Source organism: Rhizobium sp. AB2/73, from assembly GCF_020871915.1.
In the GTDB taxonomy this organism is placed as follows: domain Bacteria; phylum Pseudomonadota; class Alphaproteobacteria; order Rhizobiales; family Rhizobiaceae; genus Rhizobium; species Rhizobium dioscoreae.
In genome coordinates this window covers 2,773,519-2,829,858 of record NZ_CP067071.1, presented here as the reverse complement: position 1 = coordinate 2,829,858, position 56,340 = coordinate 2,773,519, and the positions used below count along the sequence as shown (strand labels likewise).

Sequence of the window (56,340 nt, the reverse complement as noted above, 5' to 3'; positions counted from 1 at the left end):
TTGCTGCGCCATCAGACATTCATCGAGAGTGCGTTTCGTCATGATCGTCCGCGACCGGCCGAATCTCTTCCAGCTTTTCTTCATCCTTCGCGGGTCGATCATCCGGCGTATCCTGCCGCAGATCATTGCCATCTTTCTGCTGTCAGCATTGATCGTCTGGGGCCATGAGGAGCGGCCGAACCTCATCGTCTCCTTCAACGGCTCGGCGCTGTCGCTGCTCGGTATCGCGCTTTCGATCTTCCTCGGTTTTCGCAACAATGCCTGCTACGACCGTTGGTGGGAGGGGCGGCGCGACTGGGGGCAGCTCGTCCATCTCGCGCGCGGCTTCTCCCGGCAGACGTTGGTGCTGGAGAGTGCAGGGGAGGCCGGCATCGAAGCGCGCAAGGACCTGCTGCGCCTGACGATGGCCTTCGCGCAGGCGCTGGTCTGTCTTCTGCGGCCCGGCAGCGACGAGGGCAAGGTGTTTCGCCTGCTTGCTCCAAGCGAAGCGGAATTCTACCATGCGGCCCGCAACAAGCCTGATCTCATTCTGCGCCTGATGTCCGCCGATCTCGCGCGGCTGAAAGCATCGGGCGTGATTTCGGATATCCCGTACCAGATGCTGGATATCACGATCGGCCAGATGGGCGCGGCCCAGGCGGCTTGCGAGCGGCTGCGCAATACGCCGCTGCCATTTGGCTATACGCTGCTTCTGCATCGGACCGCCTATCTCTTCTGCTTCCTGCTGCCTTTCGGCTATGTCGATACGCTCGGCTGGGGCTCGCCCTTTGTGACGGCCCTCATCGCCTATACCTTCTTTGGCCTGGATGCGCTGGGCGACGAGCTGGAAGACCCTTTCGGCCATCGCCCCAATGCGCTCGCCATCGGCGCGCTTGCGGATACGATCGAGATCAATCTGCGCGAAGCGCTGGGAGAAACCGACCTGCCGCCGCTGCCGCAGCCCAAGGACTTTCTGCTGATGTAAAAATCGGCAAAAAATATTCTTTGGGCGATGGAATAGAATCCGGAGTGCTTCCGTATATAGGTGTATGGAACGCAAAGGACGCACATTCGATGTTTTAGGACAGCTCGGTTCGCTGAGACGATACGCCCGTTCGCTTGTGCGCAATGCGGACGAGGCCGAGGATCTGGTGCAGGACGCGCTGGTCAAGGCCTATGAGCGTAAGGCGTCCTTCCGGCGCGACGGCAATCTGCGCACCTGGCTTCTGTCGATCCTCCACAATGTGCATATCGACCGCCTGCGCCAGAAGAAGTCGTTGAACCGCCGTCATGAGGAGGCTGCGGCCGATCTCGAAACGGCACTGCCGGCATCGCAGGATCACACGGTTCGCCTGAATCAGGTCCGGGAAGCTTTCTTCAGTCTGCCCGAGGAGCAGCGCGAGGCGCTGCATCTGGTGGCGATCGAGGATCTCTCCTATCAGGAGGCGGCATCAGCACTTGGCATTCCTCTGGGCACGCTGATGTCCCGCATCGCGCGGGCCCGCGCGAGCCTGCGCCATTTCGAGGAGGCGACCTCCAAGGTTTCACATCTCAGGCTTATCGAGGGAGGCGGCAATGAAAATCGTTGATCCGATCATCGATACCGATCTCGACGCCTATGTCGATGGCGAACTGACGCTTGCGCGCCGTGTCGAGGTGGAATCCTATCTCTCGGAGCATCCGGAGATCGCCGCCAAGGTAATGGCTGACATGAGCATCCGCGGCGAGCTGCGCATGGCGCTGGCCGGAGAAGGCCATGTGGTTCGGGCGGAAACGCGTGAGGCCGCGCGGCGGCTGGAGCGCGGGCTGGTCTACGGCCGTATGCTGGGCTCTTTCCAGCGTGTTGCGGCCGTTGCCGTGCTGGTCACGACCGGCTGGATTGCGCATACGTCCTTCGGCGCCTTTACGGCGAGCGAGGTCAGCGCGTCGACACGGCCGCCGGCCTTCGTCGACGATGCGGTGCGCGCCTACAAGGCCACGGCCGTGCGCGAAGAGATCAAGCCGCAGTCGGCGGCTGCGAATTACAATCCGGATGAAATCCGCGCATCGACGGCAATCATTTTGCCGCAGCTGCCGGGTGACTGGCGCGTCACCGATGCGCAAATCTATCCGTCCGAATTCGGTCCGAGTGTCGAAATGATGGTCGATGCCGGCGAAGACGGACATTTATCACTGTTTGCCGTCCGTCCGGGCAATTTCGCCGTGCAGGATGTCAGTCACATCAAGCGTGACGATGTCCAGGCTGCCTATTGGCAGATCGGGGAAGTCGCCTATGCGCTGATCGGCAACGGCAAGGCGGGCCAGCTTGACGGCGATGCCGAAAAGCTTGCCCGCAGCCTCTACTAGTTTGGATTTAAGGAGAACGACCATGAACCCGACCAATCCGCGATACGGCTACGGAGCAGCCGCCGGCTCTCAGGCGCTCTTCGATGAGGGCCTGCGCCGGCACATGCTGCGCGTCTACAACTACATGGGTATCGGCCTCGTCGTGACGGGAATCGTTGCGCTGATCGTCGGCACGACGCCGGCGCTCTATGTGCCGATCTTCCAGAGCCCGCTGAAGTGGGTCGTCATGCTGGCGCCGCTTGCCTTCGTGTTCTTCTTCTCGTTCCGAATCCAGTCGATGTCGGCCAGCACGGCGCAGATGATGTTCTGGGCCTTCTGCGCGGTCATGGGCCTCTCGCTGGCCTCCGTCTTCCTGGTCTTCACCGGCACGAGCATCGCGCGTACCTTCTTCATCGCCGCGACCATGTTCGGCGCGACCAGTCTCTACGGCTATACGACGAAGCGTGATCTCTCCAACATCGGCTCGTTCCTGATGATGGGTCTGTTCGGCGTCATCATCGCCAGCATCGTCAATATCTTCCTGGGTTCGAGCGCGCTTCAGTTTGCAATCTCGGTCATCGGTATCGTCGTCTTCGTCGGCCTGACCGCCTGGGATACGCAGAACATCAAGGAGCAGTATGCCGAAAACTACGATCAGGAATCGCAGCAGAAGCTCGCCGTCTTCGGTGCCCTGTCGCTCTACCTGAACTTCGTCAACATCTTTCAGCTGCTGCTGAACTTCACCGGCGAGCGGGAGTAGTTTGAAATTGCCTGCTTGAGCATGGTCTGAACTAAAGGGCACTCCACGCCTTTGGTGATCATGCTCCGGTAATGCGTCTCCCTGGGGGCTTGTTGAGACGCATGACGCGCCTGCAGTATCTGCGCCGATACTGCAGGCGCAACTTTTTTGGGAGAGCGCACACGGGATGTGCAGCGATATTCGCCGCCACGCGGCAAAGGGGAAGGTGCCGGATTAAGAGAGCACCGTCTAAAGAAAAGGCCCGATAGCGCAGATCCGCTGCCATCGGGCCTTTCATCATTGGAGATATGCGATTTCTCGTCCGTCAGGTGACGAGCGTGGTCTTACCACTCAGCGACACTGCCGTCTTCATGGCGCCAGACGGGGTTGCGCCAGCGATGGCCTTCCTTGGCGCGTTCGATGACATAGGCTTCGTCGACTTCGATGCCGAGGCCGGGGCCTTGCGGGATCGAAACGAAGCCATCGGCATACTGGAACACCTCCTTGTTGGAGATGTAGTCGAGGATGTCGTTGCCCTTGTTGTAGTGAATGCCGAGGCTCTGCTCCTGGATGAAGGCATTGTAGCTGACGGCGTCGACCTGCAAGCAGGCGGCAAGCGCGATCGGGCCAAGCGGGCAATGCGGCGCCAGCGCCACGTCATAGGCCTCGGCCATCGCCGCGATCTTGCGGCATTCGGTGATGCCGCCTGCGTGGGAGAGATCGGGCTGAAGAATGTCGACATAGCCGTCCGACAGGACCGACTTGAAGTCCCAGCGCGAATAGAGGCGTTCGCCGAGCGCGATCGGCGTCGAGCAATGGTTGGCAATTTCCTTCAGCGCCTCGCGGTTTTCCGACAGCACCGGCTCTTCGATGAAGAGCAGCTTGTAGGGCTCCAGCTCCTTGGCAAGCACCTTGGCCATCGGACGATGGACGCGGCCGTGGAAATCGACACCGATGCCGATGTAGGGGCCGATTGACTCGCGGATGGTGGCAATGGTCTCAACAGCCTTCTCCACCTTGTCATAGGTGTCGACGATCTGCATTTCCTCGCAGCCGTTGAGCTTGATCGCCTTGAAGCCGCGGGCGACCACATCCTTGGCATTGTTGGCGACATCGGAGGGGCGGTCGCCGCCGATCCAGGAATAGACTTTGATCTTGTCACGCACCTGACCGCCGAGCAGCGAATGGATCGGCTGACCCAGCGCCTTGCCCTTAATGTCCCAAAGTGCCTGGTCGATGCCGGCCAGCGCCGACATGTGAACGGCGCCGCCGCGATAGAAACCGGCGCGGTACATGACGGTCCAGTGATCCTCGATCAGGAAGGGGTCTTTGCCGATCAGATAGTCTTCCAGTTCGTGCACGGCGGCCTGTACGGTCAGCGCACGGCCCTCGACCACGGGCTCACCCCAGCCGACAATCCCTTCATCGGTCTCGATCTTCAGGAACAGCCAGCGCGGGGGAACGATATAGGTCGTCAGCTTGGTAATTTTCATGGGAATGATTCCGTTTGGCTTTGGGTTGTGTCAGCGGCGCAAGGCCGCAGATCTCCGGGTTTCGGGATTGGTTATCCGGCCTTCGTCCAGCCGTCGTTCGACAGCGAGATCGCGGGCCGCCAGATCGAGCATGCGATGGGCACAGGCGCGGGCGGCATCGCGGTCGCGCAGGCGCAGTGCCTCGACAAGTTCGCCGTGAACGGCAATCGCTTCGTCGCGGCTATCGGCGGCGACGTTGGAGGCGTGCAGAGCATATTTCAGGCCGGCATGCATGGCGCTGGAGAGGCGCCGGAACACCTGGTTGTGACTGGCGCTCAGAAGTACGCTGTGGAAGGTCACGTCGGCTTCGGTGAAGCCTTCCGGATCATCGCCGCTGTCGCGCATCTGCTGCCATGCACTCTCCAGGTCGGCAATTTCGCGGGCCGTTGCGCGCTCGGCCGCATATTCCGCGGCGGCTGGTTCTATGGTGCGGCGTGCTTCGAGGATCGAGCCGAGAATATCGAAATCGGCGATATAGGGGCCCATCCATGCCAGCACGTCCTGGTCAAGAATGTTCCAATCGTCCTTGTCGCAAACGGTGGTGCCGATGCGCGGCTTGCCACGCACGAGTCCCTTGGACTCCAGCACCTTGAGGGATTCGCGGATAACTGTGCGGCTGACGCCGTACATTTCGCAGAGATCGTTTTCGCGCGGCAGGGTCGAGCCGGAGGGATAGCGTTCGGCGCAGATATCTTCGGCGATCGCCGCCGTCACGTTTCTACGCACGCGCGGACGGCGACCCGGCTGAGCCGATGAGTCGTGCCCCTGTCTTTCGAGCGATTCCACCCTATCTCCTCCACACCGTTTCGCATGCTTTTCCGAATACCTTCTCTTTCGACGAGAGGGGCTTCCATGCGGGCGATGCCTTGTCGCGCTTGGCGACGATGTGAACGCAATGATATGGCAATCATCATACATTGGCAATACGCTTGTATGATGATTTAAGAGCTTCGGTGAGGCCATCCGGGAACAATCCCTCGCTCCATGCTTTTCGAAATCGGCCTCGCTGCTGTTACGGCGGCGTCGTCTTGGACGGATAGAAGGACTATGGTGACGATGCAGGCGGTCAAGCCGCTTGCCGTCGATCATCAACGGGAGGCGGTTCCGCTCCCGAAATTCATTCAACGACAAGGAGGACGACATGCAGATCAATCGCACAGGTTCGGCTCAATGGTCCGGTGGACTGAAGGACGGCAAGGGTCAGATCTCGACGCAGAGCGGCGCGCTCAATCACTATCCTTACGGTTTTGCCAGCCGCTTCGAAGGCGTTGCCGGCACCAATCCGGAAGAGCTGATCGGCGCGGCGCATGCCGGCTGCTTCACCATGGCCCTGTCGCTGATCCTCAATGAAGCCGGTTTCACCGCCGAAAGCATGGAGACGACGGCCAAGGTGACGCTTGAAAGCGTCGAAGGCGGCTTCGCCATCACCGCAATCCACCTGAGGCTGACCGGCAAGGTGCCCGGCGCCGACGAGGCCACCTTCACCGAGCTTGCCAACAAGGCGAAAGCCGGTTGCCCGGTTTCCAAGGCGCTTGCCTCCGTTCCGATCTCTCTGGAAGTTCACGCCGCCTAAGTGATCTTTTGGGTCTTTCGCGTCGCGCTGGCTCGCGCGGCGCGTTTCGTATATATTCCGCATTCGGGCGTTGGGCTGTCATTTCAATCGAAATGCAATGCTCACTTGGAGGGGTGAATGTCTGGAATTCTCTTGATTCACGTCGTCATCAGCTTGGTCGCCATCATCAGCGGCATCGTAGTGGCCTACGGCTTTCTGACCGCCGACCGTCATAATCGCTCGACGTTCGTCTATATGTTGACGACGGCTCTCACCAGCTTGACGGGTTTTCTATTCGCCTTTCACGGCGTGACGCCGGCGATCATCGTCGGCATCATCTGTCTGCTGATCTTCATTCCGACGGCGCTGGCGCGTTACACATTCCACCTTGCCGGCCTATGGCGTGCCGTCTTCGTGATCGGCGCGCTCGTGCTGTTGTTCTTCAACTGTCTGGTGCTCATCATTCAATCGTTCCAGAAGATACCGGCGCTCAATGCGCTGGCGCCTACGGGTAACGAGCCGCCGATCCTTGCGGCGCAGGTGGCGCTTTTGGTGGTCATTGCCTTTGTCGGCTTTTTCAGCCTTCGACGTTTTCATCCTACACTCTTGAGCGCCTGACAACGCAGCGCCACGCCGCGATAAAATTTCGGACACTTTCGGCTTCGCTCCGCGAGGCTGTTGTCGATCGTTTAACTGTTGCTTCAAGTAGTTCGGCGCATTCTCGGTTTATTGAATAGCATCTAAAAGCCGCCCAAGTTGTGGTCGGTTTCATTGACATCGGCGCTCTGATGGTTTACGAGTGACGAAAATTGAAAATCGTCACTCGTAAACCATCAGGCCCGTTTATGTTCGATCTTTCCGACGTTAGCGCCGATCCTGCCCGCCAGGAAAACATCACGCGCATTCTCGATGCCGCCGAAAAGCTGTTTCGTCACTATGGCTACAGCAAGACGAACGTCGCCGATATCGCCCGGGATCTCGGCATGTCGACGGCAAATATCTACCGGTTCTTCGGCTCCAAGACGGAAATCCATCAGGCTATCTGTGGGCGTATGCTCGGCCAGAGCTACCAGATGGCCCTCGCCATCCGCAATCAGCCGATCAGCGCGACCGAGCGGCTGCGAACCTACGCGTTATCCCAGTACAAGATGATAGTGGAGACCATGCTCGACGAGCAGAAGGTTCACGAGATGGTCGTTGTCGCCATCGAGCGTGATTGGCACGTCATCGAAAAGCATATCGATCGCGTCCACGATCTAATCGCCGAGATCATTGCGGAGGGCATTGCTGCTGGTGAGTTCTTCGAGCAGGACCCCTATGTCGCGTCCAAATGTTTCGGCGCGGCGACCATCAATCTCTGTCATCCCCAGATGGTGGCGCAGTGTCTCTCCAAGACAAACCGGGCCGAACCCGAGGATCTCATCGAATTCGCCATCAGGGCTTTGAAAAAATAGCAATGGGCGCTCCGGATGCCCGGCGTGTTCTCACTCTTTGTTCGATTTTAGGAGAGCGACATGGTTTCGCTGACGACCAACACTTTACGGACCATTGCCGGTGCGGCTCTCTTTGCCGCTTACGGGCTTGGGCTTACGGGCTGCAATGAGAAGAAGGAGGAGATGGCGGAGGTGGTCCGGCCGGTGAAGGTCGTTGAAATCGTCCAGGCAGACACGACGCGCAAGCTTGATTATTCCGGCGCCGTTCGTGCGCGGACGGAGATGAACCTGGGCTTTCGCGTCAATGGCAAGATCGTCGAACGCAAGGTGGATATCGGCCAGAGGGTAAAACCCGGCGATGTGATCGCCCGCATGGATGCCACCGACTATATTCTCGCCGTGCGCCGTTCGCAGGCCGATCTGGATGCGGCCGAAAAGCAGGTGCAGACGACCGAGCTTGCCCGAACGCGTGCACAGACGCTCTTTAACAAGAATGTCACCTCCAAGTCGCAGCTCGAGCAGGCGGAGCTTTCCCATGAGCAGGCCGTTTCGGCGCGCGATTCCGCGGCGTCGGCATTGACCGAGGCGAAGAATCAGGTCGCCTATGCCGACCTGACCTCCGACATGAATGGTATCGTGACCGCAATCAATGCCGATGTCGGCCAGGTGGTCAGTTCCGGCACACCCGTCATCACCGTTGCCGTCGACGGCGAGAAGGAAGTGCAGGTCGCCGTCCCGGAAATGGACATCGCCCAGTTCAAGGTCGGCAAGGACGTCAAGGCGCGCTTCTGGTCCGATGCGGCCCTCGTTCTGGATGGAAAGGTGCGGGAAGTGTCAGGGAGTGCCGATCAGTCGCGCACGTTTGCGGTGCGTGTGAGCGTGCCGAACGATCCGCGCGTCCTGCTCGGCATGACCGCGACGATCGAGGCGCTTGCCGACAATACGCAGCCCTATGTTTCCATTCCGCTGAGCGCGCTTGCGCAGAGGGATGGGCAGCAGATCGTCTGGCTTGTCGACCGCAGTGCCGGCACCGTGCATTCCCGGACGATCAAGGTCGCGGACTTTTCCGATGACGGCGTGCGCGTGGCCGATGGCCTCAAGACCGGCGATGTGGTCGTTGCAGCCGGCACCCAGTTCATGAGCGAAAACATGAAGGTCAAGCTTCCGAGCGGGGGCGCTCAGCAGGCCTCCGCAGACACCAAAGCCGCTTCGGCGGATATCGTACGCTGATCCGGATAGAGGGGACGACGTCATGTCCATCAACAGCACCTCTGGCGAGAGGAAGCGTTTCAATCTGTCGCGTTGGGCGATCGCCCATCCAAGTATCGCGCGGTTCCTGTTCGGGCTCATCATCATCGCCGGGGCGCTCGGCCTGACCCATATGGGTCAGAAGGAAGATCCGGATTTCACCTTCCGCGTCATGGTCGTGCAGACCGTCTGGCCCGGCGCCTCGCTGCAGGACATGGAAGACCAGGTGGTCAACAAGATCGAGCGCAAGCTCCAGGAAACGCCGCATCTCGATTGGGTCAAATCCTATACCCGCGCCGGCTTTGCCATCACCACCATCCAGATCAAGGGCGACACCAACACCGCCGAGGTGAAGGACGCCTTCTACCAGATCCGCAAGAAGGTCGGCGATATCGGCAACGAGCTGCCGTCCGGCCTGCTCGGTCCCTATTTCAACGATGAATTCGGCGATACCTTCATCACGCTGCATTCGATCAGCGGCGACGGCTACACCTATCCGGAGCTGAAGAAATTCGCCATCCAGGCCCGTGACATGCTGCTTTCGACGCCCGGCGTCGAGAAGGCCACCATCATCGGCGATCAGGCAGAGCAGATCTATATCGACGTCTCCTCCAAGGTTCTGGCGGAGCGTGGGCTGACGCTCAACGACCTGAAGAACGCCATCGTCGGCCAGAACAACGTCGATCCGGCCGGCAATGTCGATACCAGCACGCGCTCGGTGCGCATCTCGGTCGAGGGTGACGTCAACAAGATCGAGGATATCAAGAACCTGCGGCTCAATGCCGGCGGCCAGGTGACTCGTCTCGGCGATATCGCTACCGTCACCGCCGGTCTGCAGGATCCGTATACGGCCAAGTTCCTCTACAATGGCCATCCGAGCGTGCAACTCGGGGTCGTCATGGCTCCAGGCTTCAAGGTGACCGATGTCGGCAAGTCGGTTGAGGAAACCTACAAGCGCTTCGAAGCCTCGCTGCCGGTCGGCGTTCAGGTCGATCAGATCGCCAATCAGCCTGATGTCGTCACCGACGCGATCAGCGAATTCATGCACGCGCTCGGCGAAGCTCTCATCATCGTGCTTGTGGTTTCGTTCCTGTCGATCGGCTGGCGTTCCGGCCTCGTGATCGCCATTGCCATTCCGCTGGTGCTGGCCGCGACCTTCGCCATCATGTACGAGTTCGGCATCGACCTGCAGCGCATTTCGCTCGGCGCGCTCATCATCGCGCTTGGCCTACTGGTCGACGACGCCATGATCGTGGTCGAACTCATGGAGCGCAAACTGGAGGAGGGGCTTGTAAAGCTCGATGCGGCCAGCTTCGCCTATTCCTCGACCGCCTTCCCGATGCTGACGGGCACGCTGATCACCACAGCCGGCTTCATCCCGGTGGGCTTTGCAGCGTCGACGGCAGGCGAATATGTCCGCACGCTGTTCTATGTCGTCGGCATCGCGCTCGTCGTCTCCTGGTTCGTGGCCGTGTATTTCACGCCATGGCTCGGCTACATGATCCTCAAGCAGCGTCACCATGCCGGCGAGCATCATGATGTGTTCGACACGCGCTTCTACCGCCGCCTGCACTCCTCGGTCGCCTGGGCCGTACGCCACCGCGTCATCGTTCTGCTGCTGACGCTCGCCGCCTTCGTCGGCAGCCTCTGGTCCTTCCAGTTCATTCCGCAGAACTTCTTCCCGCAGTCGTCGCGTCCGGAAATTCTCGTCGATCTCTGGCTGCCTGAGGGCACCAGCATCAAGGAGGTCGAGCGCCAGGCTCAAGCGCTGGAAGGCCGCATGGCCGACGATCCGGACAAGCGCTTCATCGCCACCTATGTCGGGCAGGGCGCGCCGCGCTTCTTCCTGCCGCTCGATCAGCAGCTCACCAACCCGAACTATGCCCAGATGCTTGTCATGGCCAAGGACGAGCCGGCACGCGAGCGGCTGATTGCCAAGATGCGCGGCATCCTGGCGGCGGATTTCCCCTCCGTCCGTGGCAAGGTCGACCGCCTGTTCCTCGGCCCGCCCACAGGCTGGCCCGTGCAGCTGCGCGTCATGGGTCCGGACCGGCAGGAGGTTCGCCGTATTGCCGACCAGGTGAAGCAGCGCTTCACCCAAAACCCGCTGCTCGGCGCCATCCATGACGACTGGCTCGAGCCGGTGCCTGCGATGAAGCTGGTGATCGATCAGGATCGCGCCCGCGCTCTCGGCGTCACCTCGCAGCGCATCCGCCAGATGCTGCAGGCCTCGATGTCCGGCTTCACGCTCGACAATTATCGCGAGGGTGAGGAAACCGTCGGGATCGTTGCCCGCGAGCCGGAGGCAAGCCGTCATCTGCTGACCTCGGTAAACTCGGTCTATATTCCCACAGACTCCGGTGGGTTCGTGCCGCTGTCGCAGGTCGCCAAGATCGTGCCCGTCATGGAGCAGAGCATCGAATGGCGCCGCGATCGTCTGCCGACCATCTCAGTGCGGGCAACCTTGCCTGATAACGTGCAGTCGAACGACGTGACGGCCAAGCTCTACAACGATATGGCTGATCTGAGGAACAGCCTGCCGGCCGGCTACAAGATCGAGATCCAGGGCGGCGCCGAAGACAGTGCTGAAAGCCAGGCCTCGATCGCCGCCAAGGCGCCGATCATGCTCGTCATCATCGTCGTGCTCCTGATGGCGCAGCTGCAGCACTTCGGCAAGGCGATGCTGGTGCTGGCGACCGGCCCGCTCGGCATTATCGGTGCGGCAGGGGCTCTGCTCATCAGCGGTGCACCCTTCGGTTTCGTCGCGATCCTCGGCGTCATCGCTCTGCTCGGCATCATCATCCGCAACTCGATCATCCTCGTCGACCAGATCGACCAGGATATCGCGGCGGGCATGGAGCGGAAGGAGGCGATCATCGGCTCGGCCGTACGTCGTTTCCGGCCGATCATGCTGACGGCGCTGACGGCCGTGCTGGCGTTGATACCGATCTCGCGCGGCGTCTTCTGGGGGCCGCTCGCCTACGCCATGATGGGCGGCATTCTGGTTGCGACCGTGCTGACGATCTTCGTCCTGCCCGCCGGCTATGCCTTGTTCTTCGGCCGCGAGCCCAAGAGCAAGTCGGTCGAGCCGCCGGCCAAGGAGCAGGCCGATGAGGAGGAGCGGAATACGGTCCAGCTGCCACCGGCCGTGGCGGCGGAATAACAGGCCTGAAAGAAACAAATATCCCGGCTTTGCGCCGGGATATTTGTTTGAACCGTTCAGATCAATGGCAGGATCGTCGGTTTACCTTCGGCGATCTTGAGGATGGTCAGAGTTCCGCCCATGGAAACGGCCGTATCGATACCGATGCGGCTGAGACCAAAGACGGGATGCGAACCTGGTGTGTGGCCGTGGACCACCAGCAGCGGCAATTGCGGTCCGCCCGACAGGAACGGCTCACGAATCCACATCAGATCTTCATCCGTCTGCTCACGGAGGGGAAGGCCGGGTATGATGCCGGCATGGACGAAGAGTGTCGAGCCGAAAGTAACAGCTATAGCCAGCGAACGCAGCAGGTCGACATGCGCTGCCGGCATCGCCTTGAGCGTGATGTCGCGCAACTCCGCGACGCTATAGCCCAGGTCGAAAAGCATATGTCTGGCATCGATGCCATAGGATGCGAGCGTCGGCAAAGCACCGAACTCCAGCCAATGGATGTTGCCATCGGGATCGTCCAGAAAGCGCAGGAACACGTCGTCATGATTGCCGCAAAGCGCATAGCGATCAAAGCCTTCAGGCGGCGGCGCGCTGAGATGCGCCAGGACATCGCTGGAACGTGGGCCGCGATCGACATAATCGCCGAGAAACAGCAGAAGCTTTCGGCCGGGAAGGGTGCGCGCATCCGCGATGATGCGCCGTTCGGCCTCCATCATCTCATCATAACAGCCATGGATGTCGCTGAGCGCATAGATCGCCGTGTAATCACGTCCGGTGAGATCGATGCGGTCTCGTTGATGCTGCATGAAATCGACCGTTTCCTGCCGGGTCGCGCCTGAATGGCCGCTGCAGTCCAATTGCTTGACATGGTGTCGAGAAACCCGCCTTCGGCGAGCCTGTATGGGACGGTATTCCAAGCATCGATCCGCCGCAAGTCTTGCGGGCATAGGCATTGGTCTGAACCGTTGAATTTTCAGCAAGATTCAGCATCATCTTTGGGAGGTCACGACTTATGCAACCTCCCGAATGGCTATAATGCTCAGCCGCGATAGGCGGCTTCCAGCCCGGCAATGTCGAGCTTGACCATGCTCATCAGAGCTCGCATGACGCGGGCAGCCTTTTCCGGATCGGGATCGGCGATATACTTGCCGAGTATGGTCGGCACGACCTGCCAGGAGACGCCGTAGCGGTCAGTCACCCAACCGCATTCCACGGGTGCGCCGCCATCGCAAAGCCCGTCCCAGAGACGATCGACTTCGGCCTGATCGACACAATCGATTTCCAGCGAAATCGCGTGGTTGAATTCGATGCGGCTGCCGCCGTTCAGCGCCATGAAGCGTTGGCCGGCAAGCGTGAAGTTAACGACCAGAACCTCGTCGGGCTTACCTGCCGGTGTATCGACAATGTTCTTCTGCACGTGATCGATCCTGGAATCCGGGAAAAGCGAGACATAGAAATTCGCTGCTTCCTCCGCTTCCCGTGCAAACCATAGGCATGGGGCAATCTTGGACATCGGGTGCTCCTCTCTCGTTGGGTACCCCAAGGACGAAAGAGGAATGGCAACGCCGACAGAGGTGCGGAAATTCCTCGACAATCACGAGCAGGCTGAAACCAAAGCGTCAGCCGGCCGCCAACCTCTCCGCGAATTCGATCGCCTCGATCAGGCTACGCTCATTGGCAATGCCCTTGCCGGCAATGTCGAAGGCGGTGCCGTGATCGACCGAGGTGCGTACGATCGGTAGGCCGAGCGTGATGTTGACGCCGGAAAGGTCAGTCCATTTGCCCGTCGCCGGATCGATCTCGAAGCCGAGCAGCTTGACCGGGATATGGCCCTGATCGTGATACATGGCGATGACTGCGTCATACTGGCCAGCGCGCAGCTTGACGAAAACCGTATCGCCGGGAACGGGGCCGACGATATCGAGCCCGTCGGACACCGCCTTGGCGATGGTCGGCGCGGAGATATCAATATCTTGCCGGCCAAAGAGGCCGCCTTCGCCGGCATGCGGATTGAGCGCCGCCACCGCGATCTTCGGGCTCGGCATGCCGAGATTTCTGAGCGCCTTGTGCGTGAGGTTGATGACGAGCCGCAGCCGCTCGGGCGTCAGGCGCTTCGGCACATCCTCCAGCGCGACATGGGTGGTGACGTGGCTGACGCGCATATTGCCATGGGCGAGCATCATCACGGAGCCGCGCGCGCCTGTCAGTTCGGCCAAAAGCTCGGTATGGCCGGCATAGTGGAAGCCGGCCCTGTTCAGCGCTTCCTTGTTCAGTGGCGCGGTGACGATGCCGCCGACCTTGCCTGACAGCGCCAGCTCAACGCCCTTTTCGATCGCCTTGAAGGCCATGCGCCCGCCATCGGCGGAAAGCCGGCCCGGCAGGATCGGTTCTCCCTCGGCATCGGCCTGGATGAAGCAGAGGTTCGGCCAGTCGTCTTCCATCTCAGCTTCGGGGATTTCGATATCAAGGCCAAGCTGCTTTTCGGCAAGCCGCAGGGCGGCGCCGCTGCCGATTATTGTAAGTTTAAGCTTACCTTCGTCGAGCCTGCCCTTCAAGCGGGCGGCAGCCTTGACGATAATTTCCGGACCGATACCGGCGGGGTCGCCCATGGTGATCGCCAGATGTTGCGTCATGGTTCTTCTCCTCCGGCAATCAGCCCGTTTTCACTCAAGAGATCGCGCCATAGGGTCGGGCCGCCGAATGCGCCTGATTTGGAGATGACCGTCGTGCCTTGCCAAGGGCCGCCGACGATTGTCGAGCGCGGCAGGCCGGGTGCTGCCTGGCCGGTGATGCTGAGGGCTGACACATCGAGCGCCGAACAGAGATTGCGCAGGGTCTCGCCGCCCGCGACGATCAATGTTCCTGGGGCGGGCAGTGCCTTGACCATGCCGCCGAAGCTCGCCGCGATCCGCCTTGCAGCATCATCGCGTTCAAGCCCCGTCGGCAGGTCGAGGCTGACCATGGCGACGCCGCTTTGCCGGATTTGATGATCGATAGTATCGGCATCAGCGCCTTCGCCAAGCTTCAGCCAATTGGGGCCACAGGCCTGGAGCTGCGCCAGCGTGATTGGCTGATCCGAGCCGAACAGGCCAAGTACCGGCCTTTGCAGCTTGCGAGAGATGGGCACCGATGGCGCCGGATGGTGCTCGCCTTTGTCATTTTTGGCGCGGAGCAGATGGTGAGTCGCCAGCTCGATATTGCGTGCGAGAGCGCGGGCAAGGCCGCCGGTGCCGCTCCAAAGGACCGGTCCCTTCAGTTCAGATGAGACCCATGCAATGATGGCATCCAGATCGTCATCCGTATGCGCATCGAAAACATGGATGCCATCCGGAATCGGCTTGCCTTCGAGCCCATCGAGTGGCGTGTTGAAAGCCGGCAAACCCTCGGCTCGCAAATGGGTGACGAGATCGCCGCTGATGTCGCGCCAGGCGTCCTTGCCGGCATAAAGCACTTGCCGGCCGCCGCGTGTATGCCGCCCGTGATGCGGAAAGGCCGGCGCGAGAATGCAATGGCGCCAGTGGCCGAGCCGAAAACAGGCTGCAAGCTCCACCGCCCAGGGCCCCCGAAACAGGCTGTCCACCTTCTTGAAGGCGAGATCGGCGCCCTGCAGCAACGGCGCGATGCCGCCGACGATCACTTCTGCTTTGGCGGCCGTCTTCTCGCGGGTACCGCTGTCGATCGCGAGACAATCCGGCAGGTTCTCGGAAAGCGCATCGCTGCGCTCCACGTCGATCGGCCCGTAGACGCCGACGAATTCGACGGCGGTATCGAGTGCGCCGGTCAGGTCGTCGGCAATGAGGCGGAGGGTGGGCATGAACTCAACGAGCCTTGCGGGTATCGGATATGAAGCAAGGCCTTACGGCTGCTTGAACGAAGCGCAATCTTCAGCCTTCCCTGGGCCTTGTCAACGGTTGCTTTGTCACCGTTTCATTGGATAGGTATTGTGACATTCGTCGTGTTCTCGTAGGCGCGTAATCGGGTGCCGCCGGCCACGGTGCGCGATGCTCCCGCCTGCGAGAAAGTCAGTCCTTCCGCGAGTCAGGAAAGTCGGCACTCAGCGTAACGTCCTTCCAGGCATCAAAATTCGCCTTGAGCGCTTCGAGGCGCTTGTGGGCGATATCGAGTGCCGGAGCGCCCAGCAGCAAGCGAAGCGGCGGCACCTCGGCTTCGACCGCCTTTATGATGGCGGCCGCGGCACGCGAGGGGTCACCCGGCTGATTGCCGGAGGATGCTTTCGTGGATTGGCGGCGTTTTCCGGCGGTGTCGTCATAATCCTCGATTCGGATCGGGGATTCGACCATCGAGCTCCCGGCCCAATTGGTGCGAAACGCGCCCGGCTCGACAATCGTCACCTTCACGCCAAGTGGCGCAACCTCATAGGATAGGGATTCCGAGATCGCTTCCACGGCAAACTTCGTCGCGTGATAATAGCCGGTGGCAGCGAATGCGACCAGGCCGCCCAACGAGGAGATGTTGACGACATGGCCTTTCCTGCGGGCGCGCATGCCGGGCAATACTTCCTTGGTGACATTGATGAGACCGAATAGATTCGTTTCGAACTGCTTGCGCACGCCCTCATCGTCGCCTTCCTCGATGGCGGCGAGATAACCATAACCGGCATTGTTGACGAGCACGTCGATCCGGCCGAAAGCGGCGATGGCACCGGCCACTGCCGTACGGATCGTGGAGATGTCGGTGACGTCGACGCGGAGTGCCAGAGCGCGCGCCTCGTGCTCGGCGATAAGGGCCTTCAGCCGCTCAGGCTGTCTTGCCGTCACGACCGCCCGCCAACCGCGCTCAAGCACGGATTTTGCAAGCTCAAATCCGAGGCCCGCGGAGGATCCGGTGATAAACCATACAGGTGTGTCGTTCATGGTCTGCTCCTTTGTTTGCATGTTTTGGCAGCCTTCTGTCGAAGGATCGCCTTGAGCAAAACTAGGAGCGACTGGCATCCAAGCGTTAGGGCAGAAGGACCAGAGTTTCATACGATCCTTCCAATTTTGCCTGTTGGCGATATCATGTGCAGGAAATGCCGCCATCATCGAAAGCCGGATTTATGGACCCTTCGACACAGCTGCGAGAGCTGATCAGCCGCCACGCCGCCGTTCCGAAGCAGGCAACCGAAGTACAGGGGCTGACGCTTTATAGAGTTGAGCAGCCGACGCTGCCGACGGATACCGTCTACAGTCCGAGAATCTGCATGGTATTGCAGGGGACTAAGACGATTCGGCTCGGAGAGCGGGTTTTCAGCGTCGATTCCTCGCAATATTTCATTGCGACGGTCAATCTGCCGGTGTCTGCGCGGATCGAGCAGGCCGATCCGGCGAGCCCGCACCTGGCGCTCTCCTTCGAACTGGAGAGGGAGGAAATCGCAAAGCTTCTCGCAAAGGCTCCAGTGGCCCCTGTGGTGGAGCCTCATGATCACACCGGAATTGCGGTGTGGCAGCAGACGCCGGAGATCGTGAGCGCCGCATTGCGCCTTGTCTCCTGCCTGGACGCGCCTGACGATATCGAGGTAATGGCAAAGCTTGCCAAGCTTGAGCTCTATTACCGGCTGCTGCGCGGTGAGCTCGGTCCTATGCTGCGGCAGCTTGCCACGCAGGGAACGAATCTGGCGCAGATCGGCCGTGTCACCGACTGGATCAAGGGCCATTTCGCCGAGGCCATGAGCATCGGCAAGCTGGCCGACATGGCGGGAATGAGCCCGACATCGCTGCATCGGCATTTCAAGGCCGTGACATTGATGACGCCGTTGCAATATCGGGCGCTCATCCGGCTGCAGGAAGCACGTCGCCGGCTGCTTCTTCGCGAGGGCAATGCACGGGAGATCGGATTTGAGGTCGGCTATGACAGCCAGACGCAGTTCACGCGTGAATACCGCAAATTGTTCGGCCGGCCGCCGGCGACGGGTGCAGCTTTTTTCAGCGGCAGATGAACTTGACTCGCCGGATGATTGTTCTGGAGAGTGAAGCGCACCGCGTTTGCCGATATCTGGCCATGTTCCTGCCCTAGCGGCAGTAGCCATAATGTTTCGTCGCCTTAAGGAGGGCAGGGTGAGCTACGATTTTCATGTGGGCCAGAAGGTCGTCTGCATCGACGATACGTTCAAGCATGTCAGCATCGATCAGCTGATCCGCAAGGGAACGATCTACACCATCCGCTGGGTCGGCGAATATACGCATTATGTCGACGGCACCTTCATCGGCGTGAAGCTGGAGGAGATCCATCGCGGCAATGATGACGGGCCGGAAGGCTATGGCGCCGCCGACATGCCCTATCGCGCCAGCCGCTTCCGCCCGCTGGTGAAGGACAAGATCGCCTCGCTCAGAAAGCTGCTCGCGCCGACACCGGATGCGCCCGCCGAGCCGAAGGTGAAGACCAAGAAAAAGGAAAAGGTCTGAAGGACAGGGGTGGCCTCGCCCCCATGAATTAGGCCTGCCGAGCCCGCGCCAGACCGTGTTCGATCAGGCGGCTGACGAGCTCCGGATAGGAAATGCCCGAGGCGCCCATGGCCTTAGGATACATGCTGATATTGGTGAAGCCGGGCATGGTGTTGATCTCGTTGATGACAACGCTGCCATCCGGCCGCACAAAGAAATCGACGCGCGCCAGCCCTTCGCATCCGAGCGCGCGAAAGCCATCCGCCGCCATGCGCTTCAGCGCCTCTGCCGTCTCAGCCGGAATATCCGCCGGCACGGTGACGACGGCGCCGTTCTGATCGAGATATTTCGCCTCGTAGGAGTAGAGCTCGTACGTTGCCGATGTCGCGATCTCGCCCGGCACGGAAACGAAGAGCGAGCCGTCAGGCTCTTCCAGCACGGCGCATTCGATCTCGCGGGCGCGCACGAATTCTTCCACCAGCACCTTGCGGTCATGCCGGAAGGCCTCGGCCAGCGCGCTCTCGAAGGCTTTGGCATCCTGCACCTTGCTGACGCCGACCGACGAGCCCTGGCGCGTCGGCTTGACGAAGACGGGCGAGCCGAGCGTGCTCACGATCTCATTGAAATCAGGCTTGTCGCCGCGCGTCAGCGTAACCGAGCGCGCCACCGGCAGGCCGGCCTCGCGCAGCAGGCGCTTTGCCATGTCCTTGTCGATCGCATTGGCCGAGCCCAGAATGCCGCAGCCGACGATGGGCAGCCCGACGATCTGGGCAAGGCCCTGAATGGAGCCATCCTCGCCGTTCAGCCCGTGCAGCACCGGAAAAAGCACGTCGACCGCAGGCAGCTCGCGCGCGCCGGCACCGTCCAGCGCCATCAGCCGGCCCTTGCCGCCCGGAATCAGGCAGACTTGCCGGCCCTCATAGGCAATCGGCTCCGGCAGCGCGCCGCCCTTTTCCTCCACCAGCAGCCAGCGTCCGGCGCGATCGATCAGGATCGGCACGATCTCATATCTGCCGCCATCGATCGCCTTGACGACATTGCGGGCCGACATGACGGAAACCTCATGCTCGCTGGACTGACCGCCAAACAGAACGGCGACGCGTAGTTTCGACATTGAGGCTTTTCTCCCGGGCCAAAGAGGATGTGATGGGAGAAGGGTTTAAACGGGAGATTGCAGCGGAATTGGGGAGGGATGACGTGTGCTGTCACAAGAACAGATTTGTACCGGCCGAAGGTCGCATCATGTCAGGGCGCGCAGCTCCCCATCCGCATTGTCCAATTTGGGGAAGGGCAGAGCCTGATCGAAGACCGGCCACAATTCGTTGAGGAGGATTTTCGTTGCGCCATCGAAGTGGTTTAGACCAAGTGGCACCGGGAAGTGCAGAATGAAATCAATACCTGCAAGGTCGCTACAGAAGGTGGTCTCGATCGGATTAAGATTATCGTACAGCAGGACGATGCCGACGTTTCGCGGTTGGTAGTTCCGCGCAAGCTCGACGAGATCGATCTGCAAGGGGGCGTAGGTGTCAATATAGTCCTTTGCGAGCACGATGGGATCCTGTCCAAGCCGCGCACCCTGCCAGCGGCTTTCCAGTGTCGTCCTTTCGATGCGGGCGAACAGGTCAGGCCGAAAGCCGGTCTGGGGATTGATCGCGAAAGAGAGAATCGTGGCGTCGCTGCCGCCGTGCTTAAGCCGTTGATCCAGCAGCAACCCCATTCTGATCGCCGCGTATCCGCCGGCGCTGGAGCCAATCATTTTGATCGCCGCAATGTCATGTTCGACGATGTAACGCATAAGGACGTCGAGAATGCGGTCCTGATGCTCAAGATACCAGGAGCCCTTCTCTTCCACGAACCAGATGGCATGCGCATCGTAGCGGATGACTTTTCGATAATTCTGGAATTTTGTTCCGAAGGGCCTGCCGGGCTGTTTGCCGGGGCGGTTCTCCACGCCGTAGGAATTGAAATAGACGATCAGGTTGTTGGAGCGATTTTGCCGGACAACCGAAAGCAGTTCTCCCTTTTGCGGAGCCGTCGTCTCAAAAATTGCTCGAAGTCCTCCGCCAATCATGATCGAATTTCACCCTCGGCCACAACGAATCTGATTGGTGTATTATGGCGCAAACGCCAAGTTCAGGTAACGAGCAATCTTACGCTGCAGCTTGAAGGATTAAGAGATTTCCGAAGGAAAACTGCTGCTGCTGGAGATTTGAACTCCCGGCTTTTCCCTTGCCAAGGCAGTGCTACCCTTCCAGCGCCAGGAGCCGGTGCCCGGCGCGATCGATCACGATCGGCACGATCTCATATCTGCCGCCATCGATCGCCTTGACGACATTGCGGGCCGACATGACGGAAACCTCATGCTCGCTGGACTGACCGCCAAACAGAACGGCGACGCGTAGTTTCGACATTGAGGCTTTTCTCCCGGGCCAGGATGGGTGTGATGGGAGAAGGGTTTGAACGGGAGGTTGCGGCGGAATTGGGGAGGGGGCTGGGTCGCGATAGTGTAAAGAGGTACGCCTCGTGCTAAAGGTAAGCGGTTAGCTGATGGCGTCAGGCCTGAAGTTCCATGGCATAAGCGCCTCGAGCTCGGATACTGGCCAGCCTTGAGCGATGCGGGTCAATGTCTGGGAGAGCCAGTCGAGCGGATCGACGCCATTTATTTTGGCTGTCTGCAAGAGGGTGGCGACCGTCGCCCAGGTGCGTCCACCACCCTCGCTGCCGGCGAATAGACTGTTCTTTCTCGTAATTGTTTGGGGCCTGATCGCGCGCTCGACGACATTGGAGTCGATTTCGATCCGGCCGTCCGTCAGGAAGCGCTCCAGTGCTTCGCGCCGGGTGAGCGCGTAGCGGATTGCTTCGGCGGTCTTGGACTTGCCAGAGACCTTGCCCAGTTCCTTCTCCCAAAGATCAAAGAGGCCGGAGACGATGGTTGCAGATTTTTCCCGACGCAGCACGGAACGGCTGTCGGCATCTCGACCGCGGACATCATCCTCGATGCGCCACAGCTCGGTCATCGCGATGATCGTGTGCGTTGCAGCCTTCGAGACTCCGCTGATGTGAAGGTCGTAAAACTTGCGGCGTAGGTGCGCCCAGCACCCTGCGAGTTGGATCGTTTCATTGCTGCCGGCTTTGGCACGCGTCTTGGCGAGATTGGTATAGGCCGAGTAGCCGTCGACCTGCAGAATACCGCTGTATCCGGCGAGATGACGTGCCACGCAATCAGCGCCCCTGCTGTCCTCAAAACGATAGGCCACCATTGGCGGACTGGTTCCGCCATAGGGGCGATCATCGCGAGCATAAGCCCAAAGCCAGGCCTTCGTCGTTTTCCCCGAACCGGGCGCAAGAGTGGGTAAGGTGGTTTCGTCGGCGAAGATCCTTTCGCCCTCCTTGACGCGCTCGAGGATGTAATCGGCGCATATCTGCAGCTCGAAGCCCAGATGCCCCATCCACTGGGCCATCAACGATCGGCTGATCTCGACACCGTCGCGTAGATAGATTGCCTCCTGCCGGTAAAGCGGAAGGCCGTCGGCGTATTTGGAGACGGCGATATAGGCGAGCAGCCGCTCCGTCGGCAGGCCGCTTTCGATGATGTGTGCCGGTGCCAACGCCTGGAGCACGCCATCGTTGCCCCGGAAGGCATATTTGGGGCGACGCGTCACGATGACCCTGAACTTCGGTGGCACGACATCCAGTCGTTCGGAGCGATCCTCACCGATCAGGACCTTTTCCAGCCCCTCGCAGCCGGCAGGGATCTCCGGCTCGATCACTTCCTCTATGCGTTCGAGATGAGCGGCAAAACTCTTGCGCGGACGTGGTGCTCGTTTCGGCTTTTCCTTGGCCGCGCGATCGAGCTCGCTCTGGATCGCCGAAAGGCCGGTCTCAACTTCCTCGAAAGCAAAGGAGACCTGCTCGTCGTTGATGCCAAGGCGCAGCCGCTCGGAACGGGTGCCATGTTGGGTGCGCTGCAGAACCTTCAAGATCGATGTGAGGTTGGCAATCCGCTCGTTGGCGCTCTTCTCCATCGCCTCCAGCCGGGCGATCTCAGCTTCAGCGGCCTTCAGTCGGGCTTCTTTCGCAGCCTGCTCGCGCGCCATCGCGAGGACCATCGCTTTCAGCGCGTCAATGTCGTCCGGCAAGTCGTGAGGGGGCAAATCCATGGGAATGAGTAGAGCACAAAAACCGCCGTTTTCCCAACCATTACAGCGGCATGATTCATCTTGCCGCAGGCCCTGTCAGCCCGTCAACAAGGGCCGCCGGACCTTGGCCGGGCGGATCTTTTTCCAATCCATTCCGGCTAGCAACGCCATCAGCTGAGAATGGTCCAGACGTATCCGTGCCGCCGATATGCCCGGCCAGCAGAAGCCTTGATCTTCCAGGGTTTTCGAATAGAGGCAGACACCACTGCCATCCCACCAGACAATACGAATACGATCGGCCCGTTTCGACCGGAAGACGTAAAGCGCGCCATTGAAGGGATCGAGGCCGCCATCCCGCACCAGCGCCATCAAAGAGACGGCCCCCTTGCGGAAGTCGACCGGCTGGCACGACACATAAACCACCACACCGGAGGCGATCATGCCTTGCGAGCCGCCCGTAAAACCCTCACCAGATGATCAGGGTCGAACTCGCCGCCAACGCGCACCACCATATCCGCAATGACAATATCTACCGAGCCGCTTCTCATCGTATCAACGCGCGCGAACTTGATCTCCTTGCCCATTCCCTCCGTCAGGGGCGCAACAACTCCCGATGCCAGTGCCTTGCGACGCCACCCATAAAGCTGCGAGGGATCCAAGCCTTCAGACCGGGCAATCGCCGAGACATTGGCTCCAGGCTGCAACGTCGCGGCCACGATCCGCGCCTTCTCATCATCCGACCAGTCACGCGGCTTGCGTCGTCTTCGGACGGGCTCTGCCGTCAAAACCTCAAAGGTTCGAGGGTGATTCACACTGTCGCTCATGGAATTCTCCGCATGACTCATGCAGAAAATCGCCGATCAGCAGTCCGAAAGATACGTGGGGTGGCCTACGCGCTTACTGCTAAAGACCGTCTAAAGGCTTCAGTTTTAGTTAGAAGTGACTAGCCAATATATTGATTCATTACTGCTTTTTTTGAGCTAGCCGATAGTGCGCACTGGGATCACGGTCCTTGGTGGTTACAAAGTCAAGAATTCCGCGTTTCGCAAGTCTATGGAGCCTATTTTTTGCTGTATGCCAATCGGCGGTGCTAAGTATTCTAAGAGCTTGGCTCACGTTAATTTTATGATTTTCCGCAAGATAGTTAATAATTTTTCGCTCTTCGAGGTCAAGAGAAAAAGAAATTGCTTCTCCAAGTATCTTATAAGCTTCACTATCCAGTGTATTTGTTCGATTTACAACATCGTTATACATTGTAGCCGTTACGCTAGAAGGAGATTCAAGATAAGATATTGGTGGCAGCTTCGCATTTTGCAGTTCGCGTCTTATCCGCTTCGTTCCTTCGCTAATGCAGCGAACCTCACCGTATTCACGGAGTACGAACATCAAGAATGGATTTCGAGGCTTATGGATAAAATTATCCGGGTTTATTGACGGCATAAACGTTCCCGGATTTGATATTACTAGACGATCATCAAAGAGTTTGACGAAGATGGGTTGCGTCTTTGCGTGGTAGGACCGGTGCACGCATGCGTTTACCAGCAATTCATACCAAGCGTCGTGTGGATATTCCGGCACACTGTAGAATTTGCCATGCCTGAACTCAGTAAATTCGCGAAGATTTGCGTCAATTGTTGCAGCTGCATCTTTGATGACATCCAAAAGGGATCCTTGGATCATACGGTCTTTAATTACATTGTATTCCTTGCCTGATTTCTCCTCATTTCCAACATAACGAAGGAAATGAACATACGAGCCCGGGAAAACCTGTTGAGGATCCTTTGCAAACATTAATGCGCAAACGTTATTTGGAACGAATTTTCCTTCTCTAACTTTCCCAAGCCGCATTGCTTCAAGAATATCGATACGGTCAATTTCGTCAGAACCATCACGTGCATCGCGAACGGTTTTAACAAACCTGTCGATGATATTTTGTCGGAAATCATCTGGCCATTCGAGAGGGCAAGGCTCAAGCTCAAATGCACGTTCGCCCTTGTTAATCCGGACTTCTTGTTTTTCCGCGTCCGTTAGCTTCCTAGATCGGTCAGACTCGCGACAATAAGCATCGCCATTTGTAAGTTCTACGAGTTTGTCGTCAACAAAATAGACTCTAACAAGAATGATGAAGTCCTCTTCACCGTTCTTGTTTCTCACAGCCACTCTTCGTGTTTTGAAGCGACCGCCGGCACAATGATCGCGGCCGAAAAACTCAAGGTTTTGGATTTTTTCGTTTGAGAGTGATTTGCAGCCGGTGACGGCACCATCATTTTCTATTCCGATGGCTACAACGCCGCCCTCGACCGCGGGACCGTTGCCAAAAGCCGACAGGCAGATAGCAAAAACCTCCGCTTTGGCTCGCGCAGACTTCCGTTCGAATCGCGTATTCTCAGGCTGTTCCGTTATGAACTTCCAATCTTCGCTATCAAAAATCTGCTCAGGCTTAATTAAAGCATCGACCGTTGGTCTTTCTAAGATCTCAAGAAAACTAAGTTGCGTCATTGTGAAATAATTGAAATGCTCGAGGCGTCTCGAGCTTCTTGTTTATTGCTAGGAAATTGAGATTCTATCATCTCACCCTTGAGGTGATTCCTCAAATGACTCGCAGTTCGCGCGTTCTGCATCGGTTATCATCCGCACCTATCAGTCGATACTAAGAAGCTAGCCTTTAATGGGCGCAACTGGAAGGACCTTATCTGTGTACAGGTCAAGATGGTGGACGTAGGTTGATGAATTACGCAAAACTGGTGCTGCTAGAGAGATTTGAACTCTCGGCCTCTCCCTTACCAAGGGAGTGCTCTACCCCTGAGCTATAGCAGCATTCCGTGGCGCCACATGGGTGCGCCGTATTGGGCGAGGCGGCTATTGCCATAGGTCGGGGCGGAGTGCAAGCCGCAAATTGCAAGTTCTGTGAAAGTTCGTTGGAAAAAATGTGTCGGTCTTTTGAAGGCCGGGGTTTTCGGCTATCAGAAATTCATGGCTGCGGACAAGACGAAAATCGATGAAGGGCAGGCTTTGCAGGGCGGTTCCAAGTCTAGTGGGGTCGGCGGCGAGGCGGGCGCGCGGGCGGATGCCAGGCAGGTCACGGAGGCGGACCGGCGGCGCGAGCGTGCGGCGCAGAAGCTGCGGGAGAATCTGGCGCGGCGCAAGCAGCAGGTCAGGGCGCGGCGCGCCGGTCAGGCGGACGAGACGGATGGGCTGCCGGGCGCAAAGCCTGGGGATAGTGCCGATTCCGCCGCAAAAAGGGACGAATCGCAATGATTGATGTCGCCCATCATCAATCGAATTGATGCGTTAATCTATTTCGTCTAAAGAGCGCCTTTTACCAGGTGCACGAAACCTGGCGCCTGACATTGGCGCCCGGAACTATCAGGAAAGGCGGGCCTCGCCCGTATTGCTTATATGGATCGTATCAGGATTGTCGGCGGCAATGAGCTCAACGGTATCATTCCGATCTCCGGCGCCAAGAATGCCGCCCTGCCGCTGATGATCGCCTCGCTGCTGACAAGCGATACCCTGACCCTCGAAAACGTGCCGCATCTCGCCGATGTCGAGCTTTTGATGCGCATCCTCGGCAATCACGGCGTCGATGTCGCCGTCAATGGCCGGCGCGAGCGCCAGGAAGACGGCTATTCCCGCACGATCCATTTCACCTGCCGCACCATCGTCGACACGACCGCGCCTTACGAGCTCGTCGCCAAGATGCGCGCGAGCTTCTGGGTCATCGGGCCGCTGCTTGCCCGCGAGGGTCAGGCGCGCGTCTCGCTGCCGGGCGGCTGCGCCATCGGCACGCGCCCGGTCGATCTCTTCATTGAGGGCTTGCAGGCGCTCGGCGCTACCATGGAAATCGACGGCGGCTATATCAATGCCACCGCGCCGAAGGGCGGCCTCATCGGCGCACGTTATGAATTCCCGAAGGTTTCCGTTGGTGCGACGCACGTGATGATGATGGCCGCCACGCTTGCCCGCGGCACCACGATCATCGGCAATGCCGCCCGCGAGCCCGAGATTGTCGATCTCGCCAATTGCCTGATCGCCATGGGCGCCAAGATTTCCGGCGCCGGCACCAGCACGATCACCATCGAGGGCGTCACCTCGCTCTCCGGCGCGCGCCACCGCGTGCTGCCCGACCGTATCGAGACCGGCACCTATGCGATGGCCGTTGCCATGGCCGGTGGCGACGTTACGCTTGAAAACACCGATGTCGCGCTGCTCGACACCGCGCTCGAAAGCCTGCGCCGGGCCGGCGCCACGGTTTCGCCGACCAATAACGGCATCCGCGTCATGCGCAATGGTGGCGGCATCCAGCCGGTCGACGTCGTCACCGATCCGTTCCCCGGCTTTCCGACCGACCTGCAGGCGCAGTTCATGGCGCTGATGACCCGCTCCTCGGGCGTCTCCAACATCACCGAGACGATCTTCGAAAACCGCTTCATGCATGTGCAGGAGCTCGCCCGCCTCGGCGCGAAGATTTCCCTTTCCGGCCAGACGGCCCGCGTCGAAGGCGTGCAGAAGCTGAAGGGCGCGCCCGTGATGGCGACCGATCTTCGCGCTTCCGTCTCGCTCGTGATTGCCGGCCTTGCCGCCGAAGGCGAGACGGTGGTGTCGCGCATCTATCACCTCGATCGCGGCTTCGAGCGGCTGGAAGACAAGCTGACGCGTTGCGGCGCCGTGGTCGAGCGCATCAGCGACTAAGGTTTATCGCGCCCCCCCGGCAATCGCATATGGTGGGATCATCCCCGGAAACTCCTTCTCCCCAGCGGGGAGAAGGTGGCCCGAAGGGTCGGATGAGGGGGCTGACTGATTTGAATTCACGAGTTTTCGTACTCCTGGCAGGCACCCCCTCATCCGCCTGACGGCAGCTTCTCCCCGAGGGGAGAAGGGGAGGCGGCAACGATTTCAGCTCATATGCGATTGTCCTGCCCCCGGGCAACACTCCGGTTTTTGCATGCCGCTGTCGCAAAAGCGCGACAGCATTTTGGATGATCGGGCTTATTTCCATCCGTCGGCGCGAAGAGAGCGGGCCACACCGCTTTCTTCGGTTGCGTCTTTTGCGCTCGCATCTTATGTCCACAGAAAGGGAACGCTGAAAACGGCGTTTTTCTCGTGGCGCGATCAGGGATAAAGGACGAATGAGCGATCTCAAGCTAATGGCACTCGACACCGAGGACCTGGATGTCATCTCTGCCTATATGCAGGATAGCGTCTTCAAGGTCGGCGACATGTCCTATGCGCCGAAGCAGGAGCAGTTTTCGCTCGCGGCCAACCGTTTCGTCTGGGAGCAATCGGACCAGCGCAGCAAGCCTTATGAACGCCATCGTTCCGCGCTGGTCTTCAAGCGCGTGCAGGCCGTGCGCTCCAGTGGCTTCGACCGGCGCAACCGCGACGAGGTTCTGTCGCTGCTTGCGATCCGCTTCGAGCGGAAGGGCGAGGGGCCGGACGGCACGATCGAGCTTGCCCTTGCCGCCAACGCCACGATTGCGCTCGATGTCGAGTGCATCGAGGCCCAGCTTGCGGATATCGGCGGGGCATGGGAAACGGCCCACAAGCCCCGACATCCCGACGCGGGCGAATAGGCAGCGACGGTTGGATTTTTGCCGCCGCGGGCGGCCGCAGTGAAAGAGGAATATCAGTTTGGCTATCTGGCTGGATCAGGCGTCGGAAGGGTTCGAGCAGCAGTTCGCCGCATTCCTGACGACCAAGCGGGAAGTGTCCGAGGATGTGAATGCCGTCGTGCGCGGCATCATCGACGATGTGCGGGCGCGCGGCGATGCCGCCCTTGCGGATTATTCCAAGAAGTTCGACGGCGTCGATTTCGCCGCAACGCCGATGCGCGTCAGCGAAGCGGAGATCGATGCGGCGATCGCGGCTGTTCCGGCCGAGGTCCTCGGCGCTCTGAAGGTCGCCGCCACCCGCATCGAATCGCATCACCGCCGGCAGCTGCCGAAGGACGATATCTATGAAGACGATCTCGGCGTTGGCCTCGGATCGCGCTGGACGGCGATCGAAGCGGTCGGTCTCTATGTGCCCGGCGGCACGGCGAGCTATCCGAGCTCGGTGCTGATGAATGCCGTGCCGGCCAAAGTCGCCGGCGTCGACCGCATCGTCATTGCCGTGCCGGCGACTGGCGGTGCCGTCAATCCGGCCGTGCTTGCCGCCGCGCGCATGGCCGGCGTCGAGGAGATCTATCGCATCGGCGGCGCGCAGGCGATTGCAGCCCTTGCCCACGGCACAGAGACGATCAAGCCGGTCTACAAGATCACCGGCCCCGGCAATGCCTATGTGGCGGCAGCCAAGCGCCAGGTGTTCGGCACCGTCGGCATCGACATGATTGCCGGCCCCTCCGAAGTGCTCGTCATCGCCGACAAGAACAACGATCCGGATTGGATCGCCGCCGATCTGCTGGCGCAGGCCGAGCATGACGAAAGTGCGCAATCAATCCTGATCACCGACGATGCCGAATTCGGCAGAGCCGTGGAAGCGGCGGTCGAGCGGCAGCTGAAGCAGCTCAGCCGCTCGCAGACGGCAGCAACCAGCTGGCGGGATTTCGGCGCGGTTATCCTGGTCTCCGATCTGAAGCAGGCCATTCCGCTTGCCAACCGCATCGCGGCCGAACATCTGGAGCTGGCGGTCGACGATCCCGAGCCGCTGCTTGCCGGTGTGCGCAATGCCGGCGCGATCTTCGTCGGTCGTCATACGCCCGAAGTGATCGGCGATTATGTCGGCGGCTCGAACCATGTGCTGCCGACAGCCCGCTCCGCGCGTTTCTCCTCCGGGCTGTCGGTACTCGATTTTGTCAAGCGCACCTCTATTCTCCGGCTGGGCTCCGAGCAGCTTCGCGCACTCGGGCCGGCGGCGATCGCGCTTGCCAATTCCGAGGGGCTGGATGCCCATGCGCGGTCGGTCGCGATCCGCCTCAATCTCGAGGGGTAAGGCATGGCGAAGGGGGTCTTCCGGCTGAGCGATGTGGTCCTGGATGACACGATCGGCCGCTCGACGCCCGATGTCGAGCACGAGCGCGCCGTCGCCATCTTTGACCTGATCGAAGAAAACAGTTTCGAGCCTGTGGGACATCAGGGCGGCCCCTATCTCCTGAACTTGTCGCTGGTCGACCAGAAGCTGGTCTTCGACATCCGCATGGAAGATGGCGGTGTTGTCGCTACCCATATTCTATCGCTGACGCCGTTTCGCCGGATCGTGAAGGATTATTTCATGATCTGCGAGAGTTATTACGAGGCGATCCGCTCGGCCACGCCAAGCCGTATCGAGGCGATCGACATGGGCCGGCGCGGCATTCACAACGAAGGCTCGCAGACGCTGATGGACCGGCTGAACGGCAAGATCAGCGTGGATTTCGATACGGCGCGGCGGCTGTTCACGCTCGTCTGCGTGCTCTATTGGCGCGGGTGACTGCCATGGACGAGCCGCAGGCGATCGAGCAGAATGGCAGGTCGCCCGGGGGCAAATCCCCTGGCGCCATCCTCTTCATGTGCGGCCTCAATGCCATTCGTTCGCCCATGGCCGAGGCGATCGCTCGGCAGATGCTGCCGCAGGGCACGTATATCGCCTCAGCGGGAGTGCGCGCCGGCGAGCGCAATCCCTTCGTCGACGTCGTGCTGGGCGAGATCGGACTTTCGCTCGGCCGCCGCCAACCACAGACCATGGAAGAGCTGGAGGACGATTTCTTCGATGTCATCATCACGCTGTCTCCCGAGGCGCATCATGCCGCGTTGGAGCTGACGCGGGCGAACGCTGTCGACGTCATCTATTGGCCGACGATGGACCCCTCCGCGACGGACGGAACACGCGATCAGGTTCTCGATGCCTATCGTGGGGTGCGGGACTATCTTTTGGGCCTGATCGAGAGCAGGCTGGTGGAACATCGCGGCTCGCTTTAGGGCCGCGAATGAAACAAATGCAGAAACCCTTATCAACGAGGTTCACAAAACCGCGGCGATTGTGTAGTTTCCGCGCAAATTTCCGGCGACCCAATCATTTTGTCATGGGCGCCGGCCTCAACCGACAGGAAAAGAAGCTTTAATGCCGAAAGAAGAAGTCCTCGAATTTCCCGGTGTCGTCACCGAACTCCTGCCGAACGCGACGTTTCGCGTGAAGCTGGAAAACGAGCACGAGATCATCGCCCACACGGCGGGCCGCATGCGCAAGAACCGCATCCGCGTTCTGGCCGGCGACAAGGTGCTGGTGGAAATGACCCCTTACGACCTGACCAAGGGCCGCATCACCTATCGTTTCAAGTAATCCGCCGTTCGCTGGAGCCGGGTGCCGCCGACATTTTCGGCATCATGCTCTGGAACCCGCTCTCATTCCCGCATGACAGGTCGAGATCTGATGGCGTTGAAACACAAGCTGATACTGGCCTCCGGATCGCCGCGTCGCGTCGAGCTCCTGCATCAGTCAGGCATCGAGCCCGCGCGTCTCATGCCCATGGATATCGATGAGACGCCGAAGAAATCGGAGCATCCGCGCTCGCTGGCGCGGCGGCTTTCGGCCGAGAAGGGTGATGCCGCCTTTGCGGCCATCAAGAGCGACGCCGCCTGGCAGGGAAGCTATATCCTTTCGGCCGACACGGTCGTCGCCGTCGGGCGGCGCATCCTGCCGAAGGCGGAATTCGTGGACGAGGCGGCTGCGGCGCTGCATCTGCTTTCAGGGCGCGGCCATGTGGTCTATACCGGGATTTGCCTGATCACGCCGGATCGCAAGGCCCGCCAGAAGGTCGTCGAGACCAAGGTTCGCTTCAAGCGTCTCTCCCGCCGTGATATCGACATGTATCTCGCCTCCGGCCAGTGGCGGGGCAAGGCGGGAGCCTATGGCATTCAGGGGCTTGCCGGCTCCTTCGTGCAGAAGCTTGTCGGTTCCTACACCAATGTCGTCGGATTGCCGCTTTATGAAACCATGCTGCTGCTGGCAGGCGAGGGCTTCGATGTCCATGCCGGATGGCAGGAAGGATAGTTGTCATGGCGAAGGCTGAAGAGATTAAGGTCGGTTCGAAAGTCGAGCCGCTGCGAAAGACGCGTCCCTGTCCGGAATGCGGTCGTCCTTCGCTGCGTGAACATTATCCCTTCTGCTCGGATCGCTGCCGCTCCGTCGATCTATCGCGGTGGCTCAACGGCTCCTACGCCATCCCCGTCACCGAGGACGAGACGAAGGCCGACGGCTCCGACCAGGACTGAGTGCGTTTTCCAAAGGGGCGGGATCTCACGAACCCTTTCATTTTGTTCGCGAATTGGCAAAATTCGATTTCCTGTCAAAAAAGAGTCATTTGCTGCTGGACATGGCCGAACAAGATGCTATAACCCCGCTCGCTTCCGGGGCGTACCAACCGCCCAGCGCCTGCCAAGGCTCTTCCTTTGACGCGAAGCTCGGATGCCCAGATAGCTCAGTTGGTAGAGCAGCGGATTGAAAATCCGCGTGTCGCTGGTTCGATTCCGGCTCTGGGCACCATCTTTTCTCCCCAATCATGCGGACAATGAAGCTTAACGCTGGCTTCGATCAATTCCTCGCCGAGATCGTGTATTTGGAAGAATACGCGACGGATGCGTTGACCGAGGTTGTATAGCTCATTACGTGTTGTGGATGATCGTAACCAACCTGTGGTTGCGTTTCATTAATTCGGTGCATGACCCCATCAAGATATTGATGACATTTGGAATCAAGCGTACGAATTATTGACAGATCACCTATTGATTCGTAGCGAGTCATACCGCACTTTAGATACAGCGGGATAAAGTGATCTCGTAAAAGCCGGCGTTAATTGCAATAGCAAGCTACCGAGGCGCCATGTTAAACAACGATGTTCTGTTCAACACGTTCGCCCGTACTTTTGAAGCACGGCGCGAAGTCGAGATGTCATTCTCAGAATACCTGGAAGCGTGCCGGGATGATCCGCTCATGTACGCAAATGCGGCTGAGCGGCTACTGGCAGCCATGGGCGAACCACTGCTGATCGATACGGCCAAGGATACAAGGCTTGGGCGTATTTTCATGAACCGGACCATCCGCACTTATCCGGCTTTTTCGGGCTTTTTCGGCATGGAAGAGACGATCGAACGCATCGTCGCCTTCTTCCGCCATGCGGCCCAGGGGCTGGAGGAGCGCAAGCAGATCCTCTATCTGCTCGGGCCCGTCGGCGGCGGCAAGTCATCCCTCGCCGAGCGGCTGAAATCATTGATGGAAGTTCATCCCATCTATGTGCTCAAGGCCGGAAACGAGCTTAGCCCTGTCTTCGAAAGCCCGCTCAGCCTGTTCGATCCCGTCACCATGGGGCCGATGATCGAGGAGCGCTATGGCATTCCGCGCCGGCGCTTGACCGGGCTCATGAGTCCCTGGTGCCTCAAGCGGCTGGAAGAGTTCGAAGGCGATATTTCCCGCTTCCGTGTCGTCAGGATGCAGCCCTCAAGGCTGCGGCAAATTGCCGTCGCCAAGACGGAACCGGGCGACGAGAACAACCAGGACATCTCCTCGCTGGTCGGCAAGGTGGATATCCGCAAGCTCGAAAGTCTCGCGCAGAACGATCCGGATGCCTACAGCTACTCCGGCGCATTGAACCGTGCCAACCAGGGCATTCTCGAATTCGTCGAAATGTTCAAGGCACCGATCAAGATGCTGCATCCGCTGCTGACGGCGACGCAGGAAGGCAATTACATCGGTACGGAAAATATCGGTGCGATACCCTTCTCCGGCATCATTTTGGCGCACTCGAATGAGTCGGAATGGCAGACATTCAAGGCCAACAAGAACAATGAGGCATTCATCGACCGCATCTGCGTGGTGAAAGTACCTTATTGCCTGCGGGTCACCGAAGAGCAGAAGATCTACGAGAAGCTGATCGAGGAGTCCGAACTCAGCGATGCGCCCTGCGCACCGTCGACGTTGGAGACGTTGGCCCGCTTCACGGTTCTGACGCGGCTGTCCAAGCACGAGAATTCGACCGCCTTCTCCAAACTTCGGGTCTATGACGGCGAGAGCCTGAAGGAGACCGATCCGAGAGCGCGCAGCGTGCAGGAATATCGTGACTCGGCCGGTGTCGACGAAGGCATGGATGGAGCCTCCACCCGTTTTGCCTTCAAAGTGCTGGCGGCGACCTTCAACTACGATACGACAGAAGTCGGTGCCGATCCGGTGCATCTGATGTACATGCTGGAGCAGGCAATCCGCCGCGAACAGCTGCCGCTTGAAACCGAAAAGCTCTATATTGAGTTTATCAAGAGCGAACTGGCGCCGCGCTATGCGGAGTTCATCGGCAACGAGATCCAGAAGGCCTATCTGGAATCCTATGCGGATTACGGACAGAACCTCTTCGATCGCTATGTCGACTATGCCGACGCCTGGATCGAGGATGTCGATTTCAAGGATCCGGATACCGGCCAGCTTCTCGACCGCGAGCTTTTGAACCAGGAGCTCACCAAGATCGAAAAGCCGGCAGGTATCGCCAATCCGAAGGACTTCCGCAACGAAGTGGTCAAGTTCTGCCTGCGGGCACGGGCGAGCCACGGTGGCAAGAACCCGTCCTGGACCAGCTATGAGAAGATCCGTGAAGTCATCGAAAAGCGGATGTTCTCTCAAGTCGAGGACCTTCTGCCCGTCATCTCGTTCGGCTCCAAGAAGGATGGCGAGACGGAGAAGAAACATGGCGAATTCGTCGAGCGGATGGTCGCGCGGGGTTACACCGAACGGCAGGTCCGGCGGCTTGTGGAATGGTACATGCGTGTGAAACAGGCGGGATGAGCCACCAAGGAAGAAGGAATGCACATTGTTGACAGACGCCTGAACCCAGGCGGAAAAAGTCTGGAAAATCGTCAACGGTTTTTGCGAAGAGCAAAAGCGCTGGTGCAGAGAGCGGTCTATGAATCCTCTCAAAATCGCGACATTCAGGATATTCTGAAGGGTGGCGAAATCAGCATTCCCCTGGATGGAACCGAGGAACCTCGGTTCCATCGCGGCCCGGAGGGCCTGAAGGAACATATTCTTCCCGGTAACAAAGACTTCATCGAAGGCGATATGCTTCCCCGCCCCGAGGGCGGTAGCGGCAAGTCGCGGGCCGGTGGCGATGGAACGGGCGAGGATGCCTTCCGCTTCATCCTGACGCGGGATGAATTCCTCGATCTCTTCCTCGACGATCTCGAATTGCCCGATCTAGCCAAGCGCCGCCTGATGTCGGCGGACCAGATCAATCCGGTGCGCTCGGGCTATTCGGTTACAGGATCACCCGCCAATCTTGCCATCAACCGCACGATGCGGCTTGCCATGATGCGCCGCGTCGCGCTGCATCGCCCGAAGCCGGAAACGGTCGAAAAGCTCATCGAGGAGGCCGAGGAGTGCACGGACGAGAAGCGCCGCGCACAGCTCGAGGACGAGATCAAAAGACTGGAATCGAAGGTCCGGCGCATTCCCTATATCGACCCGATCGATATCCGCTATCGCCGTTTCGAGAACGAGCCGAAGCCGGTGGCGCAGGCTGTCATGTTCTGTCTGATGGACGTTTCCGGTTCGATGACCGAGCACATGAAGGATCTCGCCAAGCGCTTCTACATGCTGCTCTATATTTTCCTGACCCGGCAGTATCGCCGTGTCGAGATCGTCTTCATCCGCCATACCGACGTAGCGGAAGAGGTGGACGAGGAGACCTTCTTTCGCAGCCCGGCAACCGGTGGCACTCAGGTTTCGAGCGCGCTCGAAGCCATGCGGCGGATCGTGCGGGACCGCTTCCCGGCATCCGACTGGAACATATACGCCGCCCAGGCGTCGGACGGCGATAACGCCTATTCCGACAATGCGACGACGGCAGCGCTGATGACGAGCGAGATCCTGCCCGTCTGCCAATATTTCGCCTATCTCGAAGTGGGGGAATCACGCAGCGTCGCGATCTCCTCCGGCTCGGCGATCTGGTCGCTCTACGAGCGGATGCAGGCGGGATGGCCGGTGCTTTCCATGCGGCGTGTCAGCGATCGCAGCCAGATCTATCCGGTCTTCCACGATCTCTTCCAGCGCCGGACGGCGGAAACAAGGAGCGGATAATGGCAAAAAAGGCATCGATGGAGCGGCTTTTCGAAGGCGCGGACTGGGATTTCGCCACCATTCAGCGAATTCACGATGCCTGCGAGAAGATCGCCATCGAGGAGCTCGGGCTCGATGTTTATCCCAATCAGATCGAGATCATCACCGCCGAGCAGATGCTCGACGTCTATTCCTCGATCGGCATGCCGCTTTTTTACAAGCACTGGTCTTTCGGCAAGCATTTCGCCCATCACGAGGCCTTCTACCGCAAGGGCCTGCGCGGCCTTGCCTATGAGATCGTCATCAACAGCTCGCCCTGCATCTCCTATCTGATGGAGGAGAATAGCGCGACGATGCAGGCTCTCGTCATCGCCCATGCCGCCTTCGGCCACAATCACTTCTTCAAGAACAATTATCTCTTCAAGCTCTGGACCGATGCCGAAGGCATTCTCGACTATCTCAACTTCGCCAAGAGCTATGTGGCGCGCTGCGAGGAGCGCTATGGCCATGCCGCCGTCGAGCGCACGCTGGATGCAGCGCATGCGCTGATGTCGCATGGCGTGCATCGCTATGCCGGCAAGAAGACGCCGGACCTGCGCGACGAGGAGAAGCGCGAGCGCGAGCGGCGCGAATATGACGAGAAGATCTTCAACGATCTATGGCGCACGGTGCCGGCCGGATCGGGCAAGAAAACACAGGATCTCGATCTGGAGCGGCGGCGCTCGCTGGCGGGCCTGCCGCAGGAGAATATCCTCTATTTCCTGGAAAAGATGGCGCCACGCCTAAAACCCTGGCAGCGCGAGATCATCCGCATCGTGCGGCATGTCGCCCAATATTTCTATCCGCAGAGCCAGACCAAGGTGATGAACGAGGGCACGGCAACCTATGTGCACTATCGCATCATGACGCGGCTGCACGAGCTCGGCGGCATCGGCGACGGCGATTTTCTGGAATTCCTGAAATCGCATACCAATGTGGTTTTCCAGCCGACCTTCAACGATCCCCGCTATTCCGGCCTCAACCCGTACGCGATCGGCTTTGCCATGATGCAGGATATCGAGCGTATCGTGACGAAGCCGGAAGAGGAGGATCGCCAGTGGTTCCCCGAGATCGCCGGCACCGGCGATGCAATGGCGGTGCTGCGCGATCTCTGGGCCAATTATCGCGACGAGAGTTTTGTCGCGCAGTTCTTGAGCCCGCACCTGATGCGCAAGATGCGCATGTTCCAGCTGACCGATGATCCGGAGGAGGAAGAAGGGCTGAGGGTTGCCGCCATTCATGATGAGCGTGGCTACCGGCGCATCCGCCGTGAATTGTCACGGCAATATGATGTCGGCTGGATCGATCCGCATATCGAGATCGTCGATGTCGATCTTGCCGGCGACAGGCGGCTGCTGGTCAAGCATACGGTGCTGAACGGCGCGCTGCTCGACGATATGGATGCCAAGCGCGTCTTGCAGCATCTGGCCGATCTGTGGAGCTACGACGTGCTGATGCAGGAAGTCGACCGCTCCGGTGCGGTGCTTCGCGATCATCTCGTCCACCCGCGCGCCTCGGCACTTGCGGCATAAGCCTTACGGCTACTTTTTCAATTGCCGCTGATGGCCGCTCACTTGCGCGCCGTCTTCCGGCCGCAGCTTGAGAAAGCCAGGTATGCCGAGCAGCGGGATCACGGCCATCAACAAGAATGCAATGTGGAATTTTTCCGGCGTCAGCGGCGATCCATCCAAAGTCACCAGCCCCAGCAGCATGGCGGCGACGGAAACGCCGAAGCTGACGCTCAATTGCTGCAGCACACCGCCCAAGCTGGTCGCGCGGCTGAGCTGTGCCGCCGGAGTATCGGAATAGGATAGCGTATTGGACGTCATGAACTGTCCGGCCCGCGCCAGCCCGAAGATGAAGACATAGACGATGATGAACCAGTGCGGCGTATCGGGTGTGATCAGCGCGAAGCCGGCGACGACGGCGGCACCGAATACGGCGCTCCACGTCAACATGCGATCGAAGCCATAGAGCTTTAGCAGTTTTGCCGAGACCGGCCGCACGGCAAGGGCGCTCAGGGCACTGACGAAGGTCAATGTACCCGAGACGATCGGACTCAGGCCGAAGCCGACCTGCAGCATCAGCGGCAGCAGGAAGGGCACGCCATTCAGCCCGACACGACAGATGCCGCCGGCAAGCGTGCCGATGCGGAAGGTGCGCAGCTTGAAGAGGGTGAGATCCACGGCCGGAGATTCCACTGTTCGGGCATAGCGGATGAAACCGACCAGCAGCAGGCCGGCGGCGGCAAGCGCGAGGAGGATGGCCCAGACCGGAATTGCAGGGCGGCCGACATTCTCGATGCCGTATTGCAGCAGCACACAGCCGAGACCGACCATGACGAAGCCGGGAAAGTCGAATTTGATGGTCTCGTCGCGTTCGGTATCCTCGACATAGCGCAGCGCCATGGCCATGCCGGTCAGGCCGAAGGGCAGGTTCACCCAGAAGATCCAGCGCCAGGACAGATAGGTTGTCAGGAAGCCGCCGAGCACCGGGCCGATCACTGGTCCGATGACAGCGGGCAGGGTCATGTAGGTCATGGCAGTCACGAGTTGGCTGCGTGGGAAGCTGCGAATGAGGATGAGGCGCCCGACCGGCGTCATCATCGCGCCGCCAAAGCCCTGCAGCGCGCGCGTGGCGATAAGCATCGGCAGACTGGTTGCCAGTCCGCAGAGGATCGAACCGATCGTGAAGATGAAGAGGGAAAGCGTGAAGATGCGCCGGGCGCCGAAGCGATCGGCAAACCATCCACTCACCGGAATGAACATGGCAAGCGTCAGAATATAGGTCGTGACCGCCAGATTCATGCGCAGCGGCGTCGTATCGAGGCTCCTGGCGATATCGGGAACGGCAGTGACGAGGATGGTCGAATCCAGCTGTTCCATCAGGAAGGCGACGGCGACCACGGCGGGAATGATGTAGCGCAGGCGGGGATTGCGTTCGACCGCAAAAGTCTGGCTCTGCGGATTGGGATCTATCGAATCCATGAAATGAAATGGCTTTCCAACGTCCGGCTGGGGACCGGCGCGTTTGACGATTTGCATGAATCCCTTCGGAAACCGCCTCGTGTGCTCTCGGGAAACATGGTGCTGGCGGCCGGTGATCCGCCGACCTTCGGAATCGTTGCCTATATGAGCACCATCCATGGCGCAGCGCAACAGGAACCCAGCCTTTCGAGGGAATCCATGTGATCAATTAGTCGATGGCGGGGAGGGTAGTGTCCAGCGCGCTTTGTCGAAGACGATCGCGGTTCGGAGCTGTTCCGGCGAGGTTCTGCGCAATTCCAGCTGCAGGTTGAAATTGTTGTCGCTCTGGAATTCCTTGAAAAAGGCAAGCTTGGCGCCGAAGGCTTGCAGCGTCACATCCTGCAACTTGCCGATTGCCTCGAGTGCGGCCTGAAAGTCCAGCCAATGGGTTTCGTTCAGCAATAGGACGACAGTGTCGACAAAGGTGCCGGCAACGACCTTTCCGTCGTCATTGTCAGGCATGATGACCTTGATGCGGATGGTATCGATTTCGCCTGACGGCTTGCCCCTGGCGATGATGAAGAAGGAAGCTGCCTTGGGATCGCCATAGGCGCCCTTCTGGACGGCATAGCTGCACTCCGAAGTGCCGGTGCCCAATTCGCTTTGCCGCCATTCCCCTACAGACAGGCCGAACTTCTGAAGATCGGCGCAAAGCGCCTGGCCCGATATCCGCCAGCTGCGCACGAAGGCACTCAGCAGCGCATCGACGGGCTCGTCCAGCAGATGGGACCTTTTCCTGACGGGTGGCTTGGCGGTGACCGTCGCCGGCTTGACACCGACGCTTGTGGCCGCCGGGGCCGATGTCTTCGGCGCTGCCGCCGCAGGCGTAGCCGCATGGGCCGGCTGCTGTTCCTGCGCAGGCGCGGCGGGCGCTGCTGCATGTTGTTCCGGTTTCGGAAACAGATTGAGATGATAGCGGCTATCCAGCGCTCTTAGATTGCGCATATCGTTGGCAAGGAGCGCGGTTGCCAGGATGATCGAACCGATGACAACGGCTGCAATCCAAAAGACAGCCCTGCTTTTCTTGCGAGGTGGCGCCACCGACATGGTTCAGATCACAGCTACTCCCGAGGAAACTTACCTTGCTGCAATAACCGTATGTTGCGCAGCCATGTTCATGGCTACAGCATATGCGTTTATGAACGATTGATCATTCTAATGTTTCTTTGTCAATTCATGATGTTGCTTAAAGCAGATCGCGACCTTCCGCATGCGGTTCCCGCGTTCCCCGCGTCCGGCTTTTTGCACATTCTTGGCGCAGTCCGCTCTAGGCGAAATACGCCTTGAGTGCCCTGACGGTGGCGGCATCCGTGCGGCGGACCAATGGCGGAGAGAAGCCGAGAGCGATGACACGCTCATCCGTCTCCGAGGCGGTTGCGGAGCAGGAGGCGTGAATCTCGCTGACCTGCAGGCGCGGCCATAGCTGGCCGACCGTTGCAAGCGTCACGCCGGAGCCGGGCATGATGGAGATGCGGCCGGCGGCGGCTGCAATCGCCTGTTCGAGCATGGCAACGCCTTCGGCCGCAGTCCTTGCGCCGCCGGAGGTCAGGATGCGTTCGAAGCCGAGGGAGATAGCGACACGGACGGCTTCCTCGACGTCGGGCACCAGATCGAAGGCGCGGTGCAGCGTTTTGCCGAGACCTTCCGCTTGGGCGGTGAGAATGGTGAGTGCGTCAAGATCCAGTCGGCCATCCGGCATGGAAGCGCCGAGCACGACGCCCGGCAGGCCGGCAGCTCGTGCGGCATCGATGTCGCGTTTCATGACCTCAAGTTCATCCGCCGAATAGACGAAGCTGCCGGCGCGCGGACGGATAATGGCATAGGCTGGGACGGGTATCTTCGCTGCGGCGGCCATCAGCCCGGTACTCGGCGTCAGCCCGCCGAGAGGAAGCGCGCTGCAAAGCTCGATACGATCGCCGCCACCCTCAACGGCCGCCTTGAGGCCGGCAATATCCTCGACACAGACCTCAAGCAGCATGGGTGCGCTCTCCGGCATATTGCAGGCCCAGCAGGGCGGCGCCGATGAGGCCCGGTTCCAGCTTGCACTCGCTCGGCACGACGAGCGGCCGGCCGAACTTACGCAGGGTCCGGGCGCGTACCGCCTCGTCCAAACGTGCCAGGAGCGGTTCGACGTTGGAAAGGCCACCGCCGACCGGCACGATGGTCGCGCCGCTTATGTTGACGGTGAGGGCAAGCGGCGAGGCGACCAGATCCACCATGACGTCAATCGTGCGTTCGGCACGGTCTTCGCCCCTGAGCCATTGGCCGATGATCTCCTCGCTGGAAAGTTCCAGCCCGTGAAGCGTCTTGTGCAGGCGTTCGATGCCGCGTGCGCCGCCGACGGTGTCGACGCAGCCCTTCTGACCACAGCCGCAGGCATAGGCGGGAATAGCGGCCGGTGGATTGCCGGCGGAGGACGCGATGATGGGGCCATGGCCCCATTCCCCGGCAAAGCCGCCGGCAGCATTGACCAGCCGGCCATCCGCGACAAGGCCGCCGCCGACGCCGGTGCCGAGAATGGCTCCGAAGACGATGCGATGGCCACGGCCCGCTCCGGACATGGCCTCTGCCATGGCGAAGCAATCGGCATCATTGGCGATCAGCACGGGATAGCCGAGTTCCGCTTCCAGATCGGCGGCAAGATGCCGGCCGTGAACGCAGGGAATATTGGCGCAGGTGAGTGTCTGCGTATCGGGATCGACGACGCCGGCGATGGAGAAGGAGAGGCAATCCGGCCTCTCGCCGGCTTCGGCAATCACCTCACGCAAGGTATTGACGAATTCGGCGAAATCATGCCTGGGCGTCGGGCGCCGCGCCAGCGGCACGATGTCCGTCATGGAGCGGGCAATGCCGCCTTTGATGGCGCTGCCGCCAATGTCGAAGGAAACGATCATGGATACCGACCCGCTGGAAACATGGCGCACTTGCTCGCACCCTTTGCCGGTCTTTGCAAGATCAATCCTTCCCCCTGGGTCGGGCAGGGGTATCGCATATGAGGCGGATCGGCGCCGGAAATTCCTTCTCCCCTCGGGGAGAAGGTGGCCCGAAGGGTCGGATGAGGGGGCGGCGCGGCATGCCCGTCATCGCTTGCGCTCAGACGTTCGCTCCTTTGTCGCTCACCCCCTCATCCGCCTGGCGGCACCTTCTCCCCGCCGGGGAGAAGGGGAGGCGGCAAGGTAATTCTCGCCTCGAAGCCATCGGTCCCGCCGGTCGCCGGCGACAGCAGATCGAGATGGCCGCCGATCTGGCCGACGATGCGCTCGACGATCGAAAGTCCGAGGCCCGAGCCTGCCGCTTTCGTCTTGCCGCGCCAGAAGCGCTTCTTCAGGCCGGCGAGATCATGTGCGGAAAGCACGGCGCCGCCGTTGATGACGCGGACGGTGCGGTCGTCGATGCGGACGGTCACTTCGTCGTCCGCCGGCCCATGGATCAAGGCGTTTTCGATGAGATTGCGCATGACGATCGCAAATGCGTCAATATCGACGTTGCGCATCAGTTTCTCCGCCGTTTCGTTCTCCAGAAGGACACGGCCCGCCGTTCCCGTATCGCGGTCGTAATCGCCTATGACGGTTTCGATGATGGCTACGAGATCGGCGGGTTTGTCACCCGTGCCGATCCCGGCCTGGGCGCGGGAAAGCTGCAGCAGCTTTTCCGCGAGCCGGCCGAGATTGGAAAGCGACGTCTCGATGCGGCCGGCGCGTTCCGTCAATTGCCCCTGCGGCAGTTCGGCGATCAGCCTCTGGGTCTGCGCAAGAGCGCCTGCAATCGGGGTGCGCAGCTCATGGGCGCTATTGGCCGTGAATTCGCGCTCGGCTTCCAGCGCCAGGCGCAGGCGCTCCAGCAGCAGATTGACGGAGCGGGCGATCGGCTGCAGCTCGAGCGGCAGCGTCTCGCTCACGAGCGGCGCCATGTTGCCGCCGTCCTTGGTGGCGATCTCCGAGCGCAGGCGGTCGATCGGCCGCAGCGATCGGCCGACGATGACGCCGATGGCGATGATGCTGGCGGGAATGAGGGCCAGCAGCGGCCAGAGCAGGGCAACGCCACTTTCGCGCGATGCCTCGCGGCGATTCTTGAAGGCGTCGGCGACGTGCAGGAAGATCGTGCCGTCGGCCGAGGATTCGGTATAGATCCGGTATCGCGACGTATTGTGGAAGCCGATCTTCAGCGGCACGTCATAGGCGGTTGGAGGGGCATCGTGGGAATGGAGGATGACCTTGCCGTTCCCGTCGAGTACCTGATAAGTCAGATATTCGCGGTTCAGCCCCTTGTTGAGCTCTTCCAGGCTCTGAGGATCGCCGGAATGATCGCGGTTGGCGAGATCGTCAAGCACCAGCGGCAGCAGACGCTCGGCGGTTTCCTGCAATGCGCCGTCGAAGGTTTCCGAGAGTTCCTTATTGACGACGTAGACACCGATGCCGACCGCAATCAGCCAGAAGACGACGACAGTGCCGGTCAGCGCAGTGATCAGGCGCCGGGTGATGCTGGCGCGGCTGGGCTCCTTGTGTTCGGTCATCGCTCACCCAGGCAATAGCCGACGCCCCGGGCCGTCCTTATGCGGTCCTTGCCGATCTTCTTGCGCAGGCGGCTGACATAGACCTCCACTGTGTTGCTCTCGATTTCGGAGCCGAAGGCGTAGAGCGCCTCTTCTATCTTGTCCTTGGAGACGATCGCGCCCGGCCGCGTGATCAGCAGGTCGAGCACGGCCCATTCTCGTCCCGTGAGGATCACGTCCTTGCCCGCCAGCTTGACGCGGCGCTGCGGCTGGTCGATTTCGAGGTCGTCAAACCGGAGGGTCGGCTGCGGACTGCCGGCATAACGCCGGGCGACCGCCAGGATACGGGCCGTCAATTCGCCGAGGTTGAACGGCTTGACGAGATAATCATCGGCACCGCTGTTCAGGCCTTCGATGCGGTCGGAGATCTGATCGCGAGCTGTCAGGATGATGACGGGCGTTTCGTCAGGCTTGCGGCGCAGCCGCTTCAGGAAATCGATGCCGCTGCCATCGGGAAGCTGCAGATCCAGCAGGATGAGGCCGTATTGCACCGCACTGGTGACCTCCTCCGCATCGGTCAGGTTCTTGACCCAATCCACGGCATGAGGGCCTGCCGCGATATGGTCGCGAACCGCGCCGCCGATCGTGTCGTCGTCCTCCACCACAAGAATGCGCACATGCACCTCTCAACCGTTGAACGTACCTCAGTTAATGCCGACGAACCTATCGGGTCAATAACGGCTGAAATAAGCCGCGGCGGGATGCACAGTCCATGGCCGGAGCGGTTCAGTTATTCACGAAATCTCTGAGCCGCTCTATCCCTTTGCCTTCACGCAATCCCGGACGGAAAACCGCTGCGCACTTTTCCTGGAATTGCTCCAGGCTGCCCGCCGAAAACGTTCCCGGCGCCTATGGACAGACAGGAACGCGATGGTTACTTGTTTGCGCGGAGAACAAAGCGGCCGCGAAGTGGCCGCCACAGGCTATCGGAGGATCGTTCATGCTGAAGGGAATTTCGCCGCTGTTGAATGCGGACGTGCTCTATGCGCTGAAATCGATGGGGCATGGCGACATGCTCGTCGTCGTCGACACGAATTTCCCGGCGGAGGCCATTGCGAGCCAGACGGTCCTGGGCGAGCTGCTGCGCATCGACAATGTGCCCGCTGCCGATGCCGTCGCGGCGATATTGTCGTTGATGCCGCTCGACACCTTCATTGATGATGCCGCGACGCGCATGGAAGTTGTTGATGCGCCGGACGAGGTGCCGCAGGTCCAGCGGGAGGTTCAGGCGGTGATCGACAAGGCCGAGGGCAAGCATTGGCCGTTGATGCCGGTCGAGCGTTATGCCTTCTACGAGCGTGCCAAGGATGCCTTTTGCGTCATTCAGACCGGCGAGCGCCGCTTCTACGGCTGTTTCACCTTGACCAAGGGCGTCATCCCGCCGGAGACTGCATGATCCGGCACGGATAGTCTGGATCATCCCTAGCAAGGGCGCTGTTTCGGTAAAGGAAGGCGATGGCGAAGAAGCTGGATTCCCAGGGGCGGCTTGACGATGCGGCGCGGGCCGGATGGCTCTACTACGTCGCCGGCCGCACGCAGGATGAAATCGCCGTCGCGATGGGAATATCCCGGCAGTCGGCGCAGCGTCTGGTGTCGCTGGCCGTTGCCGAACGGCTGATCAAGGTCCGGCTGGATCACCCGATCGCCGCCTGTCTGGAATATGCGGCGGAGCTCAAGAAGAAGTTCGGTCTGCGCCATGTCGATATCGTGCCGAGCGATCCCGACAGCACATCTTCGACCATTGGCATCGCCGAGGCCGGTGCTGCCGAAATCGAGCGCTGGCTGCGGCGAGCCGACCCCATCGTGCTGGCGATCGGCACGGGCCGCACGTTGAAGGCTGCAGTCGACCAGCTGCCGGCGATCGAATGTCTGCAGCATCGGGTGGTGTCGCTGACGGGCAATATCGGTCCCGACGGTTCCGCTGCCTATTACAACGTCATCTTCAGCATGGCCGACGTCGTCAAGGCGCGGCACTTTCCGATGCCGCTGCCGGTGCTGGTGTCGTCGGCCGAGGAGCGGGAGCTCCTGCATGCGCAGGCACTGGTGCGCTCGACGCTCGATATCAGCGCTCAGGCCAACGTGACCTTCGTCGGTATCGGCGAGATGGGTGTGGAAGCGCCGCTCTGTCTCGACGGCTTTCTCGAGAGGGACGAGATGCTGGCGTTGATGGACCGGGGCGCTGCCGGCGAGATCTGTGGCTGGGTTTTCGACGGCAATGGCAACCTCATGCCCGATGATGTCAATGAGCGCGTCGCCAGTGCGCCCTTGCCGTCGCGCGATACCTGCAGCGTCATTGGAATCGCCAAGGGCCGGCGCAAATTCCAGGCGATCAAGGCGGCCGTCGTCGGTCGGCAGATCAATGGTTTGATTACCGACGAGGCAGTTGCTGAATTTTTGCTCAAGGTCTGAGCAAAAAATTTAACTAATAAAAACAAACGGATAGGTTGCTTGCTCGGCAATGCAGCAACGAATCTGCATTGACATTTTGTCGCAAGAAGTGAGTAATTGCCCACGAGCAAAGCGAATGCTCATTTTTAATCTTCTGGGAGGAAGATATGAAATTGAAAACTTTACTGCTGGGCGCCTGCTCGGCTCTGATGTTTGCCGGCCTGGCGTCTGCCGAAACCCTCACGATTGCAACCGTCAACAACGGCGACATGGTCCGTATGCAGAAGCTTACGGACGATTTCAAAGCCAAGAACCCCGGCATCGACCTGCAATGGGTCACGCTTGAAGAAAACGTATTGCGCCAGAAGGTTACGACCGACATCGCTACCAAGGCTGGCCAGTATGACGTGCTGACCATCGGCACCTATGAAGTGCCGATCTGGAGCAAGCTCGGCTGGCTTGCCTCGCTCGACAAGCTTTCCGCCGACAAGAACTATGATGTTGATGACCTTCTCCCGGCCATTCGCAGCGGTCTGACGACCGACGGCAAGCTCTACGCAGCGCCGTTCTACGGCGAAAGCTCGATGGTGATGTACCGCAAGGACCTGTTCGACAAGGCTGGTCTCAAGATGCCGGACGCTCCGACCTGGGACTTCATCGCCGATGCGGCCCGCAAGATCACCGACAAGGACCATGAAGTCTACGGCATCTGCCTTCGCGGCAAGGCGGGCTGGGGCGAAAATATGGCGTTCCTGACGGCGATGTCGAATTCGTTCGGCGCCCGCTGGTTCGATGAAAAGTGGAAGGCACAGTTCGACCAGCCGGAATGGAAGGATACGCTCGACTTCTACGTCAAGCTGATGAAGGATGCCGGCCCTCCGGGTGCATCGTCCAACGGTTTCAACGAGAACCTGGCCCTGTTCCAGTCCGGCAAGTGCGGCATGTGGATCGACGCCACCGTTGCTGCTTCCTTCGTTTCCGATCCGAAGGAATCGAAGGTTGCCGACAAGGTCGGCTTCGCTCTGGCTCCGGATAAGGGCCTCGGCAAGCGCGGCAATTGGCTCTGGGCATGGAACCTCGCCATCCCGGCCTCCTCGAAGAAGACCGAAGCGGCGGAAAAGTTCATTTCCTGGGCCACCAGCAAGGACTACACCAACCTGGTCGCACAGAAGGAAGGCTGGCTGAACGCACCTCCCGGCACCCGCACCTCGCTCTACGCGAATGCGGACTACCAGAAGGCAGCGCCTTTCGCGAAGATGACGCTCGACTCGATCAATTCGGCTGATCCGACGCATCCGACTGTCAAGCCGGTTCCCTATGTCGGCGTGCAGTTCGTTGCTATCCCTGAATTCCAGGGCATCGGCACGGCTGTCGGCCAGCAGTTCTCGGCTGCTCTCGCCGGCCAGATTTCGGTCGATCAGGCTCTGAAGGCTGCCCAGCAGCTGACGGAACGCGAAATGAAGAAGGCCGGCTATCCGAAGTAAGGGCCTTCGAAGCTAAGGAGAGCAGCGCCCCCTCTCGAGCACTGCTTTCCCCTAGGCCGCCGAGCGCCGAACTGCCCTTGGCGGCCCTTTTGTTTCAGCCGGTCCGCGGCCACCCCCTCCTTTAAAGATAGGTCGGTACTTGCCATGGCAACGTTGCACACCCGTTCCACCGCACGCGTCATGATGGCGCCTTCGGTTCTGCTTCTCTTTGCGTGGATGATCGTCCCGCTCGTAATGACGATCTATTTCTCGACGCTGAACTACAATCTTCTGAACCCCGGCACGCATGATTTCCTCGGGTTTCTCAACTACGAATATTTCATCACCGATCCGGCCTTCGTGAGTTCGCTGATCGTGACACTGCTGCTCGTCGGCGGTGCCTTGCTGATCACCGTCATTGGCGGTATTGCGCTCGCTCTCCTTCTTGATCAGCCGATCTTCGGCCAAGGCATCGTGCGCATGCTGGTGCTTGCGCCCTTCTTCGTGATGCCGACGGTCGCCGCCCTCATCTGGAAGCATATGTTCATGAACCCCGTAAACGGGCTCCTGGCACATCTCTTCCGCTTTTTCGGGCTTGATCCGCTGACCTGGCTGGAGACGGTTCCGCTTCTGTCGATCATCATCATCATCGCCTGGCAGTGGCTGCCTTTCGCGACACTTATCCTGCTGACGGCCCTGCAGTCGCTGGATGAGGAGCAGAAGGAAGCTGCCGAGATGGATGGCGCCGGACCGGTTTCGAAATTCATCTACATCATCCTGCCGCATCTAGCGCGGGCTATCACCGTGGTGATCCTGATCGAGACGATCTTCATGCTGTCGGCCTTCGCCGAGATACTCGTCACCACCAATGGCGGTCCGGGCACGGCGACGACGAACCTGACTTATCTCGTCTATTCGCAGATCGTTCTGTCGCAGGACGTCGGCGGTGCATCGGCGGGCGGCATCATCGCCGTCATCCTCGCCAACATCGTCGCCATCTTCCTGATGCGCGCAGTCGGCAAGAATCTGGAGGCTTGAGATGGCACGCAAAGTCACCACGCAACGCAAGATCGTCGTATCGGTCGCCGCCTGGATCGTGGCAATCCTCATCTTCTTCCCGATCCTGTGGACGATCCTGACGAGCTTCAAGACGGAAGGCGATGCGATTGCCTCGCCGCCGCAGTTCCTCTTCTTCCACTGGACGTTGGAGAACTATTTCGAGGTGCAGTCGCGCTCGGACTACTTCCTCCACTTCGGCAACTCGGTCATCATCGCTTTCGGTTCGACCATTCTCGGTCTGCTCGTTGCGGTGCCTGCCGCCTGGGCCATGGCATTCTCGCCGACCAAGCGCACCAAGGACGTCCTGATGTGGATGCTGTCGACGAAGATGATGCCGCCGGTCGGCGCCTTCATCCCGATCTATCTGCTGTTCCAGAGCTTCGGCCTCCTGAACAACCAGTTCGCCAGCCGGGTGGGCATGGTCGTCGTGCTGATGCTCATCAACCTGCCGATCATCGTCTGGATGCTCTACACCTACTTCAAGGAAATTCCCGGCGAAATCCTCGAGGCGGCCCGCATGGATGGGGCGACGCTTGCCAAGGAGATCATTTACGTGCTGACGCCGATGGCGATCCCCGGCCTTGCCTCGACAATGCTGCTCAACATCATCCTCGCCTGGAACGAGGCCTTCTGGACGCTCAATCTCTCCGCGGTAGACGCGGCGCCGCTGAGCACCTTCATCGCCTCCTATTCCAGCCCGGAGGGCCTGTTCTATGCCAAGCTTTCAGCGGCATCGACCATGGCGATCGCTCCGATCCTGATCCTCGGCTGGTTCAGCCAGAAGCAACTCGTTCGCGGCCTGACCTTCGGCGCGGTTAAGTAAGGAAGAGAAACATGGGTAGCATTGTTCTCAAACAAGTCTCCAAGGTCTTCGGCGAAGCCAAGGTCATCCCTTCCATCGATCTTGAGATCGACAACGGCGAGTTCGTCGTTTTCGTTGGCCCGTCCGGCTGCGGCAAGTCCACGCTGCTGCGTCTCATCGCCGGTCTTGAAGATGTCTCCGGCGGCCAGATCATGATCGACGGTAAGGATGGCACCAATCTCAAGCCGTCCGAGCGCGGCCTTGCCATGGTGTTTCAGTCCTACGCGCTCTATCCGCATATGAGTGTGCGCAAGAACATCGCCTTTCCGCTGAAGATGGCGAACATGCCGCAGGCGGAAATCGACAAGAAAGTGGCGGATGCCGCACGCGTCCTGAACCTGACGGATTATCTTGAGCGCAAGCCGCGCCAGCTTTCCGGCGGCCAGCGCCAGCGCGTCGCGATCGGCCGCGCCATCGTGCGCCAGCCGGCAGCCTTCCTCTTCGACGAGCCCTTGTCGAACCTCGATGCGGCGCTGCGCGTCAACATGCGTCTCGAGATCAGCGAACTGCATCAGCAGCTGAAGACGACGATGGTCTATGTGACACATGACCAGGTCGAGGCCATGACAATGGCCGACAAGATCGTCGTGCTCAATCGCGGCAATATCGAGCAGGTGGGCTCGCCGCTGGAGCTTTATCGCAACCCGCGCAATCTCTTCGTCGCCGGGTTCATCGGCTCGCCGAAGATGAATTTCGTCAAGGGCGCCTATGCCCAGAGCCTCGGCGGCGACACGATCGGCGTCAGGCCGGAACACGTACTGCTGTCGACCACGTCGGGCGACTGGCAGGGCAAGGTGCTCGTTGCCGAGCATCTCGGCTCCGACACTTTCCTGCATATCGATGTTGACGGGATTGGCACGGTGACCGCTCGCGGCTCGGGTGATTTTCCCGCCCGGGCTGGCGATACCGTCTACCTGACACCGGACAAGGCGCATATTCACCGGTTCAACGCCGAAGGGCTGGCGATCTCAGCCTAAAAGCCAGGGCCGTGTGCGCTTGAGCGGGCACGGCTAACGCATCTGTTCCGGTTCGCATCCATCGATCTGCGTGGACCGGTCAAGCATACCAGCCGGTGCGGCGTTCCCGAGCCGCCCGGAGCCAGAGACCTTCAAAAGGACCAGAGACATGACGTGCAAATTATCGCTCGCAACTCTTCAGCAGGCGGCTGCAAAGGCGGCTATTCCTGCTTATGACCGGAAGTCGCTTTCGGCTGGTATCGTGCATTTCGGTGTCGGCAATTTCCATCGTGCCCATCAGGCAATCTATCTCGACGATCTTTTCAATGCCGGAGAAGCCCATGACTGGGCGATCATCGGCGCCGGCGTGCTGCCGTCGGATGCGGCTATGCGCGAGAAGCTGGCTGCCCAGGATTTTCTGACGACAGTGGTCGAGCAGGACAATAATCGCACGGCCGCGCGCGTGACTGCGCCGATGGTCGACATCCTGCCGGTCGGCGATGCCAAGGCGATCATTGCCAAGCTTGCCGACCCCGCGATCCGCATCGTTTCGATGACGATTACCGAGGGGGGTTACTTCATCGATGCCTCCGGCAAGTTCAATCCCGCCCATCCGGCGATCGTGGCCGACGGGCAGAACCCGGATGCGCCGAAGACGGTGTTCGGCCTGATCGTCGCCGGTCTCAAGGCGCGGCGCGCTGCCGGCCTGCCGCCCTTCACCGTCATGTCCTGCGACAACATTCCCCACAATGGCGGCGTCACCAAAGCCGCCGTGGTCGGTACGGCGAAGCTGTCCGACCCAGCCTTTGCCGACTGGATCGCCGCGAACGTCGCTTTCCCGAACGGCATGGTCGACCGCATCACGCCGGCAACTGGCGCACGTGAGATCGACCTGCTGAAAGAAGCTTTCGATATAGAGGACAACTGGCCCGTCTATTGCGAAGAGTTCAAGCAATGGGTGCTGGAAGACAACTTCCCCGCCGGACGACCAGCGCTGGAAAAGGTCGGCGTGACCTTCGTGCCCGACGTGACGCCCTATGAGCACATGAAGATCCGCATCCTCAACGGCGGCCATGCGGCGATCGCCTATCCGGCGGCGCTGATGGACATTCACTTCGTGCATGAAGCCATGGAAGAGCCGCTGATCCGCGCCTTCCTCGCCAAGCTCGAAAATGATGAGATCATCCCCGTCATCCCGCCGGTGCCGAACACGGTGCTTGCGGATTACTTCAAGCTGATCGAGCGGCGCTTCTCCAATCCGAAGATCGCCGATACTATCCCGCGCCTGGCGCAGGACGGCTCCAACCGCCAGCCGAAGTTCATTCTGCCGTCCACGGCCGACCGTCTTCGTCGCGGCGAGGATATTGTCGGCTTATCGCTCGTCTCGGCGCTATGGTGCCGCTACTTTGCCGGCAAGAGCGACAGCGGCAAGGAGATCGTCTTCAACGATGCCAGCGCCGATCGGCTGCATGAAGCGGCGCTCAAGGCGAAGGACGATCCGAATGCCTTCCTGGTCTTCGACGACATCTTCGGCGATGTCGCCAAATCCGATCTCTTCCGCAAACGCTTCGCGCATGCACTGAAAACGCTGTGGGAAAAGGGTACCCGCGTCACCCTGCAGCTATACTTGGACAACAAACTCGCGGAATAATTTTCAAGCGGCCGGATCTCTCCTGTTCCGGCCGTTTTCCATTGCCGTGCCGGGTTTCCGGCAGGCGGGACAGCAACAAAATTCAGGTTGGATCTGTGATGGCGGATGCGGGAACAGGGCTCGTAATCTTCGATTGCGACGGCGTGCTTGTCGACAGCGAGCCGCTGTCGGTCGGCGTGCTCATCCAGGCGATGCATGATGTCGGTGTGGAGATGAGCGAGGAGGATGTCTACAGCCGCTTCCTCGGCAAGAGCCTGGCGACGCTCGTCGATACGATGCAGACGGAATTCGACGTCTTCATCGACCAGGCATTCCTCGACCGTATCCGCAACGATCTCTATGAGCGCTTCAAACATGAGCTGAAGCCGATCGACGGCATCGGTGCAACGCTGGATGCACTTTCGCTGCCGCGCTGCGTTGCCTCGTCGAGCCAGCTTGAGCGCATCCGTCTCTCTCTCGGCGTGACCGGTCTGCTCGACAGGCTGGAGCCCAATATCTTCAGCGCCAGCATGGTCAAGCGCGGCAAGCCGGCGCCGGATCTCTTTCTTTATGCGGCCGAAAAGATGGGCGTGCCGCCGAAGGAATGCATCGTCGTCGAAGACAGTCCGGCAGGGATCACGGCGGCGCGCGCGGCCGGCATGACGGTCTTTGCCTTCACCGGCGGGTCGCACGCCCATTCGCCCAGCTACCGGGCGGAGCTGGAGCAGCTTTCGCCGGAAGTCGTGTTTGACGCGATGCCGGAATTGATACAACTTGTCCGCAACAAGAGATAGTGGGCGGGACCTCTTTTGCATGCGTGATCACGTGGTTGCGGTCGATATCGGCACAGGCAGCGCACGCGCTGGTGTCTTCACCGCGGGCGGTTCGCTGCTGGGTAAAAGCGAACATCCGATCCTGATGAACCGCCCGCGCGAGAACCACGCCGAGCATGATTCCGAAGACATATGGACTGCCGTCTGCACCGCCGTTCGCGAAGCCGTGAAGGCATCCGGCGTTGCCGCATCCGCTATCGGCGCGATCGGCTTCGATGCGACCTGCTCGCTGGTCGTGCGCGATCGCGATGGCGGGCAGCTCACGGTTTCCACCGGTGGAGAGAAGAGATTCGATACCATCGTCTGGCTCGATCATCGGGCACTGGCCGAAGCGGATTACTGTACGGCGACGAAGCACGCGGTTCTTGAATATTCCGGCGAGTTCATGTCGCCGGAAATGGAAATGCCGAAGCTGATGTGGCTGAAGGAGAACCTTCCGGAAAGCTGGGCCCAGGCCGGCTACTTTTTCGACCTTGCCGATTTCATGACCTGGAAGGCGACCGGTTCGCTTGCGCGGTCTCGCTCCACGCTCGTGGCGAAATGGAATTATCTGGCGCACCGCCAACCGGGCTGGCAGGCCGATTTTCTCAACGTGATCGGCCTTGGCGATCTGCGCGAGCGCGGCAGTTTGCCTGACGAGAGCGTTGCCGTCGGCCGATCCATCGGCACGCTGACGGTCGAGGCGGCGGAAGCGCTGGGTCTCGACCGTGAATGCCATGTGGGCGCGGGCTTGATCGACGCCTATGCGGGCGCGCTCGGCGCGCTTGCCGGCCATGCCGGCGATGCCGACATGCTGGAGCATCAACTGGCGTTGATTGCGGGAACCTCGAGCTGCGTGGTTTCCTTTGCGCGGGAGCGCAAGCGCAGCACCGGCATGTGGGGTCCCTATTACGAAGCCGTCTTTCCGGGCATGTGGCTTGCCGAAGCCGGACAATCTGCCACCGGCGCGCTCCTCGACCATATCGTCAGCATGCATGCAGCCGGCGGACATCCGACGGCGGAGTTGCACGATCGTATCGTCCGGCGGATTGCCGAGCTCAGGCTTGCGGAGGGTGATTCCCTCGGCGGGCGTATCCATGTGCTGCCCGATTTTCACGGCAATCGCTCGCCGCTTGCCGATCCGCATGCATTGGGCGTCATCAGCGGCATGACGCTGGACGCCTCCTTCGATGGTCTTTGCCGGCTATACTGGCGCACCAGCGTCGGCATTGCACTCGGCATTCGTCATATCCTGGAGCGAATGCGGGATTACGGCTATGTGCCCGACACGCTGCATGTCGCTGGCGGCCATGTGAAGAATTCGGTGCTGATGGAACTCTACTCCGACGTGACCGGCTGCAAGGTCGTTATCCCGAAGATGAACGAGACGGTCTTGCTCGGCACGGCAATTGCCGCCTCGGTCGCCTGCGGTCTCCATGAAAGCCTGGGTGCGGCCGGTGCTGCTATGTACCCGGGCGGTCACGAGCGGCTGCCGAATGCCGAAAAGAAGGAACTCTACGATCGCGATTACCGGCGCTTCCTCGCCATGTACCGCCACCGCGCAGAACTGGACGCTATGGGATAGGCGGCTTACCGGAGCGGCGCCCGGGCGAATATACCTTGAAGTTCTTCTATGCGGCGCGTTCTCATTTCCGCCGCTTCACCTGCCGCGTGAGCGACTGAAATCGCGAGATATTCCATCAGCGCCATTATGGCTGAAAGGTTTTCGCGGCTATTGGCTCGTTGTGGCGGCAAGGATAGCGTGATGTTTGCGAATTCATGCGCCCATTCAGTGAATTGACCGGTTACCAGCAATACCTTGCAGCCCGCGCGACGAGCCGAGCGCGCCAGAAGACGCGATGAGATGAAGCTCGGGGAGTCGATGACAACGAGCAGCGCATCCTCGGATGGCTCGCCGAACAGCTCGATATAGCTGCCATTGGCGCCGTCGAGGAAAAGGACTTGATCACGGGCAAAGGTCAGGCGGTCGCGGAAATAGTGGCCGATCCCCGCGAGACTGGGGTGGGAGGTTATGAAGACATTGCCGGAGGACAGAATTGTCGCAACCGCGTCGCGCCATTGCGGCTGGCCGGCGAGGTTGTAGATATGCTGCAGCATCTCGACCTGTTCGGCAATTTGGGTTGCAAGCGGGCGACCTTCGCTTGCGTCCTTCTGAAGCTGTTCGAGGATATTGGGCAATTGCGACGTGAGGCTCGGTGCATTTTCCTTGAGATGCACCTTTATCCCATCCAGACCGTGATAGCCGAGCGACCGCAGAAACCGCCCTACCGTCATCGGGCTCAGTTCCAGCCTGTCGGCAACGGAGGAAGCCGTCTCGAACGGTAGTTCATTCAGATGCTCGGAGAAATACTTAGCAATTCTTCGTTCGGCTGGAGTGCCGATCTTTATATATTGTCTAAGTTTCTGACTAAGGTCTTCCAAGTTTTGCGCCCCTTTAGTGGTCTTTTCGATGTTCTGTTGCGTCAACTTCTATGTCAATTGGCCATTCAATTTCGATCGGGTCGCCGATCTTGTTGCGGTTGTTGTTCTTAATGTGGCGTACAGGATATATTAGTGCAAACTGTATTACAATAATTCAAATTTTTAATTGGCACATTCATATATCTGCACGGGATATTGATATTGATGCAACCGCTTCTTAAGTGTCCAACTGCCACCAAAAGAGGTAGACCGAATGATTGGCCTTGCTGCCCGCCTCTCCCTGGAAAATCTCTTTGCGCCGGAGACGCGCAAGGTTTTCTGGAAGGTTCTGGGTCTCACATTGCTGGCGCTTCTCGTGCTCTGGTTCGTCCTGCGAGGCGCCTTCAATTCTTTCGTATTGCCTTGGCTGCAGGGCTTTATGCCGTCCACCTCGGATTGGACGGGTTGGCTTACGCTCTTCCTCGCCATCTTCGCCGGCATCGCATTGGCATTGGCCATGGCGCTGCTGATTTCGCCGGTCACGGCCCTGATTGCCGGACTCTTTCTCGATGATGTCGCCGAGGTTGTAGAAAAGCGCGACTATCCAGGCGATGCGCCGGGAACGGCGATGCCCATCGTCGCGGCGATGAAAAGCTCGGTGCGGTTTCTCGGCGTCGTCATCGTCGGCAATATCGTGGCGCTGTTCCTGCTGTTCATTCCGGGCGTCAACCTCATCGCCTTCTTTCTGGTGAACGGCTATCTGCTCGGACGCGAATTCTTCGAATTCGCCGCCATGCGCTTCCGCTCACCGGACGAGGCGCGGCAATTCCGCGTCAAGCACGCCTTCACGGTCTTTCTGGCGGGCCTGGTCATCGCGGCCTTTCTGGCAATTCCGCTTCTCAATCTGCTGACGCCGCTCTTTGCCGCCGGCATGATGGTGCATCTGCACAAGCTGATTTCGCATAAGGAAGCGAGCCCGCGCCTTCGATAGGTTCAGCCCGCTACTTCAGCCCCGATGATCTGCGCCGGAAGTTCGACCAGGGGAGCGGGGATGTCCCAGGTCTTTTCCGGCGAGCGACAGAGGTCTGCGATCACGCAGCGCTCGCATTCGGGCTTGCGCGCCTTACAGACATAGCGGCCATGCAGGATCAGCCAATGGTGCGCATGGTAGAGATATTGATCGGGAATGATCTTCATCAGCCGCTGCTCGACTTCGTCGGGCGTCTTGCCAGGGGCGAGCAACAGCCGGTTGGCGATGCGGAAAATGTGCGTGTCAACCGCCATCGTCGCCTGGCCGAAGGCCATGGACAGGACAACGTTCGCGGTCTTGCGGCCGACGCCGGGTAGGGTTATCAGCTCCTCGCGCGTCCGCGGCACCTCGCCACCGAAATCGGTGATCAGCTTTTCCGAAAGTGCTACGACATTCTTCGCCTTGTTGCGGTAAAGGCCGATCGTCTTGATGTATTCCCGAATGCGCTCCTCGCCGAGATCGAGCATCTTCTGCGGCGTGTCGGCAACGGCAAAAAGGGCGCGCGTCGCCTTATTGACGCCGGCATCCGTCGCCTGTGCTGAAAGCGCGACGGCGACGACGAGCGTGAAAGGGTTGACGTGCTCCAACTCGCCCTTCGGTTCCGGCC

Annotated in this window: 54 protein-coding genes, 2 tRNA genes and 1 pseudogene (1 of these 57 only partly in view); 34 read left to right on the top strand and 23 right to left on the bottom strand. The window is 59.9% G+C overall.

The window, feature by feature from the left end; all coding sequences use genetic code 11:
* Positions 1 to 40: 40 nt before the first annotated feature.
* The 4 genes from I8E17_RS13975 (at position 41) to I8E17_RS13960 (ending at position 3,064) form a co-directional block, all read left to right on the top strand.
* Complete coding sequence (locus I8E17_RS13975; RefSeq protein ID WP_069615922.1) at positions 41 to 964, top strand: bestrophin family protein; 924 nt, start codon at positions 41 to 43, stop codon at positions 962 to 964.
* Positions 965 to 1,028: 64 nt separating this feature from the next.
* Positions 1,029 to 1,568 carry a sigma-70 family RNA polymerase sigma factor gene (locus I8E17_RS13970; protein WP_069615923.1) on the top strand — a complete coding sequence of 180 codons (540 nt, stop codon included), beginning with the start codon at positions 1,029 to 1,031 and terminating at the stop codon, positions 1,566 to 1,568.
* Positions 1,555 to 2,325 carry an anti-sigma factor gene (locus I8E17_RS13965; RefSeq protein WP_069615924.1) on the top strand — a complete coding sequence of 257 codons (771 nt, stop codon included), beginning with the start codon at positions 1,555 to 1,557 and terminating at the stop codon, positions 2,323 to 2,325. The genes I8E17_RS13970 and I8E17_RS13965 overlap by 14 nt, the downstream gene beginning before the upstream one ends.
* A gap of 22 nt (positions 2,326 to 2,347) precedes the next feature.
* Positions 2,348 to 3,064: a Bax inhibitor-1/YccA family protein gene (locus tag I8E17_RS13960; protein WP_069615925.1), complete on the top strand. Its 717-nt coding sequence runs from the start codon at positions 2,348 to 2,350 to the stop codon at positions 3,062 to 3,064.
* 323 nt (positions 3,065 to 3,387) lie between these two features.
* Here the strand turns inward: I8E17_RS13960 and dgoD are convergent, their stop codons facing one another.
* Positions 3,388 to 4,536: a galactonate dehydratase gene (dgoD, locus tag I8E17_RS13955; RefSeq protein ID WP_069615926.1), complete on the bottom strand. Its 1,149-nt coding sequence runs from the start codon at positions 4,534 to 4,536 to the stop codon at positions 3,388 to 3,390.
* Between the two features lie 30 nt (positions 4,537 to 4,566).
* Positions 4,567 to 5,361 carry a FadR/GntR family transcriptional regulator gene (locus I8E17_RS13950; protein WP_069615927.1) on the bottom strand — a complete coding sequence of 265 codons (795 nt, stop codon included), beginning with the start codon at positions 5,359 to 5,361 and terminating at the stop codon, positions 4,567 to 4,569.
* 355 nt (positions 5,362 to 5,716) lie between these two features.
* Here I8E17_RS13950 and I8E17_RS13945 point away from each other — a divergent pair, with 355 nt between their 5' ends.
* The 5 genes from I8E17_RS13945 to I8E17_RS13925 all read left to right on the top strand — a co-directional run bounded on the left by I8E17_RS13945 (position 5,717) and on the right by I8E17_RS13925 (position 11,971).
* Positions 5,717 to 6,148, top strand: a complete 432-nt coding sequence (locus I8E17_RS13945; RefSeq protein WP_069615928.1) for an OsmC family protein — start codon at positions 5,717 to 5,719, stop codon at positions 6,146 to 6,148.
* A 117-nt stretch (positions 6,149 to 6,265) separates the two neighbouring features.
* The gene (locus tag I8E17_RS13940; RefSeq protein WP_069615929.1) at positions 6,266 to 6,745 is read left to right on the top strand and encodes a hypothetical protein; all 480 of its coding nucleotides are present in this window, start codon (positions 6,266 to 6,268) and stop codon (positions 6,743 to 6,745) included.
* 227 nt (positions 6,746 to 6,972) lie between these two features.
* Positions 6,973 to 7,581 carry a TetR family transcriptional regulator gene (locus tag I8E17_RS13935; RefSeq protein ID WP_069615930.1) on the top strand — a complete coding sequence of 203 codons (609 nt, stop codon included), beginning with the start codon at positions 6,973 to 6,975 and terminating at the stop codon, positions 7,579 to 7,581.
* Positions 7,582 to 7,641: 60 nt separating this feature from the next.
* Positions 7,642 to 8,790: an efflux RND transporter periplasmic adaptor subunit gene (locus tag I8E17_RS13930; protein WP_219511441.1), complete on the top strand. Its 1,149-nt coding sequence runs from the start codon at positions 7,642 to 7,644 to the stop codon at positions 8,788 to 8,790.
* A 22-nt stretch (positions 8,791 to 8,812) separates the two neighbouring features.
* Positions 8,813 to 11,971, top strand: coding sequence for an efflux RND transporter permease subunit (locus I8E17_RS13925; protein ID WP_069615932.1), 3,159 nt, complete (start codon positions 8,813 to 8,815; stop codon positions 11,969 to 11,971).
* Positions 11,972 to 12,027: 56 nt separating this feature from the next.
* On the opposite strand, the gene I8E17_RS13920 is transcribed toward I8E17_RS13925, so the two are convergent.
* The 5 genes from I8E17_RS13920 to I8E17_RS13900 form a co-directional block, all read right to left on the bottom strand.
* Entirely contained in the window at positions 12,028 to 12,771 is a 744-nt protein-coding gene (locus tag I8E17_RS13920; RefSeq protein WP_069616020.1) for a metallophosphoesterase family protein, read from the bottom strand.
* A gap of 233 nt (positions 12,772 to 13,004) precedes the next feature.
* Positions 13,005 to 13,478 carry a VOC family protein gene (locus I8E17_RS13915; RefSeq protein WP_069615933.1) on the bottom strand — a complete coding sequence of 158 codons (474 nt, stop codon included), beginning with the start codon at positions 13,476 to 13,478 and terminating at the stop codon, positions 13,005 to 13,007.
* A 106-nt stretch (positions 13,479 to 13,584) separates the two neighbouring features.
* Positions 13,585 to 14,598, bottom strand: a complete 1,014-nt coding sequence (pdxA, locus tag I8E17_RS13910; RefSeq protein ID WP_069615934.1) for a 4-hydroxythreonine-4-phosphate dehydrogenase PdxA — start codon at positions 14,596 to 14,598, stop codon at positions 13,585 to 13,587.
* Positions 14,595 to 15,779, bottom strand: coding sequence for a four-carbon acid sugar kinase family protein (locus tag I8E17_RS13905; RefSeq protein WP_069615935.1), 1,185 nt, complete (start codon positions 15,777 to 15,779; stop codon positions 14,595 to 14,597). Before I8E17_RS13905 ends, pdxA begins: the two co-directional genes overlap by 4 nt.
* A gap of 208 nt (positions 15,780 to 15,987) precedes the next feature.
* Positions 15,988 to 16,839: an oxidoreductase gene (locus tag I8E17_RS13900; RefSeq protein ID WP_113367023.1), complete on the bottom strand. Its 852-nt coding sequence runs from the start codon at positions 16,837 to 16,839 to the stop codon at positions 15,988 to 15,990.
* 182 nt (positions 16,840 to 17,021) lie between these two features.
* Here I8E17_RS13900 and I8E17_RS13895 point away from each other — a divergent pair, with 182 nt between their 5' ends.
* Entirely contained in the window at positions 17,022 to 17,900 is an 879-nt protein-coding gene (locus I8E17_RS13895) for an AraC family transcriptional regulator (RefSeq protein ID WP_069615937.1), read from the top strand.
* A gap of 118 nt (positions 17,901 to 18,018) precedes the next feature.
* On the top strand, positions 18,019 to 18,366 hold the full coding sequence (locus tag I8E17_RS13890; protein ID WP_069615938.1) for a CAP-Gly domain protein: 348 nt from the start codon (positions 18,019 to 18,021) through the stop codon (positions 18,364 to 18,366).
* Positions 18,367 to 18,394: 28 nt separating this feature from the next.
* Here I8E17_RS13890 and I8E17_RS13885 read toward each other — a convergent pair whose 3' ends face one another.
* The 8 genes and pseudogenes from I8E17_RS13885 to I8E17_RS13850 form a co-directional block, all read right to left on the bottom strand.
* Positions 18,395 to 19,459: a D-alanine--D-alanine ligase family protein gene (locus I8E17_RS13885; RefSeq protein WP_069615939.1), complete on the bottom strand. Its 1,065-nt coding sequence runs from the start codon at positions 19,457 to 19,459 to the stop codon at positions 18,395 to 18,397.
* Positions 19,460 to 19,585: 126 nt separating this feature from the next.
* Positions 19,586 to 20,416 (bottom strand): hypothetical protein, encoded by an 831-nt coding sequence (locus I8E17_RS13880; RefSeq protein ID WP_069615940.1) that lies wholly within the window; start codon positions 20,414 to 20,416, stop codon positions 19,586 to 19,588.
* Positions 20,417 to 20,603: 187 nt separating this feature from the next.
* Positions 20,604 to 20,756, bottom strand: a pseudogene (locus I8E17_RS13875) (D-alanine--D-alanine ligase A); the annotation flags it as partial.
* Positions 20,757 to 20,885: 129 nt separating this feature from the next.
* Positions 20,886 to 22,505 carry an IS66 family transposase gene (locus tag I8E17_RS13870; RefSeq protein ID WP_113367024.1) on the bottom strand — a complete coding sequence of 540 codons (1,620 nt, stop codon included), beginning with the start codon at positions 22,503 to 22,505 and terminating at the stop codon, positions 20,886 to 20,888.
* A 75-nt stretch (positions 22,506 to 22,580) separates the two neighbouring features.
* Positions 22,581 to 22,925, bottom strand: a complete 345-nt coding sequence (gene tnpB, locus I8E17_RS13865) for an IS66 family insertion sequence element accessory protein TnpB (protein ID WP_069611408.1) — start codon at positions 22,923 to 22,925, stop codon at positions 22,581 to 22,583.
* Entirely contained in the window at positions 22,922 to 23,308 is a 387-nt protein-coding gene (locus tag I8E17_RS13860; protein ID WP_069611409.1) for a transposase, read from the bottom strand. Before I8E17_RS13860 ends, tnpB begins: the two co-directional genes overlap by 4 nt.
* Positions 23,309 to 23,447: 139 nt before the next feature.
* On the bottom strand, positions 23,448 to 24,983 hold the full coding sequence (locus tag I8E17_RS13855) for an ATP-binding protein (RefSeq protein WP_069615941.1): 1,536 nt from the start codon (positions 24,981 to 24,983) through the stop codon (positions 23,448 to 23,450).
* Between the two features lie 243 nt (positions 24,984 to 25,226).
* Positions 25,227 to 25,301 (bottom strand) — tRNA-Thr (locus I8E17_RS13850).
* Between the two features lie 195 nt (positions 25,302 to 25,496).
* Between I8E17_RS13850 and I8E17_RS13845 the strand changes: the two genes are divergently transcribed.
* From I8E17_RS13845 to I8E17_RS13785, 13 genes are all read left to right on the top strand, one after another.
* Positions 25,497 to 25,742, top strand: a complete 246-nt coding sequence (locus I8E17_RS13845; RefSeq protein ID WP_069616021.1) for a hypothetical protein — start codon at positions 25,497 to 25,499, stop codon at positions 25,740 to 25,742.
* Positions 25,743 to 25,883: 141 nt separating this feature from the next.
* Positions 25,884 to 27,176: a UDP-N-acetylglucosamine 1-carboxyvinyltransferase gene (murA, locus tag I8E17_RS13840; protein WP_069615942.1), complete on the top strand. Its 1,293-nt coding sequence runs from the start codon at positions 25,884 to 25,886 to the stop codon at positions 27,174 to 27,176.
* Between the two features lie 437 nt (positions 27,177 to 27,613).
* Positions 27,614 to 28,057 carry a DUF2948 family protein gene (locus I8E17_RS13835; RefSeq protein ID WP_069615943.1) on the top strand — a complete coding sequence of 148 codons (444 nt, stop codon included), beginning with the start codon at positions 27,614 to 27,616 and terminating at the stop codon, positions 28,055 to 28,057.
* Between the two features lie 58 nt (positions 28,058 to 28,115).
* Positions 28,116 to 29,414, top strand: coding sequence for a histidinol dehydrogenase (gene hisD / locus I8E17_RS13830; RefSeq protein ID WP_069615944.1), 1,299 nt, complete (start codon positions 28,116 to 28,118; stop codon positions 29,412 to 29,414).
* A 3-nt stretch (positions 29,415 to 29,417) separates the two neighbouring features.
* The gene (locus I8E17_RS13825; RefSeq protein WP_069615945.1) at positions 29,418 to 29,891 is read left to right on the top strand and encodes a UPF0262 family protein; all 474 of its coding nucleotides are present in this window, start codon (positions 29,418 to 29,420) and stop codon (positions 29,889 to 29,891) included.
* A 5-nt stretch (positions 29,892 to 29,896) separates the two neighbouring features.
* Positions 29,897 to 30,379 carry a low molecular weight phosphatase family protein gene (locus I8E17_RS13820; protein WP_069615946.1) on the top strand — a complete coding sequence of 161 codons (483 nt, stop codon included), beginning with the start codon at positions 29,897 to 29,899 and terminating at the stop codon, positions 30,377 to 30,379.
* Positions 30,380 to 30,521: 142 nt separating this feature from the next.
* Positions 30,522 to 30,740 carry a translation initiation factor IF-1 gene (infA, locus tag I8E17_RS13815; protein ID WP_004117876.1) on the top strand — a complete coding sequence of 73 codons (219 nt, stop codon included), beginning with the start codon at positions 30,522 to 30,524 and terminating at the stop codon, positions 30,738 to 30,740.
* A gap of 90 nt (positions 30,741 to 30,830) precedes the next feature.
* Positions 30,831 to 31,451 carry a Maf-like protein gene (locus tag I8E17_RS13810; protein ID WP_069615947.1) on the top strand — a complete coding sequence of 207 codons (621 nt, stop codon included), beginning with the start codon at positions 30,831 to 30,833 and terminating at the stop codon, positions 31,449 to 31,451.
* A gap of 5 nt (positions 31,452 to 31,456) precedes the next feature.
* Positions 31,457 to 31,672 (top strand): DNA gyrase inhibitor YacG, encoded by a 216-nt coding sequence (gene yacG, locus I8E17_RS13805; protein WP_069615948.1) that lies wholly within the window; start codon positions 31,457 to 31,459, stop codon positions 31,670 to 31,672.
* Between the two features lie 195 nt (positions 31,673 to 31,867).
* A tRNA-Phe gene (locus I8E17_RS13800) sits at positions 31,868 to 31,943 on the top strand.
* Positions 31,944 to 32,279: 336 nt separating this feature from the next.
* Complete coding sequence (locus tag I8E17_RS13795) at positions 32,280 to 34,226, top strand: PrkA family serine protein kinase (RefSeq protein ID WP_069615949.1); 1,947 nt, start codon at positions 32,280 to 32,282, stop codon at positions 34,224 to 34,226.
* 18 nt (positions 34,227 to 34,244) lie between these two features.
* A complete protein-coding gene (locus I8E17_RS13790; RefSeq protein ID WP_069615950.1) occupies positions 34,245 to 35,516 on the top strand; it encodes a YeaH/YhbH family protein in 1,272 nt (423 codons plus the stop codon).
* Positions 35,516 to 37,066 carry a SpoVR family protein gene (locus I8E17_RS13785; RefSeq protein ID WP_069615951.1) on the top strand — a complete coding sequence of 517 codons (1,551 nt, stop codon included), beginning with the start codon at positions 35,516 to 35,518 and terminating at the stop codon, positions 37,064 to 37,066. Before I8E17_RS13790 ends, I8E17_RS13785 begins: the two co-directional genes overlap by 1 nt.
* 9 nt (positions 37,067 to 37,075) lie before the next feature.
* Here I8E17_RS13785 and I8E17_RS13780 read toward each other — a convergent pair whose 3' ends face one another.
* The 6 genes from I8E17_RS13780 to I8E17_RS13755 form a co-directional block, all read right to left on the bottom strand.
* The gene (locus I8E17_RS13780; protein WP_069616022.1) at positions 37,076 to 38,521 is read right to left on the bottom strand and encodes a DHA2 family efflux MFS transporter permease subunit; all 1,446 of its coding nucleotides are present in this window, start codon (positions 38,519 to 38,521) and stop codon (positions 37,076 to 37,078) included.
* A gap of 204 nt (positions 38,522 to 38,725) precedes the next feature.
* Positions 38,726 to 39,607 carry a DUF6030 family protein gene (locus tag I8E17_RS13775; RefSeq protein ID WP_069615952.1) on the bottom strand — a complete coding sequence of 294 codons (882 nt, stop codon included), beginning with the start codon at positions 39,605 to 39,607 and terminating at the stop codon, positions 38,726 to 38,728.
* 220 nt (positions 39,608 to 39,827) lie between these two features.
* Positions 39,828 to 40,538, bottom strand: coding sequence for a copper homeostasis protein CutC (locus I8E17_RS13770; RefSeq protein ID WP_069615953.1), 711 nt, complete (start codon positions 40,536 to 40,538; stop codon positions 39,828 to 39,830).
* Positions 40,528 to 41,454 carry an ROK family protein gene (locus I8E17_RS13765; RefSeq protein ID WP_069615954.1) on the bottom strand — a complete coding sequence of 309 codons (927 nt, stop codon included), beginning with the start codon at positions 41,452 to 41,454 and terminating at the stop codon, positions 40,528 to 40,530. The genes I8E17_RS13770 and I8E17_RS13765 overlap by 11 nt, the downstream gene beginning before the upstream one ends.
* A 230-nt stretch (positions 41,455 to 41,684) precedes the next feature.
* Positions 41,685 to 43,073, bottom strand: coding sequence for an ATP-binding protein (locus I8E17_RS13760; protein WP_069615955.1), 1,389 nt, complete (start codon positions 43,071 to 43,073; stop codon positions 41,685 to 41,687).
* On the bottom strand, positions 43,070 to 43,729 hold the full coding sequence (locus tag I8E17_RS13755) for a response regulator transcription factor (protein ID WP_069615956.1): 660 nt from the start codon (positions 43,727 to 43,729) through the stop codon (positions 43,070 to 43,072). Before I8E17_RS13755 ends, I8E17_RS13760 begins: the two co-directional genes overlap by 4 nt.
* 323 nt (positions 43,730 to 44,052) lie before the next feature.
* Here I8E17_RS13755 and I8E17_RS13750 point away from each other — a divergent pair, with 323 nt between their 5' ends.
* From I8E17_RS13750 to I8E17_RS13710, 9 genes are all read left to right on the top strand, one after another.
* Positions 44,053 to 44,508, top strand: coding sequence for an RbsD/FucU family protein (locus tag I8E17_RS13750; RefSeq protein WP_069615957.1), 456 nt, complete (start codon positions 44,053 to 44,055; stop codon positions 44,506 to 44,508).
* A 59-nt stretch (positions 44,509 to 44,567) separates the two neighbouring features.
* The gene (locus I8E17_RS13745) at positions 44,568 to 45,521 is read left to right on the top strand and encodes a sugar-binding transcriptional regulator (protein ID WP_069615958.1); all 954 of its coding nucleotides are present in this window, start codon (positions 44,568 to 44,570) and stop codon (positions 45,519 to 45,521) included.
* Between the two features lie 146 nt (positions 45,522 to 45,667).
* Positions 45,668 to 46,984, top strand: coding sequence for a sugar ABC transporter substrate-binding protein (locus I8E17_RS13740; protein WP_069615959.1), 1,317 nt, complete (start codon positions 45,668 to 45,670; stop codon positions 46,982 to 46,984).
* Between the two features lie 144 nt (positions 46,985 to 47,128).
* Positions 47,129 to 48,001 (top strand): sugar ABC transporter permease, encoded by an 873-nt coding sequence (locus I8E17_RS13735; RefSeq protein ID WP_069615960.1) that lies wholly within the window; start codon positions 47,129 to 47,131, stop codon positions 47,999 to 48,001.
* Position 48,002: 1 nt separating this feature from the next.
* Positions 48,003 to 48,845: a carbohydrate ABC transporter permease gene (locus I8E17_RS13730; protein ID WP_069615961.1), complete on the top strand. Its 843-nt coding sequence runs from the start codon at positions 48,003 to 48,005 to the stop codon at positions 48,843 to 48,845.
* A gap of 11 nt (positions 48,846 to 48,856) precedes the next feature.
* Positions 48,857 to 49,861: an ABC transporter ATP-binding protein gene (locus I8E17_RS13725; protein WP_069615962.1), complete on the top strand. Its 1,005-nt coding sequence runs from the start codon at positions 48,857 to 48,859 to the stop codon at positions 49,859 to 49,861.
* A gap of 148 nt (positions 49,862 to 50,009) precedes the next feature.
* Positions 50,010 to 51,491 carry a mannitol dehydrogenase family protein gene (locus I8E17_RS13720; RefSeq protein ID WP_069615963.1) on the top strand — a complete coding sequence of 494 codons (1,482 nt, stop codon included), beginning with the start codon at positions 50,010 to 50,012 and terminating at the stop codon, positions 51,489 to 51,491.
* Between the two features lie 98 nt (positions 51,492 to 51,589).
* Positions 51,590 to 52,264, top strand: a complete 675-nt coding sequence (locus I8E17_RS13715; protein WP_069615964.1) for an HAD family hydrolase — start codon at positions 51,590 to 51,592, stop codon at positions 52,262 to 52,264.
* A 19-nt stretch (positions 52,265 to 52,283) separates the two neighbouring features.
* Entirely contained in the window at positions 52,284 to 53,867 is a 1,584-nt protein-coding gene (locus tag I8E17_RS13710) for an FGGY-family carbohydrate kinase (RefSeq protein WP_069615965.1), read from the top strand.
* Between the two features lie 5 nt (positions 53,868 to 53,872).
* On the opposite strand, the gene I8E17_RS13705 is transcribed toward I8E17_RS13710, so the two are convergent.
* On the bottom strand, positions 53,873 to 54,724 hold the full coding sequence (locus I8E17_RS13705; protein WP_069615966.1) for a MurR/RpiR family transcriptional regulator: 852 nt from the start codon (positions 54,722 to 54,724) through the stop codon (positions 53,873 to 53,875).
* 253 nt (positions 54,725 to 54,977) lie between these two features.
* Between I8E17_RS13705 and I8E17_RS13700 the strand changes: the two genes are divergently transcribed.
* Positions 54,978 to 55,694: a sulfate transporter family protein gene (locus tag I8E17_RS13700; RefSeq protein ID WP_069615967.1), complete on the top strand. Its 717-nt coding sequence runs from the start codon at positions 54,978 to 54,980 to the stop codon at positions 55,692 to 55,694.
* A gap of 2 nt (positions 55,695 to 55,696) precedes the next feature.
* Here I8E17_RS13700 and nth read toward each other — a convergent pair whose 3' ends face one another.
* Positions 55,697 to 56,340: the 3' portion of an endonuclease III gene (gene nth, locus I8E17_RS13695; RefSeq protein ID WP_069615968.1), read on the bottom strand. 136 nt of this gene lie beyond the right edge of the window; 644 of the gene's 780 nt are visible here — the last part of the coding sequence; the start codon falls outside the window, past its right edge; the stop codon is at positions 55,697 to 55,699.

Bases quoted from the DNA above. Each gene is read 5' to 3' on its own strand.
- I8E17_RS13870 (WP_113367024.1), bottom strand. From the start codon at position 22,505: ATGGATTTGCCCCCTCACGACTTGCCGGACGACATTGACGCGCTGAAA.
- I8E17_RS13725 (WP_069615962.1), top strand. From the start codon at position 48,857: ATGGGTAGCATTGTTCTCAAACAAGTCTCCAAGGTCTTCGGCGAAGCC.
- murA (WP_069615942.1), top strand. From the start codon at position 25,884: ATGGATCGTATCAGGATTGTCGGCGGCAATGAGCTCAACGGTATCATT.
- I8E17_RS13820 (WP_069615946.1), top strand. From the start codon at position 29,897: ATGGACGAGCCGCAGGCGATCGAGCAGAATGGCAGGTCGCCCGGGGGC.
- I8E17_RS13740 (WP_069615959.1), top strand. From the start codon at position 45,668: ATGAAATTGAAAACTTTACTGCTGGGCGCCTGCTCGGCTCTGATGTTT.
- I8E17_RS13940 (WP_069615929.1), top strand. From the start codon at position 6,266: ATGTCTGGAATTCTCTTGATTCACGTCGTCATCAGCTTGGTCGCCATC.
- I8E17_RS13905 (WP_069615935.1), bottom strand. From the start codon at position 15,779: ATGCCCACCCTCCGCCTCATTGCCGACGACCTGACCGGCGCACTCGAT.
- I8E17_RS13730 (WP_069615961.1), top strand. From the start codon at position 48,003: ATGGCACGCAAAGTCACCACGCAACGCAAGATCGTCGTATCGGTCGCC.
- I8E17_RS13790 (WP_069615950.1), top strand. From the start codon at position 34,245: ATGCACATTGTTGACAGACGCCTGAACCCAGGCGGAAAAAGTCTGGAA.
- I8E17_RS13920 (WP_069616020.1), bottom strand. From the start codon at position 12,771: ATGCAGCATCAACGAGACCGCATCGATCTCACCGGACGTGATTACACG.
- I8E17_RS13735 (WP_069615960.1), top strand. From the start codon at position 47,129: ATGGCAACGTTGCACACCCGTTCCACCGCACGCGTCATGATGGCGCCT.
- I8E17_RS13935 (WP_069615930.1), top strand. From the start codon at position 6,973: ATGTTCGATCTTTCCGACGTTAGCGCCGATCCTGCCCGCCAGGAAAAC.
- I8E17_RS13925 (WP_069615932.1), top strand. From the start codon at position 8,813: ATGTCCATCAACAGCACCTCTGGCGAGAGGAAGCGTTTCAATCTGTCG.
- tnpB (WP_069611408.1), bottom strand. From the start codon at position 22,925: ATGATCGCCTCCGGTGTGGTGGTTTATGTGTCGTGCCAGCCGGTCGAC.
- I8E17_RS13965 (WP_069615924.1), top strand. From the start codon at position 1,555: ATGAAAATCGTTGATCCGATCATCGATACCGATCTCGACGCCTATGTC.
- I8E17_RS13970 (WP_069615923.1), top strand. From the start codon at position 1,029: ATGGAACGCAAAGGACGCACATTCGATGTTTTAGGACAGCTCGGTTCG.
- I8E17_RS13715 (WP_069615964.1), top strand. From the start codon at position 51,590: ATGGCGGATGCGGGAACAGGGCTCGTAATCTTCGATTGCGACGGCGTG.
- I8E17_RS13860 (WP_069611409.1), bottom strand. From the start codon at position 23,308: ATGAGCGACAGTGTGAATCACCCTCGAACCTTTGAGGTTTTGACGGCA.
- I8E17_RS13750 (WP_069615957.1), top strand. From the start codon at position 44,053: ATGCTGAAGGGAATTTCGCCGCTGTTGAATGCGGACGTGCTCTATGCG.
- I8E17_RS13720 (WP_069615963.1), top strand. From the start codon at position 50,010: ATGACGTGCAAATTATCGCTCGCAACTCTTCAGCAGGCGGCTGCAAAG.
- I8E17_RS13915 (WP_069615933.1), bottom strand. From the start codon at position 13,478: ATGTCCAAGATTGCCCCATGCCTATGGTTTGCACGGGAAGCGGAGGAA.
- I8E17_RS13930 (WP_219511441.1), top strand. From the start codon at position 7,642: ATGGTTTCGCTGACGACCAACACTTTACGGACCATTGCCGGTGCGGCT.
- I8E17_RS13960 (WP_069615925.1), top strand. From the start codon at position 2,348: ATGAACCCGACCAATCCGCGATACGGCTACGGAGCAGCCGCCGGCTCT.
- infA (WP_004117876.1), top strand. From the start codon at position 30,522: ATGCCGAAAGAAGAAGTCCTCGAATTTCCCGGTGTCGTCACCGAACTC.
- I8E17_RS13785 (WP_069615951.1), top strand. From the start codon at position 35,516: ATGGCAAAAAAGGCATCGATGGAGCGGCTTTTCGAAGGCGCGGACTGG.
- I8E17_RS13765 (WP_069615954.1), bottom strand. From the start codon at position 41,454: ATGATCGTTTCCTTCGACATTGGCGGCAGCGCCATCAAAGGCGGCATT.
- I8E17_RS13770 (WP_069615953.1), bottom strand. From the start codon at position 40,538: ATGCTGCTTGAGGTCTGTGTCGAGGATATTGCCGGCCTCAAGGCGGCC.
- I8E17_RS13795 (WP_069615949.1), top strand. From the start codon at position 32,280: ATGTTAAACAACGATGTTCTGTTCAACACGTTCGCCCGTACTTTTGAA.
- I8E17_RS13780 (WP_069616022.1), bottom strand. From the start codon at position 38,521: ATGGATTCGATAGATCCCAATCCGCAGAGCCAGACTTTTGCGGTCGAA.
- I8E17_RS13825 (WP_069615945.1), top strand. From the start codon at position 29,418: ATGGCGAAGGGGGTCTTCCGGCTGAGCGATGTGGTCCTGGATGACACG.
- pdxA (WP_069615934.1), bottom strand. From the start codon at position 14,598: ATGACGCAACATCTGGCGATCACCATGGGCGACCCCGCCGGTATCGGT.
- I8E17_RS13775 (WP_069615952.1), bottom strand. From the start codon at position 39,607: ATGTCGGTGGCGCCACCTCGCAAGAAAAGCAGGGCTGTCTTTTGGATT.
- I8E17_RS13885 (WP_069615939.1), bottom strand. From the start codon at position 19,459: ATGTCGAAACTACGCGTCGCCGTTCTGTTTGGCGGTCAGTCCAGCGAG.
- I8E17_RS13700 (WP_069615967.1), top strand. From the start codon at position 54,978: ATGATTGGCCTTGCTGCCCGCCTCTCCCTGGAAAATCTCTTTGCGCCG.
- I8E17_RS13855 (WP_069615941.1), bottom strand. From the start codon at position 24,983: ATGACGCAACTTAGTTTTCTTGAGATCTTAGAAAGACCAACGGTCGAT.
- I8E17_RS13895 (WP_069615937.1), top strand. From the start codon at position 17,022: ATGGACCCTTCGACACAGCTGCGAGAGCTGATCAGCCGCCACGCCGCC.
- I8E17_RS13835 (WP_069615943.1), top strand. From the start codon at position 27,614: ATGAGCGATCTCAAGCTAATGGCACTCGACACCGAGGACCTGGATGTC.
- I8E17_RS13880 (WP_069615940.1), bottom strand. From the start codon at position 20,416: ATGATTGGCGGAGGACTTCGAGCAATTTTTGAGACGACGGCTCCGCAA.
- I8E17_RS13945 (WP_069615928.1), top strand. From the start codon at position 5,717: ATGCAGATCAATCGCACAGGTTCGGCTCAATGGTCCGGTGGACTGAAG.
- dgoD (WP_069615926.1), bottom strand. From the start codon at position 4,536: ATGAAAATTACCAAGCTGACGACCTATATCGTTCCCCCGCGCTGGCTG.
- I8E17_RS13710 (WP_069615965.1), top strand. From the start codon at position 52,284: ATGCGTGATCACGTGGTTGCGGTCGATATCGGCACAGGCAGCGCACGC.
- yacG (WP_069615948.1), top strand. From the start codon at position 31,457: ATGGCGAAGGCTGAAGAGATTAAGGTCGGTTCGAAAGTCGAGCCGCTG.
- I8E17_RS13975 (WP_069615922.1), top strand. From the start codon at position 41: ATGATCGTCCGCGACCGGCCGAATCTCTTCCAGCTTTTCTTCATCCTT.
- I8E17_RS13900 (WP_113367023.1), bottom strand. From the start codon at position 16,839: ATGAACGACACACCTGTATGGTTTATCACCGGATCCTCCGCGGGCCTC.
- I8E17_RS13745 (WP_069615958.1), top strand. From the start codon at position 44,568: ATGGCGAAGAAGCTGGATTCCCAGGGGCGGCTTGACGATGCGGCGCGG.
- I8E17_RS13760 (WP_069615955.1), bottom strand. From the start codon at position 43,073: ATGACCGAACACAAGGAGCCCAGCCGCGCCAGCATCACCCGGCGCCTG.
- I8E17_RS13810 (WP_069615947.1), top strand. From the start codon at position 30,831: ATGGCGTTGAAACACAAGCTGATACTGGCCTCCGGATCGCCGCGTCGC.